Below are 56255 nucleotides of genomic sequence, written 5' to 3'. Positions count from 1 at the left end.
CAGCCGGTCCTCCTCGTCGACGAACACCAGCCCGGCGTCCTCCGCGGGCGGCAGGTCCTCCACGCCGACCCCCAGCGTCCCGGCCGCGCGCACCAGGATGCCGGGATCGCCCGTGTGGTCGGCCGCCGCCACCAGCAGCAAGGTCCGCGTGCCCCGCGGGAGACGGCTGACCTGGCCGTGGAAGGCGAGGTGCAGGCGGCTGGTCAGCGGCAGCTCGCCGGCCCCGCCGCCCGGCACGGCCTGGTGCGCCCGCAGGGCCTGCGGGAGTTCGAGCAGCGCCAGCGGATTTCCCCGCGCCTCGGCCAGGATCTGGCCGCGGGCGCTCTCCGCCAGTTCACCGCCGCGTTCGGCCAGCAGTGCCGCCGACGCCTCCGCGTCCAGCGCGCCCAGCCGCAGTTCGGGCAGACCCGCGGCGGGGAACGCGCCCTCGCCGTCGCGGGCCGCGAACAGCATCACGACGCCCTCCGCGTCCAGCCGGCGGGCCGCGAACGCCAGCGCGTCCACCGATGCCCGGTCCAGCCACTGCGCGTCGTCCACCACGCACAGCAGCCCCCGCTCGCCCGCGTGGTCGGACAGGAGCGACAGCACCGCGAGGCCGACGAACATCGGCTCGGCGGCGCCCTCGGAGGCCAGGCCGAACGCCGTGCGCAGCGCCCGTCGTTGGGGCCCGGGTAACGCGTCCAGCGACCCCATCGCCCTGCGCAGCAGCAACTGGAGCCCCGCGTAGGGGAGTTCCGCTTCGAACTCGATGCCGGAACTGCGGATCACCGCCATGTCCCCGGCAGCGGCGGCCGCACGGCCCAGCAGCGCCGACTTGCCGATCCCCGCCTCGCCCCGCAGCACCAGCGCCCCGCTGCGCCCCTCGCGCGCACCGTCCAGCAGCGCGTCCAGCGCGGCCGCGTCCCTGTCCCGTCCGTGCAGCATGGCCCGCACGCTAGCCGATACCGGCCGCCGGACCCGGACCGGCGTCCGGCGCGGCGCCGGGCCCGGCGTCCGGCGCGGCGGGTGTGTCCACGGCCGGCCGCGGCTCCAGACCCAGGCCCTGGCGGATGGCGCGCTCGACCGGCGAGTACGCGCCGTCCTCCCGCTCGGTGCGGGGCTCCACCGCGGGATGGAGCGGCGGTTGCGCCATGAAGCGCGGCCGGGTGCCGTGGTGCGGCTGCGCCGCGTGCACCAGGAACGGGTGGCACAGGAAGACGTCGCCCGCCCGGCCCGTGGCGTGCGCCAACGGGCGGTGGGCGCTGGCCTCGTCGACCTCACGCGCGAACGTGAAGATCGACGCGCCGCGTTCGCCGTAGGGGACCAGCACCGGCGGCACGTCCAGGTGCGAACCCACCCTGATCCGGGTCGGCGCGTCCTCCTCGCCGACGTCGGTGAAGAGGAACAGCATCAGCAGCAGCCGGCCCTGGGACCACGCGTTGGTGAAGTGCTGGCTCTCGCCGGGCAGTTGGTAGCTGGCCTCGATGTGCCAGCCGGCGTCGTCCGGCTCCTCCTCGTGCGGGAAGCGCAGCGGGAACGAGCCCAGGGAGCGGCGCGGCACCCATCGCCCGGCCCCCGCCAGCCGGTCGAACGCGGCATGCAGTACAGGGGTGTTGACGGCCTCGGCGAACGGCGCCTGCGCCATGTCACCGACCCAGTGCACGGGCCTGGTCCAGGTGGAGGGATCCCGTGGATCCCATCCGGTCCGCCGCCACAGCAGATCCGCGCACTCCCGGGCGGTGCGCTCCGCCACGGCCCCGGGGATCTTCACGAAGCCGTCCCGCAGGAAGTCCGCCTCCCAGCGGTCGCCGAGGAGCAGGCTGCCCGTGCCCGGGGTGGTGTCCATCCGCCGATCATCACGCGCGCGGCCGTGGACGGCCAGCGAATTTCGGGGCGCCGCCCCGCGTGCGCGGGGGACCCGCCCTACGCGCCGGTCCCCGGTCCGGTGCCGGGGACGGTGCCGTGCACCGCCCTCAGGAACGCCGCGTTGTCCGGGGTCTGCCGGATCCGTTCCAGCAGTACCTCGAGTCCGGACTGCGCGTCGCGGCCCAGCAGCGCGCGGCGCAGTCCGCGCGTCACCTGCAACTCCGCCGGCTCCAGCAGCAGTTCCTCGCGGCGGGTGCCGGACGCCGCGACGTCGACCGCCGGGTAGACGCGGCGTTGCGCGAGCGTGCGGTCCAGCCGCAGCTCCATGTTGCCGGTGCCCTTCAGTTCCTCGTAGAAGAAGTCGTCGGCGCGCGACCCGGTGTCGACGAGGGCGGTCGCCAGGATCGTCAGGGAGCCGCCCTCCTCGGCCAGGCGCGCCGCGCCGAACAGCCGCTTCGGGCCGGTCAGCGCTGCCGCGTCGACGCCGCCGGACAGGGTGCGGCCGCTCGCCGCGCCCGCGGTGTTGTACGCCCGGCACATCCGGGTCAGGGAGTCGAGCAGGATCACCACGTCCTGGCCCTGCTCCACCAGCCGCTTGGCGCGGGCGACGGCGAGTTCGGCGACCGTGATGTGCTGCCGGGCCGGCTGGTCGAAGGTCGAGGCGATGACCTCGCCCCGCACCCGGCGGCGCATGTCGGTGACCTCCTCGGGCCGCTCGTCCAGCAGCAGCACCATCAGATGGCACTCGGGGTGGTTGGCGGTGATCGCGGCCGCGATGCTCTGCAGCAGCATGGTCTTGCCCGCCTTGGGCGGCGCGACGATCAGGCCGCGCTGGCCCTTGCCGACCGGTGCCATCAGGTCGATGACGCGCCCGGCGACGGCGCCGGAGCCGGTCAGCAGGCCGCTCTCCAGCCGCAGCCGCTCGCGCGGGTGCAGCGGTGTCAGTTCGGCGAAGTCCGGCCGGCGCTCGCCCTTGGGCCGGCCGTTGACGAACAGCACCTCGCCGAGGGAGCCGGGCCGCCCGGCCAGTCCCTCCACCAGGTCGCCGGTGCGCAGGCCCGACCGGCGGATCTCCGCCTGGTGGACCTGCACGTCCTGGGGGGACGCCAGCAGGTCCGCGCCCCTGAGGCGGCCGTTGCCGCCTCGTTCGATGTCGAGGACGCCCCGCACCTGCTGCGGCAACTCCTGCCGTACGGCGGGGCGTTCGAGAATGTCGGTCATGGTTGTCGTCCTTTCGCGGACGGATGTACGGAAGAAGGCATGGGGAAGGGAGGTGCGGCGCGAGCGGATACGTCACGCTCCGCGGACCGCGGATGCCGGGTGCCGCACGGTCCGAGGGCCGTGCGCAGGACCGGACCGCACGGGGGGACCGGGCACCGGCGAAACCGGTGCCGTGGAACCCGGCCGGGAGAACCTGACAGGAGAACCGGCGACGAACGCATGCGGCGACTGCGGGAGACGCGTCGGCGGGGGCCGACGAGATGCGCACCGGCAGAACCTGCCGAAGGAAGTGCGCCGCGGGAAAGATGCAGGGAACGGTGCCTCAGAAGGGCACGGACTCTATGTCCCTGCATCTAGCGTAGCACGCCCCTCCCGGACGCCGTGGCGGACCCGCGCGATCCGCCACGTGGGCAATGCCACGCCGCCGGCGGGCGTCCGGCCGTTGACCCCGTCCCGTCCGGCTCTGGGACAATTCCTGCCGTGCTCGCACTCACACGCCCGGACGTGCGGTGACCGCCGACGGCGGGGGCCGCCTCCTCGCCATCAGCGACCTGCACGTCGGATACGACGCCAACCGCGCGATCGTGGAGCGGATGCGGCCCGGCGACGACCGCGACTGGCTCATCGTGGCCGGCGACGTCGCCGAGCACCTCGACGACGTGCTGTGGGCGCTCACCACCCTGAAGCAGCACTTCGCCCAGGTCCTGTGGCTGCCCGGCAACCACGAGTTGTGGACGCACCCCTCCGACCCGGTGACACTGCGCGGCGAGGCACGGTACCGGCACCTGGTCGAGAGCGTCGGCGCACTCGGCGTGACCACGCCCGAGGACCCGTACCCCGTGTGGGAGGGTCCCGAAGGGCCGGTCGCCGTCTGCCCGCTGTTCCTGCTCTACGACTACTCGTGGCGCGACGGCGTCCCCGGCGCCACGACGAAGGACCAGGCACTCGCCCGTTCCGCGGAGTTGGGCGTGGTGTGCACGGACGAGAAGCTGCTCCGGCCCGAACCGCACCCCTGCATCGACGACTGGTGCCGGGCCCGGGTCGAGGCGACGCGCGCCCGGCTGGAGGCACTCGATCCGGAACTGCCCACCGTGCTCGCCAACCACTGGCCGCTGCACCGCGATCCGACCGCGATCCTGCGCCACCCCTCGTTCGCCCTGTGGTGCGGCACCGCGCTCACCGAGGACTGGCACATCCGCTTCCGCGCCACCGAAGTGGTCTACGGCCACCTGCACATCCCGCGCGTGACCTGGCGCGACGGCGTCCGCTTCACCGAGGTCTCGCTGGGCTACCCGCGGGAGTGGGGCCCCCGGCCGGCGGGACCGCAGGGCCCGCGGGTGATCCTCCCCGGCCCTCAGGGAGCCCGCCCGTGATCGAGCACGTCGTCCCCGGGACCGTCGTCTGCCGGGCCGTGTACGGCGAAGCGCTCGACGACACGCCCCTGCACCCCGAGGAGGCTCCCGCCGTCGCGCGCGCCGTCGCCAAACGCCGCGGCGAGTACGCGGCCGGACGGGCCTGCGCCCGCGAGGCCCTGGCCGCGCTCGGCGTGCCTCCGGGGCCGGTGCTGCGCGACGCCGAACGCGGCGCCCCCGTCTGGCCGGAGGGCGTCGCCGGCAGCATCACGCACTGCGACGGCTACCGCGCCGCGGCCGTCGCCCGCACCACCGACATCCTCGCCCTCGGCATCGACGCCGAACCGCACGGCCCGCTCCCCGACGGTGTCCTGAAGCTCGTGGGCTCCACGGCCGCCGAGGCGGCCGCCCTCGGCGAGTTGGGCGCCGAGCGTCCCCACGTGCACTGGGACCGGCTGCTGTTCAGCGCCAAGGAGACCGTCTACAAGGCGTGGTACCCGTTCCACCGCCGCATGCTCAACTTCGACGAGGCCGAAGTGCTGTTCCGGCCCGACCCCGGTCACGACGACCGCGGCTCCTACACGGCGCGGCTGCGCGTCCCCGGCCCGCTCCTCGCCCCGGGCGTCGGCCCCGACCTGTTCAGCGGGCGCTGGCTGGTCCGCGGCAGCCTGCTCGTGACGGCCATCGCCGTGCCGAACGAGACCCCGGGAACGACGCCGCGGGCGTAGCGGCCGGCAGGGCGGGGGACGGCGGTGGCGGCCTCAGGCCGACGCGCGCCGCACCAGCGTGGTCTTGAAGATCACCGAGCGGCTCTGCTGTGCCGGGTCGTCGATGAGCGCCATCAGCAGCTTCGCCATCTCCGCCGCCATGTCCTCCACCGGCTGCCGGACCGTCGTCAGCGGCGGACGCGAGGCCAGCGCCGCGCTGCTGTCGTCGAAACCGACCACCGCCACGTCGTCGGGCACCCGGCGGCCGTGGTCGCGCAGCACGTGCAGCGCGCCCTGGCCCATCAGGTCGTTGGCCGCGAACACCCCGTCGGTGTCCGGGTGTTCGGCAAGCAGGCGGCGCATCGACCGCTCGCCGCCCTCCTGCGTGAAGTCGCCCTCGACGCTCACCGCGGCGGGATGGCCGTGCGCGGCCATCGCCTCCCGGAAGCCCGCGAGGCGGTCACGCCCGGCGGGGGAGTCCGACGGCCCCGCGATGGTGGCGATCCTGCGGCAGCCGCGGGCGAGCAGGTGCTCGGCGGCCAGCCGGGCGCCGGCCTGCTGGCCGACGTCCACGAAGCTGATCGGCGACCGCGTGGGCGGGCGCCCGAAGAGCACCGCGGGCAGGCCGGCCTCGGTGAGCAGCACCGGCAGCGGGTCGTCCGGCGCTATGGACACCAGCACCACGCCGTCCGTGTGCTCCCTGCGCAGGCCCGCCACCAGCCCCCGCCGCGCCTCCTCGGAGTCGGCGAGCATCAGCACCGGGTGCACACCGCGCGGCCGCAGCACCGTCAGCAGGCCGCCGACGATCCGGCCGAAGAACGGGTCGGTGAAGACCTGCCCGAGGAACGGGTCGTCGGCCGCGTGGTGGTCGGGCACCGAGAAGACCAGGGCCACCGAGTCGGTCCTGCGGGTCACCAGCGAACGGGCCGCGCGGTTGGGCACGTAGCCGGTCGCCGCGACGGCTTCCTGGACGATCTTCTGGATCTCCGGGTCCACGTTGCGGGTGCCGTTGACGACCCGGGACACCGTGGCCCGCGACACGCCGGCGGAGCGCGCGACGTCTTCCAGGGTGGGCTGGCGGGGCCCGGCCGGACGGCTGCTCGTCATGGGCCAGTTATACCATGCGGGAGAGCGCTCTCCCTCCGGGGTCCCGCCCAACGGCCCGTGCGACGCCCCTGATGGGGTGGGGTGCGCCCCCGTTCCGGCCCGGTTCCGGACCCGCGCACCCCGCCCCCAAGGGCGTCAGGCGTAGACCCCGAACTCGTACAGCGAGTACCCGTACGTGGTTCCCCGCTGCGTCATGGAGACACGCACATAGCGCCCGGAGCCGCTGACGTCGAGGGTGTCCACCCCGCCGGCGCCCGACGACGTGGAGTACACCGTCGTCCACGTGCTCCCGTCGGCGGAGACCTGCACCTGGTACGCCTTGCCGTACGCGGACTCCCAGCCCAGCTGCACGTGCTTGACCGCCGTCACCTGGCCGAGGTCGACCTGGATCCACTGCGGGTCGCTCCAGTCGCTCGCCCAACGGGTGCTCCACGAGCCGTCGGTGGCGTTGGAGGGCGGGAACGGCGCGCCCGTGCCCGTCTGCTGGTACGACGAGGCGGTGGCCGGCCTGCCCTGCGCCACGTTCGTGCCCGCGACCGGCGGGGCCACCACCCGGAACGACCGGGTCTCGATGCCCACGTTGCCGTGACCGTCGAAGGCGTACACGTACACCTTCCACACGCCCAGCGTGCGCGGCGCGGTGGCGGTGAACTGCCCGTCCCCGGTCTGCGTGAACGTCGCCTGCCGCAGACCCGTCCCGCCGTCCACGTACTTCGACGAGTAGACCAGGTTGTAGCGCACCAGGTCGCCGTCCGGATCCGTGGCCGGCGCGCTCACCGTGAACGTGCCGCCGGCCGGCACCGAGGAAGGGGTGCCGAGCGTCATCGCACCGATCACCGGCGGGGTGTCCGCCTGGGGGCTGCCGCCGTAGTCCTTGGCGACCGAGTAGTACGTGAGCCGGTTCCAGCCCATCGGGCGGACGTTGAACCACACGCCGCCGAAGTCGTTCTCCTGCCCGTAGTTGAAGAGCGTGGCGCCCAACGCGACCCCGGTGTGGCCCGAGATGCAGTTCCACGCGGACAGGTAGCCGTCCCGCTTCTGCACGTCGGTCGGCTCGGTGGGCACGCCGTTGGCGTCGTTCGGCACCTCCCACTCGCCGGCCTCACCGGACTCCGTGACGATGTACGGCTTGGTGTAGCCGCCGCTGACCCAGTCCTGCCTGACGTTGCACACCGCGCCGTAGGAGTTGACGGCGTACAGGTCGAGCGAGGGCGTGTACTGCTTGTAGTACGGCCACGCACCGGTCCACGCGTCCGTCGACGTCACCGGGTGGTTGGGGTCGATCGCGTGGATCGCCTGCACCACCTGCTCGACGAACTTCGCGTAGGCGACGCGTTCCTGCTCGATCTGGTCGCCCGACCAGTGGTCCTGGGTGGTGAGGATGACCTCGTTGCCGACGTCCCACATCAGCACGCCGGGATGGTCCTTGTACGTGGTCACCCAGTTCTTGATGTCGTTGAGCGTGTTGGTCTTGTACGTCGTGTCGTTGACGTAGTCCGCGCCCTGGTTGAGCCAGAACCCGTTGATCACCTTCAGCCCGTACGCGGCGGCCGAGTCCAGCAGCGGCTTGGAACTCGCGTCGGTGCCCCACGTCCGCAGGGTGTTGACGCCCATCGCCCTGAGGTCGCGCATGTGCGCGTCGGCGGTCGACGTCGCCGGCCCCCAGGTCATCCCCTTCACCTGGTACGGCTTGCCGTCCACCGTCAGTTGCCAGGCACCCTGGCTCCCGGTGACGTGCACGCTGCTGGCGCCGGTCGGCACCGGCGGGTCGGTCAGCGGCGGCGGTGCGCTGCCGGTGCTCTGCGCGACGGTGACGTCGTCCAGGCTCAGCACGCCGCCGGAGGAGGTGTCGTCGGCCGGCGAGGTGCAGCCGCACACCGCGTTCGGGTACGAACCGCCGATCCGCAGGCTGAAGTCGACGTAGAAGCCGTGGTGCACGGCCGCGTTCCAGGTGGCGACGCCCACCTGAGACTCGTCGACCTGCCACACCTGGCGGCCGTCGAGGTACCAGCGGATCTGCTCGTCGGAGGTGCTGCGGTCCACCACCTCCGCGTAGGTGTGGTACCCGCTCTGGCAGCCGGTGCACGTGGCCAGCCCGCTGGTCACGCCGTCGTACTCGGCGCAGTTGCCGCCGGGCGCGGTGCCGCAGTGCAGCGTCGCGGACAGCTGCTCGCGGCCGTTGACGTCCTCCATGATGTCGCTCTCGCCGACCGCCGGCCACGTCGAGGTGTTGCCGCGGTAGGCGGCGCCCATCGCCCGGAACGACGGCCAGTAGCCCAGCGCCTTGGCCGGGTCGGGCTGCTTGAGCGTCGCGGAGATCATCAACTGGCCGCCGGCCGGGGCGGTGAAGTCGCTGCGCTGGGTCTCGATCCGCCCGGAGGTCCAGCTCCCGCCGGACTTCAGCGCGGTGAGGTCGAGATGGCCGCTGCCGTCCAGACCCACGTTGGCGGTCGAGTCGGTGGCCGTCTCGACCTCGCCGGTGCCCCAGTCGGCGGCGCCGCCCGGGTAGGCCGTGCCGGTGTCGGTGATCCAGTTCGCGCTGGACGGCGGGGTGTTGGCGGCGCCGTCGAAGGTGTCGCTCCACACCGGTGTCCAGGTGCCGGGCGGGGTGCCGCCGGAACCGCCGGTGCCGCCGGTGGTGCCGCCCGAACTCCCGCCGCCCGTGGTGCCGTAGACCTGGAACTCCCACAGCGAGTATCCGTAGCCGTTGACCCGGGTGGTGCCGTACATCCGCACGTAGCGGCCGGACGCGCTCAGCGGCAGCGTCTGGGTACCGCCCGTGCCGGTCGTCGTGGAGTACGCGGTGGTCCAGTGCGTGGCGTCGTCGGAGACCTGGATCTGGTACGCCGTGGCGTAGTTCTCCCAGGTGAGGACGACCTTGCTGAGGTTCGCGGAGGCGCCCAGGTCGATCTGGACCCATTGCGGGTCGCTCCAGGCGCTGGCCCAGCGGGTGCCGGGATCGCCGTCGACGGCGGCGGACGCCGCGTACCCGGCGCCCTCCGTGCTGGACGCGGTGGCCGGCTTGCCCTGCGACAGCAGGGTGTCGGCCGCGTGGGCGGGGGTGGCGGGCACGGCCAGCGCATACAGCGCGAGGAACAGGGCCAGTAGGGCCGGGATCAGCACCCGGACGGGCGGGTGCGCCGACGCTCTCATGCCGAAGTCTCCTGTGGGGGAAGGGTGAGGGACGAAGTGGCAGGAGGTGGGAGTGCGACTCCCGGGGAGACGGTGAGGGGGGAGATTGGGAGAGCGCTCTCCTGACGGACCCGATGGTCGCGGCTCGATTTCGGGGGTGTCAAGGGATCGGACCGTACCGGGATTGATCGCCGCCGGTCATGGGCCTAAGGTCGACCTCGCCCAGCCATACCTCCGATGTATTTGCCCTGCCTGCTGAACCCGCCCCCGGCGGCCCTGTTCGACCCGCCGCCGCTCGACCCTCTTCCGCGCTGAGGACGTACCCCATGCCCATGCAGCCCTGGTTCCCTGACGCCAAGCTCGGCATCTTCCTGCACTACGGGATCTACGCCGTGGACGGCGTCCCCGAGTCCTGGGCGTTCTACACGGGCGAGATGACGCGCGAGGCGTACATGAAGCAGCTCGCAGGCTTCACCGCGTCCGCCTACGACCCGCGCGCCTGGGCCCGGCTGTTCGCACGCGCCGGCGCCCGGTACGCCGTGCTCACCGCCCGCCACCACGACGGCGTCGCACTGTGGGACACCGCCGCCCCCGGCGGCCTGTCGGTGGCCCGCGACACCCCGGCCGGCCGGGACCTGCTGGCCGGATACACCGACGCGCTGCGCGAGGAGGGGCTGAAGGTCGGCCTCTACTACTCGCACTCGGACTGGTCGCACCCCGACTACCCGACCGTCCGCCACCCGCACCCCGACCCCCACCTGGCCGCGGTCAACGACAACCGTCTCAGCAGCCCCGAGCCGGGCGCCGAGGATCCGGCCGCGTGGCGCCGCTACCTGGCCTACCGCAACGCCCAGGTGCGCGAGCTGACCACCCGCTACCGGCCCGACCTGCTGTGGTTCGACGGCGAGTGGGAACGCTCCGAGGAGCAGTGGGGCATCGGTGAACTGGCCGACCAGATCGTGGCGGTGACGCCTGAGACGGTGCTCAACGCGCGGATGCTCAGCCGCGGCGACTACGCCACCCCCGAGCAGGGCGTGCCGCTGGAACCGCCCGCCGGCCCGTGGGAGCTGTGCCTGACGGTCAACGACTCGTGGGGCTACCAGGGACAGGACCACCGCCACAAGTCGGTGGGCCAGCTCGTCCGCTACCTCACCGAGACGATCGGCGCCGGCGGCAACCTCCTGCTCGACGTCGGCCCCCGCGAGGACGGCACCGTCACCGCGGAGCAGACGGAACGGCTGGAAGGGCTCGGCGCGTGGATCGCGCGGCACTCCGCAGCGGTGTACGGCACCGTCGCCGGTCTCCCGGCCGGCCACCACTACGGCCCCAGCACCCTCTCGGCCGACCGCCGCACGCTGTTCCTGACGTGCTTCGACGCTCCGCGGGAGACGGTGTCGGTGCGCGGGTTGCGGAACGCGGTGCGGAAGGTCACGGTGCTCGGCACCGGAGCGGAGCTGCGCCACCACGTCACGGGCGGGCTCCACGACGTCCCCGGCGTCCTCTGGATCGACGCGCCGCGCGGGATCGACGTGGATCCCCACGCGACGGTGCTTGCCGTCGAGTTGGACGGCGAGATCTCTCTTTACCGCGGCGCGGGCCGAGGCTGACCCCTGCGGGGACCCCTGCGGGGAGCTCCCCCGTCTCAACGGTTCCCCCCGCCAACGGGGTGCCGCGCGCTGCGCGCTGCCGTCTGCCGGTCTCGTCGTGGCTTGTCGCGCAGTTCCCCGCGCCCCTTTCGGCTTCCGGGGTGCCCCCGGGGCTTGCTCCGGCGTGTGCCGCGCCGTCGTGGTTGCTCGCGCAGTTCCTCGCGCCCCTGGCGGTGCAGGTTCGTGGGTGGGGTCAGGGGCCACTCCGGGTGTGTCTCCTCGAACTGTGCGTGCGCCGTTCTTCCGTGTCCTTGCCCGGGTGGATGCACAGTTCTGCGGGGACACACCCGGATCGTCCCCTTCCGGCCGGTCCCCGTCTGCGGGAGGACATTGGCCGTGTCCGATGTCCCCCGCCGCACGGTGGATCAGCGGGAGGGGGTGGGGAGGAAGTGCTCCCCGCAGAGAAATGTGCGCGGCCCCCGGGCAAGACTGCGGACGAACCCGTATGCACATTTCCGAGGAGACGCTTCCGGAGCGCCCCCGACCCCACGGACAAAGGGCACGCATATCAGGGGCGCGAGGAACTGCGCGAGCAACCACCCACCGGCCGGCAGACGGTAACGGCGCCCCGGGGGCACCCCGGATGCCGAAGGGGTGGTGAGGGGCCGCGCCCCTGGGAACGCCAGACCCGCGCAGGGCCCAGCCCTGGAGCGGGAGAGCGCTCCCCGCAAAGAATCTGGCACTATGTGCCAGAGACCGCATGTGAACATGTGCCGCTATCCGCAGGGGGTGCTGTGCCCGGAACCGGCGCCGCCGCACCCCGGCCGCGGCACCTCGGCCGCAGCCGGGTGGCGCCCGACATCGTCAGGGGGAGCCCGGTGAAGCGCGCCGTGGGGCAGACCACGAGGGATCTGCGCCGGCACAACCGCACGTCCGTGCTGACCCGGTTGTACCTGCACGGCCCCGCGAGCCGGTTCGACCTGATGCGCGCCACCGGCCTGAGCTCCGCCACCGTCAGCAACGTCGTCACCGACCTGGTGGCCGACGGCCTCGTCGCGGAGGCCGGGCTGCTGGACTCCGACGGTGGGCGCCCCCGCACGCTGCTGGAGGTGCGGCCGGGCTACGCGCGGGTGGTGGGCGTGGACATCGGTGAGACCCACGTGCAGGTCGGCCTCTTCGACTGGACGCTGGAGACCGTCGCGACCGCGACGTTCCCGATGGACGAGGGGAGTCCCGAGCCCGCCGTGCTGGCCGCGCTCGTGACCGCCGGGATCGAGGAGGTCACGGCCGAGGCCGGGGCCGACCCGGGTGAACTGCTGGGCGTCGGTGTCGGTGTGCCGGGGGCCGTGCTGCCCGGCGGGCTCGTGCACGCGCCGACGCTGGGCTGGTCGGGCGTGCCGTTCGGCGGGCTGCTCGCGCCGCACGTGGCCGCGCCGCTGCACCTCGACAACTGCGCCCGCACGCTCGGGCAGGCCGAGATGTGGCGCGGGGCGGGCCGCGGGGCGGAGCGCGCGATCGTGGCGCTGCTCGCGGTCGGCGTGGGCGCGGCGGTGGCCACGGGCTCGCCCGGCGGCGTCACCAGCACGACGAGCGAGTGGGGGCACACCGTCGTCGAGGCGGGCGGCGCCGCGTGCCGCTGCGGCTCGCGCGGCTGCCTGGAGGCGTACGTGGGGGCCGACGCGATCCTGGAGCACTACGCCGGGGCGTCGGGTGGAGCGCGGCCCGGTCCGTCCGGGACGGAGCAGCGGGTGGCCGCGCTGATGGCCGAGGCGGGCCGGCCGGGCCCGGCGGCGGAGACCGTCCGGCGGACCGCGGAGTACCTCGGCATCGGCATCGCGAACCTGGTCAACCTGCTCAGCCCGGACCGGGTGATCCTCTCCGGCTGGGTGAGCGCCGCGATGGGTCCGGCGATGCTGCCCGCGGTGCGTGACGCGATGCGCCGGCACACGCTGAACTACCTGGCGGATGCCACGGCCGTGGAGATCGGCCGGCTCGGTCAGGAGGCGGTGGCGCTGGGCGCCGCGACCCTGCCCGTCCACGAACTCCTCACCGCCGGCGGCCGGTAGACCGGCCGCCGCGCCGCGGCCGGGAGTTCAGCCGTTCGCGGCGAACCGGTCCAGCGCGCGCAGCACGATGCCGCGGGTCTCCTCGGTGCCGAGGTGCCCGGCGTCCTCGACGACGGTCAGTTCCGCGTCGGGCCAGCCGCGCCGCAGTTCCCACGCGGTGTCCAGCGGGCCGCCCATGTCGAGCCGGCCGTGCACGAGCACGCCGGGGATGCCGGCCAACCGGTGTGCCTCGCGCAGCAGTTCGCCCTCCTCCAGCCATGCGCCGTGCGAGAAGTAGCGGGCGCAGATCCGGACGAAGGCCAGGCGGGCGGTGGTCGGGCGGTCGCCGTAGGGGTTGGCGGCGCCCCTGGTCTCGCCGGAGAGCACCGCGTCCTCCCAGGCGCACCAGTCGGCGGTGGCCCGTTCCCGTACGGCGGCGTCGGGGTGTTCGGTGAGCCGCGCGTAGGCGGCGACGACGTCGCCGTCGCGGGGGGTGCCGGGTGCGCCGGCCAGGAACCGCTCCCACTGCTCGGGGAAGAAGCGGCCGACGCCTCGGTAGAGCCAGTCGGTCTCGGAGCGCCGGGTCGTGGTCACGCTGGAGATGACGATCTCGCTGACGCGTCCGGGGTGGCGTTCGGCGTAGGCGAGGGCGAGCGTGGAGCCCCACGAGAAGCCGTGCAGCAGCCAGCGTTCGATGCCGAGGTGGGCGCGCAGGGCCTCCATGTCGGCGACGAGGTGGTGCGTGGTGTTGGCGGTGAGGTCGGTGGCGGGGTCGGCCGCGTGCGGGGTGCTGCGGCCGCAGTTGCGCTGGTCGAACAGCACCACGCGGTAGCGCTCGGGGTCGAAGAACCGCCGGGTGCCGGGGGTGCAGCCCGAGCCCGGGCCGCCGTGCACGACCACCGCGGGTTTGCCCCGCGGGTTGCCGCAGACCTCCCAGTACACGCGGTTGCCGTCGCCGGCGTCGAGCATGCCCTGCTCGTACGGCTCGATCGGCGGATACAACTCGGACATCGGCGAATCCTCCCGGCGGCAGATGTAACAGCGCTGTCATATTAGCGCCCGCCGGGGAGACGGCCCAGAAAAGCCGTGCACGACGATTGACTCCCCGATCCCTAACTACTTAGTTTAAGTCGCAGAAAAAGCAGCGACAGCCTCGCGCGCCGCACGTGCGCACCCCTGCCCGCGCACCTCCCGACACCCCGAACTCCCGTCCCCTGGAGCCCGTATGCCCTCCCAACCCGGCGACGGCCGGCTGTACATCGACGGGGCCTTCGTCCCCGCCGCCTCCGGACGAACGGAGGCCGTGGAGGAGAAGGCCACCGGCAAGCGCATCGGCGGCTACGCGCTGGGCGGCGCCGCCGACATCGACCGCGCGGTGGCCGCCGCCCGGGCCGCGCAGCCCGGGTGGGCGGCGCTGTCCGCGCCCGAACGCGCCGCCCACCTGCGGCGGTTCGGCGGCTACCTGGAGGACCACTACGACGAACTGGTCGAGCAGAGCATGCGCGAGACCGGCGGGGTGCGGGCCAAGGCCGAGGACGAGGTGGGCACCAGCATCCGCCAGCTCGCCCTGTCGGCCGTGCAGGTGAGCGAGCACGCCGGCGACATCCTGCCGCCGTACAAGGCCGGGAAGCTGTCGCTGTCCCGTGCGGTGCCGCTCGGCGTGCTGGGTTTGATCACGCCGTGGAACTACCCGATGAACCTGGCGATGCGCGCCGTCGCGCCCGGGCTCGCGTTCGGCAACACGGTCGTCCTCAAGCCCGCCGAGCTGACCCCGGTGATCGGCGGGCAGGCGCTCGCCGCGGCCGCCGACCACGCGGGCCTGCCGCCGGGCGTGTTCAACGTCGTCACCGGCGGCGGCCGGGAGGCCGGCTGGCCGCTCGCCCGCCACCCGGGCCTGGACATGCTGGACTTCACCGGCTCCCGCGAGGTCGGCCTCGCCATCTCCCGTGCGGCCGCTGGGGAGTTGCGGGACATCAGGCTCGAACTCGGCGGCAGCAACGCCTTCGTGGTGCTCGACGACGCCGACGTGCAGCTCGCCGCGAGCTGCGCGATGATCGCCTCCCTGGAGTTCCAGGGCCAGACCTGCATCAGTGCCAGCCGCCACATCGTCGTGCGGTCGGTGGCGGACGCCTACCTGGACGCCGTCACCCGCCGGGCCGCGGCCCTCACGGTCGGGGACCCGTTCGACCCCACGACCGTGCTCGGCCCGCTGATCAGCACCGCCCAGGTCGACCGGGTGCACCGCGCCATCGTCGAGCCGTCCCTGGCCATGGGCGCCCGGCTGCTCACCGGCGGCACCCACGACGGGCTGTTCTACCGGCCGACCGTGCTCGCCGACGTCACGCCCGCGATGCCGGCCTTCCGCGAGGAGATCTTCGGGCCGGTCATCCCGGTGACCGTCGTCGACACCGAGGCCGAGGCGATCGCGCTCACCAACGGCCTGCCCATGCTGATGAACTCCGTCTTCACCCGCGACCTGATCCGCGGCTACGGCGTCGCGGAGCAGCTCCAGGCCGGCGAGGTCCACGTCAACGACGCCCACGCCCGGCACGGCGCGGAGAACCAGATGCCCGGCTTCACCCGCCGCCAGTGGATCGGCCTCCAGCGCACCCCGTTGAACCTCCCCGCCTGGGCCGCCGCGCCCGCGACCGAAGAGAGCTGAGGGACCAGCCATGAGCGCAACCGACAGAACCCGCAGGGCGGGAGGACGGCGCGCCGCCGTCGCCCTGCTCGCCGCCGGTCTGCTGCTGGGCACGGCGGCCTGCGGGGGCGGCTCCTCCGGCGACGGCGCCAGGAACGGGGCCACCGGCGGCGCCAAGGGCAAGGTCACCCTCACCTTCTGGGACTGGGACCCCCACATGGACAAGGTGGTGGCCAAGTGGAACGCCGGCCACCCCGGCATCCAGGTCAGGCTCTCCAACCCGGCCGGCGGCGACCAGCTCGTGGCCAAGATGATCACCGCGCACGAGGCGAAGAACGGCCCGGACATCGCCAAGGTCGAGTACCAGTCGCTGCCCGCGCTGGTCTCCAAGGGCGTGGTCCGCGACATCACCCGCTACACCAAGGACACCGTCGCCGATTTCGACCGGGCCACCCTCGGCAGCACCACGTTCGAGGGCAAGGTGTACGGCGTCCCGCAGGACGTCGCGCCGCTGATGTTCTTCTACCGTGCCGACCTGTTCCAGCGGTACGGCCTCACCGTCCCCACCACCTGGGACCAGTTCGCCGCCACCGCCGCCGCGGTGCGCGCCAAGGCCCCCGCGTCCTACCTCACCAACTTCGACGCGGCCGACCCCGGCTGGTTCACCGGCCTCGCGCAGCAGGCAGGCGCCAACTGGTGGTCCGCCGACGGGGACTCGTGGAAGGTGGACATCGACGGCGCCCCGACCAGGAAGGTCGCGGCCTACTGGCAGGACCAGGTCGGCCGCGGTGCCGTCGCCAAGAACCCGTCGTTCTCCCCGCAGTGGAACAAGCAGATGAACGACGGCACCCTGCTCGCCTGGATCTCCGGCGCCTGGGCCCCCGCCCAGCTCGGCGGCATCGCGCCCGCGACCAAGGGCAAGTGGGCGGTCGCGCCGCTGCCCGCCTGGACCGCCGGCGACACCACCACAGGCATCTGGGGCGGTTCGGCCACCACCGTGACCAGCGACTCGCACCACCCCGCCGAGGCCGCCCAGTTCGCCTCCTGGCTGAACACCGACGACGCCGCCGTCACCGAACAGGTCAAGCAGATCAACGTCTACCCGGCCGCCACCGGCGGGCGTTCGCTGCCGATCCTCCAGGCGGCGCCCGCGTTCTTCCCGAACGAGCCGGACTTCTACGCGAAGGTGAAGCAGGTCGCGCCGTCCGCCCGCAGCTTCCCGATGTGGGGGCCCGACGTCACCGTGACCTTCACCGGCTACAGCGACTCCTTCGGCAAGGCCCTGCAGTCCGGCGGGTCGTTCACCGACGCCCTGACCGGGATGCAGAGCGCCGCCGTGGCCGACCTGAAGAAGCTCGGATTCACGGTCGGCTGATGGCAGCCACGACCGTCCGTGCGCGCGGGACCAGCCGCTTCCCGTACCTCCTGGTCCTGCCCGCCGTCCTGCTCTTCGCCGGGTTCGTCGCGGCACCCGGCGGGTACGCGCTGGTGCTCAGCTTCCAGCGCCGCAAGGTCAACGGCGGCCTGCTCGGCGGCGGCACCCACACCGTCTTCGCGGGCCTGGCCAACTACCGTGACGTGCTGGGGGACTCGGCGCTGTGGTCCGGCGTGGTGCGGATGCTCGCACTCGGCGCGATCACCGTGCCCGGCACCGTGCTGCTCGCGCTGCTCTTCGCGGTCCTGCTGGACCTGGAGGGCGCCCGGCTGCGGCGGCCGGCCCGGCTGGCCCGGCTGACGATATTCCTGCCCTACGCCGTCCCCGGCGTCATCGCGTCGCTGATGTGGGGGTTCCTCTACCTGCCCGCGACCAGCCCGATCGGCGGCGACCACGTCGACTTCTTCGGCCGCGTCGCGGTGTACTTCTCCGTCGGCAACGTGGTGGTGTGGGGTGCGGTCGGCTTCAACATGATCGTCATCCACACCGCGTTGCGCGCCCTGCCGCCCGAACTCCACGAGTCCGCACGGCTCGACGGCGCGAGCGAGTGGCAGATCGTGCTGCGGATCAAGGTCCCGCTGGTGATGCCGGCCGTGGTGATGTGCACCCTGTTCTCGGTGCTCGCCGCCCTGCAGGTCTTCAACGAACCGAACACCCTCAAACCCCTGTCCAACGCGTTGTCCTCCACCTGGGTGCCGCTCATGGACATCTACGACGAGGCGTTCGGCAACTCCGACATCCACTCCGCCGCGGCGACCTCCGTCGTACTGGCCGCGGCGGCGCTCGCGGTGTCGTTCGCCACCGCACGGCTCGTCCAGTCCCGGATCCCGCAGGAGGCCGAGTGACCACCGTCACCGGGACGTCCGCACCCGCCCTCCGCCGCGAAGCCGCCACGCCCGTCACCCGCGGGCGGGCCGCGGTCCTGCCCACCACCGCGCTGGTCCTGGGCGCGCTGTACTGCCTGGTGCCGACGCTGTGGATCCTCGTCGCGGCCACCAAGTCCCGCACCAGGCTGTTCTCGACCGACACCTACGTGCCGTCCCTCGACCTGGGCCTCGTGCACAACGTCCGGGACCTGTCCGGCTACCAGGGAGGCATCTTCTGGCGCTGGATGCTGAACAGCTTCTTCTACGCCACCGTCGGCGGGGTGCTCGCGTCCCTCGTCTCGGCCGCGACCGGCTACGCGCTCGCCAAGTACGCCTTCCGGGGCCGGACCCTGCTGTTCAACACGATCCTCGCCGGGGTCCTGCTGCCGCAGATCGTGCTGGCCGTCCCGCAGTACCTGCTGCTGTCCAAGGCAGGACTGACGGACAGTCGGTTCGGCGTGCTCCTGCCGCAGTTGTTCAACCCCTACGGAATCTACCTGTGCCGGATCTACGCCCGCGCGGCCGTCCCCGACTCCCTGCTGGAGGCCGGGCGGATCGACGGGGCGGGCGAGGCGCGGCTGTTCGTCTCGGTGGGACTGCGGCTCATGGGCCCCGGTCTGGTGACGGTGTTCCTGCTGCAGTTCATCGCCATCTGGAACAACTTCCTGCTGCCGTACGTGATGCTGACCAGCGACGACAAGTTCCCGCTGACGGTGGGCCTGTACAGCCTGCTGCGGCACGGGGCGGCCGAGGCGTCGCTGTACTCCCTGGTGATCACCGGCACCCTCCTGTCGGTGCTCCCGGTGATCGCCCTGTTCCTGTCACTCCAGCGCTTCTGGCGGATCGACCTGGTGACGGGGGCCCTCAAGTAGGGGACCGCGGCTCGCGCCTGTGCCCGGCCCCGAACCCTGTGCGGGCTTCACTTCTTGAAGCCCGCACAGGGGATTGACGCGACTCCGCGGTGAGGAGTTAATTCCATGCGAGGCGATGGGAGCGCTCCCACTTGCGAACGGGCGTACGCTCCCACGCCGTTCGCCGTGCCCGCCGTTCCGAGGAGCCGCCCGCATGACCGCACGCGCCCGTACCCGCACGCTCTCGGTGGCCGCCGCCACCGCCGCCCTGGCGGCCGTCACGGCCGCCGCGCCCGCCCATGCGGCCGCCCCCGCGCACTCCGCCCCGCCCGCCGCGCTCTACACCCCGCCGTCCGACCCCGGCGCGCAGGCGCAGATCCTCGACCTGCTGCGGCACCGCCAACTCAAGGACGCGGCAGGCGTGCTGGCCATGACGCTGACCCCGCAGGCCGTGTGGTTCAACGGCGGCGGAACCCCCGCCGACGTCCAGAAGTCGGTGCAGGCGACGGTCGCGTCGGCCGCCCGGCGCCACGCCCTGCCAGTGCTCGCGCTCTACAACATCCCCGGCCGCGACTGCGCCCAGTACTCGGCGGGCGGCGCGGCCGACACCGCGGACTACGAGGCGTGGATCGACGCGGTGCGCGCCGGCATCGGCGACCGGCCCGCCGACGTGATCCTCGAACCCGACTCGCTCGCCCTGCTGCCCTCGGACTGCGGCATGGACGACGCGCAGGGCACCAGGACCGCCGAGCGCTACGACCAGATCCACTACGCCGTGGACGCCCTCGAACCACTGGCCGGGACCAAGGTGTACCTGGACGCGGGACACAGCGGCTGGCACAACGTCAACGACATCGTGCCCCGGCTGATCGCCGGCGGGGTCGGCGACGCCACCGGCTTCTTCCTCAACATCTCCAACTACCGCTCGGACGCCGAACTCGCCTGGTACGGCAAGCTGGTCTCGTCCTGCCTGAGCTACGTGTCGGCCGGCGGTGACGCGGCCGCGTGCCCGAACCAGTACTGGCCGACCGCCGACGCGCAGAACTGGCTCGACGCGAACGTCACCACGGCGCCGTCGGCGATGAAGCACTTCGTGACCGACACCAGCCGCAACGGGCAGGGCCCCTGGACGCCGCCGGCGGGCGTCTACTCCGCCCCGCAGGACTGGTGCAACCCGCCCGGCCGCGGCACCGGCGCCCGGCCCACCCTGGCCACCGGCGACCCGTTGCAGGACGCCAAGCTGTGGGTGAAGATCCCCGGCCAGTCCGACGGCCAGTGCACCCGCGGCACCGCGGGGCCCGACGACCCGGAGCGCGGCTACCAGGACCCGGCGGCCGGTGCGTGGTTCCCGCAGCAGGCCCTCGAACTGGAGCGCAACGCCGACCCGAACCCGCTGCCGTAGCCGCGGGCCGTCCGGTCCCGCGCCTCCCGCGGGACCCGGGGGTTCCGGCCCCCCCGCGCCCCGCGACCCCGCGACCCGCCCGGCGGTGGACCTGACCTACCGCCCGGCGGGTCGCGGCACGCGCGGCCGCGCCGTCTCCGGCGCCGCTCAGCCCTTGTGCACGAAGCGCGCGGTGACGATCACCTTCGCGTTGTCGGCGAGGCTGCCCATCTGGTTCCACGTCATTCCGAAGTCGCTCCGCTTCACCGTCACTTCGGCGGTGACGGTGGCCGCGTCCGCGGTCGCGTCGCTGACCGTGGCGGTGAAGGTCAGCGGCCGGCTGATCTCGCGGATGGTGAGGTCGCCGGCCACCTCGACGGCGTCGGCACCGGCCGGCGTCAGGGAGCGGGCGGTGAAGACCACCTCGGGATGGTTCTCGGCATCGAAGAAGTCGCCGGAGCGCAGGTGCTTGTCGCGCTTGGCGTTCTTGGTGTCCAGCGACGCCGACTTCAGGGTCAGGGTGCCCTGGGCGGCGCCGCCCTGCACGTCGCCCTGGCCGTCGACATCGCCGAAGGTGCCCTTCACGTTCGCCATCCCCCAGAAGCCCTTGCAGGCGAAGCGGACCGAGGAGCCGGCCGGGTCCAGGACCCAGTGACCCTCGGCGGCACGGGTGACGGGGTGGGCGCTGTTCGCGGTCCCGGTGGTGTCGGACATGCGTGGTCCTTCCTCAAGGGCGCCGGCGCGACGGCCTGCTGTCGTATCGCTTCGAAGGAAAAAAACGCTACCAGATATTAGGTAGCCAGCGATTAGCTCACCAGCGAGATATCAACAGGGGCGGTTATCCTGGAGCCGTACCACAGCGTCCGTTGAGGACGGCAGTACCGATGGCAAGAGGAACACAGGAGTGCGCGGCATGGCGGGACCGATGGAGCCGGACGGAACGGCGGGATGCGGCGCCTCGGCGGTCATCGACCTCGGCGGCGACGCGGCCCCCAGCGCCGGGGAACTCGCGCTGCTCCAGCAGTGGCACGGCCTGCACTCCGGGGTGCGCCGCATGACCGACGGCCTGCTGGCCGACGTCGAGGCGGAGAACGGCCTGGTGCCCTCGTCGTTCCAGGCGCTGATGTTCCTGGTGGCCGCGCCGGGCCAGGCCGCGCCCATGAACCAGCTGGCCCAGGCGCTGGGCTTCTCCACCGCGGGGACGACCAAGGTGGTGGACCGGCTCGCCGAGGCCGGACTCGTCGAGCGGCGCCCCTCCGGCTCCGACCGCCGGGTCACCTACACCGCGCTCACCACCGCGGGCGCCGAGCGCGTGCTCGCCGCCTCGCGGACCCTCGCGCGGGTGCTGCGCACCCGGGTCGTCGATCCCCTGGGCGAGGAGGTGTTCGGCCGCCTCGCCGACGCCGTCGCCTCCCTGGATCCCGCGCCCGGCACCTGCTGACGCCTCGGCCGACCGCCCGCGCGCCCCGCCCCGGCCACGCCCCTGACCGGGGTGCTTGGTGCGGGTGTGACAGTTTCGCGACTCTGCGCGCTGTGTGGTGTAGGACCGCGCGCCTGAGGGCGGTGCGCGGTCCCCCTCTGCGACACGAGCGCGAGCGCGAAGGCAGGTGGCATGCGGGACCGGTCCGCGAGGCAGTGGCGGGGGCCGTACGCGGCCCTGCCGCCGGCGCCGGACCCCGGCCCGCGCCGGGGGAGCCGTGCATGACGTCCGCCTCCGCGCCCCCCGCCGCACCCGCGCCCGCCCCTGTCCCTCCCGCCGCGGACCCGGGCACGGCGCCGGTCCCGGACGGATGCGGCGACGGCGGCAACGGTGGCGCCGCGCAGGCCCGGGCGCGGCCGCACGACCGCCTGCTCGGGCACGCCGTGACGCGGGCGCGGGCCGGGGACGAGGCCGCGTTCGGCGACGTCTACCGCGCGGTCCAGCCGATGCTGCTGCGCTACGTCCGCGGGCTGGTGGGCGACGACGCGGACGACGTCGCCTCCGAGGCGTGGCACGACATCGTGCGCGACCTGGGGACCTTCCGCGGCGACGGCGACGCGTTCCGCGGCTGGGCCGCGACCATCGCCCGGCACCGGGCCCTGGACCATCTGCGGCGGGCGGTGAAGCGGCCGCGCACCACCGCGTTCGACGCGGTCCCCGCCGAGCCGGCCCCCGCGCCCGACTCCGCGGGCGTCGCGCTGGAGAACCTGTCCACGGCCGACGCGCTGGCGATGGTCGCGGCCCTCCCGCCGGACCAGGCCGGCGCGGTCCTGCTGCGGGTCGTCGTCGGGCTGAGCGGGCCGGCCGCCGCGGCCGTGCTCGGCAAGCGGCCCGGCGCGGTGCGCACCGCCGCCCACCGCGGGCTGCGCCGGCTCGCGGAACAGCTCGCCGAGACGCCCGCCGGCCCCGCGCGCTGACCGCCCTGCCGCCCTGCCCGGCGGTCCCGGACCGACGGCGCGGGAGGCCGGGACGGGCGCGGACGCACCCCCGGCGCGCGGGGCGGGGACCGGGTGGACGACCATGGGATGTACCGGGAAGACATGCAGGTCGTTCCCATGATCCGGCAGAGTGGGAGCCATGGTCCCCGAGATCCCGTCGCCGAACGATCCGCACCTGCGCCATATGCGCCGGTTGTTCCTCGCGGTCATCACGGGGAGCTTCCTCTTCCTGATCCCGTGGATCGCGTACCTCTCGGCGAGCCTGCCGTCGCACCACGAGGTCGACCAGTGGCGGCTGGCCTGGGTCGGCTTCGACGGGGCGCTGATCGTCGCCATCGGCGTCACCGCGCTCTGCGCCTGGCGGCGGCGGCAGATCTTCATCCCCTGGGCCATCGTGACCGCGACGCTGCTGTGCTGCGACGCCTGGTTCGACATCGTCCTCGACTGGAACAGCGACGAGCTGCTCGGCTCGGTCGTCACCGCCGTCGTCGCCGAGCTCCCGCTCGCCGCGCTGCTGCTCTACGTGGCGCGCAAGATGCTGCGGCTGACCGTGACCGTCGCCTGGCAGCAGGCGGGCCGCGAGGGCCCGGTGCCGCCGCTGTCCCGGCTGCCGCTGATGGTCCTTCAGGGCGAAGGGCAGGAGGTCGGGCGCGGGCGCGGCGGGCCGCGGCACGACCGCCCCGGCGACCCCCTCGGGGGCCGCCCGCACCCCGACGGCGGCACCGGGGACGCCCACGACCCGCGGCAGCAGCCGCGGGACGGGGCGCCCACCGACGGCCGCGACGCGCGCGATCCGCACGCCCCGCACACCCCGTACGACCTGCCCGCCCCGCACGACACGGACGAGCCGTCGGGCAGGAACGGGCACGGCCCGCACGTCCCGCACGGCGCGCACCGCACGGACCCGGACGGGGAGGACCGGCGCGCGCGGGACGCCCGCCGGGAGGACGCCGGCCACGAAGCCACCGACAGGGAGCAGCCCGATGACGACCGCCGCCACCCGCCCCGCCGATCGGCCTGAGGCCGCCGAGCCGTCCTACGACGTGCTGGTGGTGGGCGGCACCGGTGTCGACACCATCGTCCGCGTCGACGAGCTGGCGGTGCCCGACGGAGACTCCCTCGGCGTGCCGCCGATCCGCGACTACGTGGCCCACACCGGCAACGGGGTGGCGCTGGGCTGCCACGCGCTCGGGATGTCCACGAAGTTCCTGGACTTCCTCGGGGACGACGCGCAGGGCCGGATGATCCTCGACCGGTACGCCGCGACGGGCCTGGACTTCAGCCATGTGCCGGCGCCCGGCGGCACTCCGCGCAGCGTCAACCTGGTCGACCGGGCGGGCCGCCGCTTCTCCTTCTTCGACGGCCGGCATCCCGACGGGCTGCTGCTGCCGCGGGAGTTCTACCTGCCCTTCCTCGAACGGGCGCGGCACGTGCACGTCTCGCGCTCGCCGTGGGCCCGCGAGGTGTTCGACGAGGCCGCCCGCCTCGGGCTCCCCGTCTCCACCGACCTGCACGCCTGGGACGGCGAGGACACCTCGGCGCACCCCTGGGCGTACGGCGCCGATCTGGTGTTCCTCAGCGCCGCGCACACCCGGGCACGCACACCCGGGGTGATGCGGGAGATCGCCGACCGGGGGCGGGCCTCGCTGGTCGTCGCGACGGACGGCGCGGCGGGCTGCCTGGTGCTGCGGCGCGAGGACCGCGAGCCGCGGCGCTTCCCCGCGGTGGTGCCGGAGCGTCCGGTGGTCGACAGCAACGGCGCGGGCGACGCGTTCCTCACCGCCTTCCTGCACGCCCGGTCGCGCGGTGCCGACCTGGCGGAGTGCGTGCTCGCCGGATCGGTGTCGGGGGCGTACGCCTGCGGCAGCCACGGCACCCACGAGGAGGTCATCAGCGCCGCGGCCCTCGCCTCCGCGATGTCGCGGGCACGGTGGGCCGAGGACTGAGCCCGCGGGCCGCGCGCCCGGCCCCCGGCATCCGGGCCGTCGCGCCCCGCCGCCGGGTCGGTACGGCTAGCCGGCCTCGATGCGCCGCACGGCGGTGTCCAGCGCGGCGTCCCGCGTGCGGTACACCTCGCAGACCGGCGCACCGGTGGGCGTGCGGGTGTGGTCGATCTCCCACAGGCTCACCTCGCTGCCGTCCACCAGCAGGAACGCGTGCTCGTACAGCGTCCACGACACCAGGCGGCCCGCGACCAGCGTGCTGCGCCGGGTCACGATGCTGATGTCGTGCGCGATGGCGCCGCGCAGCCGGGCCAGCACGTCCCGGCCGGGCGCACCCGGGTTGGCGGCCCGGCGCAGCAGCCGCCAGGCGTGCTCGGGCGAGTCGGCCTCCGGGTAGGCGCGGCGCAGGGCCTCCTCGTCCGGACGCCGGGGCGGCTCGGGCACGGCGGGCAGCGCCGCCGGTTCGCCCGGCCCCTGGGGGAGGCCGAAGGCCGCGTCGACGTCCCACTCGGCGAGCACGAGGTCCTCGCGTTCGGTGAAGACGGCGTGCTCCACCTCCCCGCCGGGGCCGGTGTTGTGCTCCAGCTCCCAGACCACGCGCACGCCGCCGTCCGCCAGCAGGAAGCTGTGCCGGAACGTGCGCCGGTCCAGGCGGCGCGGCGGGCCCTTGGTGTGCCGGCAGGACTGCAGGCCGCAGTGGTGCATCAGCGCGGACCGCACCACGGCCAGCTGCCGCCGCGCCCGCGCCCCGTTGGCCGCGCGATCCAGCAGCCCGGACAGCTGGTCGGACGGACTCCCGCCCGAGCGCACGACGTGCGACCCCAGTGTCTCCGCGGGCTCTGCGTCCATTCGGCCCTCCCGGCTCCTCCGCCGTCCTACCCTTGCGGCGACTCAGGGTAGTAGCACGGTTGCCGATTGCACACGCGTTCCCAGAGATTCCCCGGCGCGCACGGACCGGTCACGCGCCCCCGACCGCCGGCGGCCTCAGGTTTCGCGGGGGTCCGGGGCCGAGCGCCCCGGCACGGTGAAGGGCGTGCCGCAGCGGCGGCAGGCCGCGGTCGCGGGGTCCTCGCGCATCGCGCCGCACTCCTCGCAGAGCCGGTCGAGCCAGCACACCGGGTCGCCGCCCTCCGTCACGCCGTGCGGCGCGCCGTCCGTCAGGCGCTGCGGCGCGCCCGCGCCCCCGTCGTGCGATGTGCCGTCCCGCGCGCCCTCTGCCGGGGACTCCGGCGGCACGTCGGGGATCTGCCGCCCGGGCACGTGCCGTTCACCGCTCATGACGCCTCCGCCGTCTCCTCGCGGCGCTCGTGGGCGCGCCGCCCGTCCCCGTGCCGCGCGTCCCCGTGCCGCCCCGCGTCGTCCGGGCCGGTGTCCGTCTCTCCGGTCGCGGCGTCCCAGCGGCTCATCGCGCGGCGCAGCGAACGGGACTCGGCGAAGCCGAGCCGGGCCGCGCGGGCCTCCGAGCCGCGCCCGGAGAGGGTCAGGCCCGCCGCCTGGATCCGCCGCACCGCGTCGAGTTCGGCGCGCCACGTGGTGCCCGCCTCGCCCAGGCGCCGCTGCAGGGTGCGCGGGCTCAGCGCCAGACTGCGCGCCGCGTCGGCCAGCGAGGGCCTGCCGTCGGGGAGTTGGGTGGCGATGACCTCACGCAGGCCGGGCACGGCCGGCGGCCGGTCCCCGCACGGCGCGGACAGCGCGCCCGCGGTGCGCCGGATGATGGCGGCCAGCGCCGGGTCCGCGGTCGCCAACGGCCGTTCCAGGTCGCTGCGGTGCAGGGTCAGCGAGTCCCGCCCGGCGTCGAACGCGATCTCCGCCGACCCGAACGCGTCCCGGTAGCCGGCCGTCCGGGTCGGCGCGCGGTGCGCGAACAGCACCCGCCGCGGGCAGAACAGCGCCCCTGTGGTGTGCCGCAGTTGCGCCGTCACCACCGCCATCGCGAACTCCGCGACCACGCCGCGCAGTTCGTCGTCACCGTGCCGCACCCCGTAGGTGACGGTGATCTCGTCGCCCTCCTCCTGCGTGGTCAGCAGGGAGTTGCTGCTCACCAGGTGCACGTTGGCCGACAGCTGCTCCAGGCCCTCGCCGACGGTGGACGCGGTGCTCAGCAGGTAGTCGAACAGGTCCAGCGTGCCCAGCCGGTAGCCGGCCGCGGCCAGCAACCCGGCGTCGGTCCGCCCGGTGTGCTGCACCACCGTGCCCCACAGCCGGTACGTGTTCGCCGAGGGCGTCCGCACGGTCTCCGGCGCGGACAGCACCCGCGGCAACCCCGCCATCCGGACGAGCCGTTCCGCTTCCTGCCGGCCGCGGGAGGAGGCGGTGGCGATGAAGCGGGGGATCACCACGCTCTCGGTGTACACCGGAACGGCGACGGCGCCGGTGATCCCGGTGGCGAACGGGTTGTCCCGGTCGTCGCGGGGGTCGGCGAACGGCTGGGCGGGCGGCATGCCGCGACACCTCCGGCGGTCGGCGGGCACGGCCGCCGCGGACGCCGGCCCGGGTGCCGTGAGGGGAGGTCTCGCAGCCTATACGCGGGAGGTGGCGCGTTGCGTCCCACGGGTGGCACATTCCGTCCTGGATTCCGCTTGCGGGCCGGTGGAGGATCGGTCACGGCGCCGCCGCGCGCCACCGCCTCCCGCACGGGGGAAGTACGGGGGTCTAGCGGGAGGAGCGGGGGAGAGCCGGTGCGGGCCCAGGCCGTCCGCACCGGCGCCCGTCGCGGGCCCGCCTCACGGCTGCGGGTCGAGCCAGTGGGCGCGGCCGATGCTGATGATGCGCATCCGCAACCGGGCCGCGTGCGCGAGGTGTTCGAGGCCGGCGGTGTCGTCCGGCGCCACGTCGAGGAACGCCGCCGCCGTCATCACCATGTGGTCGACGTAGAGTTCGGCGAGCACCCGCAGTTCCCCCGGCGACCAGCCCTTCGATGCCGGCTGCGTGGCCAGTCCCGCGGCCACCTCGTCGGCGAAGCCCTGGAGTTCGGCGGCGATCGCCTCCCGCACCGCCTGTACCCCGCCGTAGCGCTCGCGGGCGATGAAGCGGATGTGCGGCCGGTGGCGGGCGACGTACTCGGCGGTGATGGCGACCGTGCGGTCGATGATGCCGGCCGAGTCGGTGGTCTCGGCCATCACCGCACGGATCACCGCGTGCAGGCTGCCCAGCGACTCGCCGACCAGGGCCACGCCGAGGCCCGCCATGTCGGGGAAGTGCCGGTAGAAGGCGGCGGGGGAGACACCCACCGCCCGGGTCACCTCGCGCAGCCCCAGGCTGCTGAGGTTCTGGTGTTCCAGCAGCCGCAACCCGGCGTCCAGCAGTGCTTGCCGGGTCTGTTGCTTCTGGGCCTGGCGGACCCCGGGAGTGTGACTCATGTCATTCAGTAAACAACCGTTCGCCGACTTTCGCCACCGTACACTGAGGAAGTCAGTGAACAACTGTCATCCGAAACGTCAACTCGTTGGAGGGGTAGTCGACATGAGCCTCGTCGTCCTCCTGCTGGGCATGGGCATCCTGATGGGCGCCGCCGCCCACACCCCGCTCGGCGTCTTCACCGTGGCGGCCGCCGCGATCGGCCTCTGGCTGGTCGGGTTCGCCGTCCGCGAGCGCCTCAACCGCAACCGCGGCTGACGCGGCGGCGTTCCGCCGTCCCGCGCCCGCGCCACCGTCCCCGCTCCATGACCGTTCCGGAAGGGAACACCGTGAACACCGCAGCCCACCCGGTCGCGACCCGCACTCCGGCCGCGCGGACGACCACCCGCGACGCCGACGGAATGGCCGTCGCCTCGTTCCTGCTCGGCCTGCCGGGCCTGCTCGTCCTCAATCTGGTGCTCGGCCCGGCCGCCATCGTGCTCGCCGCCGTCGCGCTCTCCCGGGGCACCGCCCGCCGCGGCCGCGCCCTGCTCGGCCTGACGCTCGGCGTCGCCGACCTCGTCGTGATGACGGTGCTGACCATCGCCAACCACGGCGTGATCTGGTCGTTCGCCTGACGGCGCCCGGGCCGGTCCGGATCGTGTCCGGGACCGGCGCCGGGCCCGTGCGGGTCAGCTCAGGTCGATCCCGGGGTACAGCGGGAAGCCGGCCAGCAGGTCCGCGGCACGCTGCGCGACCTGGTCGGCGACCGCCGCGTCCAGGACGTGGTGCGCCTTGGAGAGGCCGCCCTTGGGTGCCGGCGCCGCGGTCGTCCCCGACAGCACCGTGTCGATGAGCCCGGCGATCTCGTCCATCTCCGCCGGGCCCAGCCCGCGCGTGGTGAGCGCCGGGGTGCCGATCCGGATGCCCGAGGTGTACCAGGCGCCGTTCGGGTCCTGCGGGATCGCGTTGCGGTTGGTGACGATGCCCGACTCCAGCAGCGCGGCCTCCGCCTGACGGCCCGTCAGCCCGTAACCGGAGACGTCGATCAGCACCAGGTGGTTGTCGGTGCCGCCGGTGACCAGCCGCGTCCCGCGCTTGAGCAACCCCTCGGCCAGCGCACGGGAGTTGTCCACGATCGCCTGCGCGTAGCCGCCGAACTCGGGCCGGGCGGCCTCCGCGAGCGCCACCGCCTTCGCGGCCATCACGTGCGGCAGCGGGCCGCCGAGCACCATCGGGCAGCCGCGGTCCACGTGCTCGGCCAGTTCCTCGTCGCACAGCACCAGGCCGCCGCGCGGGCCGCGCAGCGACTTGTGCGTGGTGGTCGTGACGATGTTGGCGTGCGGCACCGGGTCGAAGTCGCCGGTCAGCACCTTGCCCGCGACCAGGCCGGCGAAGTGCGCCATGTCGACCATCAGCGTGGCGCCGACCTCGTCGGCGATCTCCCGCATGATCCGGAAGTTCACCAGGCGCGGGTACGCGGAGTACCCCGCCACCAGGATCATCGGCCGGAACTCGCGGGCCGTGGCGCGCAGCGCGTCGTAGTCGAGCAGCCCGGTCGCCGGGTCGGTGCCGTAGCTGCGCTGCTCGAACATCTTGCCGGAGATGTTCGGCCGGAAGCCGTGGGTGAGGTGGCCGCCCGCGTCCAGCGACATGCCGAGCATCCGCTGGTTGCCGAAGTCGGCCCGCAGCCGCGCCCAGTCCTCCTCCGACAGGTCGTTGACCTGCCGCACGCCGGCCTTGGCCAGCGCCGGGCTCTCCACGCGCTGCGAGAGCACCGCCCAGAACGCGACCAGGTTGGCGTCGATGCCCGAGTGCGGCTGCGCGTAGGCGTGCGCCGCGCCGAAGACGCCGCGGGCGTGCTCGGCGGCGAGGGCCTCGACGGTGTCCACGTTGCGGCAGCCGGCGTAGAAGCGGCGGCCGACCGTGCCCTCGGCGTACTTGTCGCTGAACCAGTTCCCCATCGCCAGCAGCACGGCGGGGGAGGCGTAGTTCTCGCTGGCGATCAGCTTGAGCATCTCGCGCTGGTCGGCGAGTTCCTGGGTGATGGCGTCGGCCACGCGCGGCTCGACGCCGCGGATGACGTCCAGTGCGCTGCGGAAGGCGACCGACTCGGTGCTGTACGGGCTCGCTGCGGGCTCTGCCATGGCAGTCCTCCGGGGATCGGCATCGGGACGGCCCAGGCGCACGGCACATGTGTGGTGGCGACGAGCCGCTCCCCGATGGTTGACCCCATCCCTGCGCGCCAGTCACGGCTCGCCGTGAGCATAGCAACGCGCGGACCTGGGCGGCGAGCGCTTCCGGGGAGCGGGACGGCCCCGCCGGGCGCGCCGGTACGGGTGTTTGGATGGAGCGGTGAGCCGGCCCCGCGCGACCGCGGGGCCCGACCCCGACGAACGGTCTGGAGACGCATGGACACCACCGCCCCGCCCGTCACCACCCGCGTGCACGCGGGCACCGGGGTGATCGCCCTGGACCGGCCGGGCGCGCTCAACGCGCTGGACCTGGCCATGGTGCGGCTGATGACCGAGGCCCTGGAGCGCTGGCGGGACGACGACGCCGTCCGGTCCGTGCTGGTGGTCAGCACCTCGCCCAAGGCGTTCTGCGCCGGCGGCGACATCCGGGCGGTGCGCGACGCGGGCCTGCGCGGCGACGACGTCGCGGTCACCGCCTACTTCACCGCCGAGTACGCGCTGAACGCGCTGATCGCCGGATACCCCAAGCCCTACACGGCACTGGTGGACGGCTACGCCATGGGCGGCGGCCTCGGCATCTCCGTGCACGGCTCGGCCAGGGTGGTGACGGAGCGGGCCTCGCTGGCCATGCCGGAGACCGCGATCGGCTTCTTCCCCGACATCGGCGCCAGCCACTTCCTGCCGCGCCTGCCCGGTGCGGCCGGGTGGTACCTGGGCCTGACCGGCGCGCGGATCTCGGCGGCGGCCGCCGCCGAGTGCGGGCTCGCCACGCACTACGTCCACGCCGCGGAACTCCCCGCGCTCCAGGCGGCCCTCGCCGGCGCGGGTGACGACCCCGGGGAGGCGCTCGACCGGTTCGCCACCGCCGCGCCGCCGTCGGAGCTGACGGCGCACCGCGAGACGATCGCCCGCTGCTTCGACGCCCCGGACCTCGCGTCGGTCGGCGCCCGGCTGGAAGCCGAGCGGTCGGACCGCGAGTGGGCCCGGGAGACGCTGGCCACGCTGCGGGCGGCGTCGCCGATGAGCCTGCGGATCACCTTCGACCTGCTGCGGGCCGGTGCGGGGGACAGCCTCGACGGCTGCCTGGCGCGGGAGCTGGAGCTGGCCCGCAGGACCGCGCGCGAACCCGACTTCCACGAGGGTGTGCGCGCCCTGCTGGTCGACAAGGACCGCCGACCCCGCTGGGCATCCCTGGAGGCGTCCGTCATTTGAGACGACGGTTTCATGATGCGGACAGGCGGCGTAGCGTGACCGTCAGCCCGCCTACCGTGGGCGGGACCTGACGGCGCGGACCCGAGCGGACCCGGCGGCCGCACCCCGGAACCGGTACCTGACGCCTGCCGCCGGGATGCCGGGGCCGGACGGCTGGGGCCGGACCGTGCCGCAAGGCCGTGCCGCACGACGCCGTGCCGGACGATTGGAGCACCATGCCCCGCGAGTGGGACGCCAAGGCCTACGACTCCCTGCCGCTGCCGCACCTCGGCTGGGGACGCCGCACCCTCGCGCGCCTCCCGCTGCGCGGCGACGAGCGCGTGCTCGACGCCGGCTGTGGCACCGGCCGCGACACCGCGGGCCTGCTGGACCGCCTGCCGTCCGGCGGTGTGGTCGCCCTCGACGGCTCCGCGCGCATGCTGGAGCGGCTGCGGGAGCGGCTGGCCGGCCGGCTGGACCGGGTCGAGGTGGTGCGGGCCGACCTGACACGACCGCCGCTGCCCTTCGACGGCGACGTCGACGCCGTCTTCAGCGTGGCCGCGTTCCACTGGGTCGAGGACCACGACGCCCTGTTCCGCACCCTCGCCGCGCGCATGCGGCCCGGTGCGCGACTGGTCAGCGACTGCGGCGGCCGCGGCAACATCGCGTCGGTCGACGCGGCGATCGCCGAAGTGCGCGGCACCGACCCCGGCGACTGGGAGTTCGCCGGTGTCGAGGACACCCGGCGGCGGCTGGCCGACGCCGGGTTCACCGACGTCGAGGTGGCGCTCCGGCCCGATCCCGCGCGCTTCGAGCCCGGCGCGCAGCTGGAGGCGTTCCTGGCCACCGTCATCCTCGGTGCCTCGCTGGACGGCATGCCCGAGGAGGAGCACGAGCCGTTCGTGAAGGCCGTCGCGGGACGGCTGGCCGAACCGGTCGTCGATTACGTGCGGTTGGAGATCTCCGCGGTCAAGGCGGGCTGAGCGGAGGCCGGTTGGGCGTCCGGGCACATCTCCGGCGCGCTGCCGCGCCGGGGTCCGGTGCCCGTTCCGCAGCGGCCGGTCCGGGGCGGCGGCGGGTTCCGGCCGTGCCGCCCCGGCGCCCGCCCGCCGGCGTTACGGTGTGCCGCATGAGCCCGCTCAAGCGCCCCACCATCGCCGACATCGCCGCGGCGGCCGGCGTGTCCAAAGGCGCGGTGTCCTATGCCCTCAACGGCAAGGCGGGCGTCTCGGCGCAGACCCGGGCGCGCGTCCTGGAGATCGCCGTCCGCCTGGGCTGGCACCCCAGCAGCGCGGCCCGCGCGCTGTCGGACGGGCGGTCGCACGCGCTGGGCCTGGTGGTGGACCGGCCCGCGTGGACGCTGGGCATCGAGCCGTTCTTCATGCAGCTGATCGCCGGGGTGGAGGAAGGGCTCGCCGCCACCGGCACCGCACTGCTGCTCCAGGCCACCGAGGACGCCGGCGCCGAGGAGGCGGCGTACCGCCGCTGGTGGGGGGAGCGGCGGGTGGACGGCGTGCTGCTGGTGGACCTGCGGGACGGCGACCCCCGGCCCGCCCTGCTCGCCGAACTCGGCCTGCCCGCCGTGGTGGTGGGCCACGCCGTGGACGCGCCCGGGGTGCCGTCGGTGTGGATCGACGACGCCGCCGCGATCCGCGAGACGCTGGCGTACCTGGTGGCGATGGGGCACCGCAGGATCGCCCGGGTCGCCGGTCCCGCGCATTTCGTGCACACCCGCGAGCGCGGTGCGGCCTTCGACGCCTGCGCATCGGAACTCGGACTGGCGGGTGTGGAGCGGGTGTTCGCCGACTACTCCGGCGACGAGGGCGCCCGGGCGACCCGCCGCCTGCTGTCCGGAGCGGCCCGCCCCACCGCGATCGTGTACGACAACGACGTGATGGCGGTCGCCGCGCTGGGCGTGGCACAGGAGATGGGCGTACGCGTTCCCGCCGACCTGTCGCTGATCGCCTGGGACGACAGCGAGCTGTGCCGCCTGGTGCACCCGGCGCTCACCGCGGTCGACCGGCGGATAGCGGAGCACGGCCGCAGCGCGGCGGCGGCGCTGCTGTCGCTGGTGGACGGCGCCCCTGCCGCCGACGTCGAGCTGGCCCCACCCGTGCTGGTGCCGCGCGGCAGCACCGCACCCTCCCGCCGCTGACCGCGGCTCCCGCCGCCCCGCCGCGGCCGCGGCCCCCGCAGGTCACCCCCGTGACGCGCCCCAAGTCCCCCTCGACGCAAGGGTGTTTCACGATGTTTCAGCGTCCCGAAGCGTGCGCGATGCCTTGACGCTGCTGATGCGCGCGAGTTAAATCACGACACGATATAAGGCGTGAAACAAGTGGTGAAACAAGCGTGCAGACCCCCTCGCTGCACGGTCGTTCCGCGCGTCACCGTCCTGGTCCCCCGACGGGCTCCGGGACATGCCATGTCAGGCCCATGCCAGATTCAGGAACCCTGAGCACCTGCCCGAGAAAGGCAGCGACCATGAGCGCAGCACGACGCCCCCGCGGGGGCGGATCCCGCCTGCGACGCACCGCCGTCGGGGCGCTGGCCGCCGCGGCTGCGGCCGTCACCCCCGTCCTGGCCCTCCCGGCCCCGGCCCACGCCGCGGGCGAGAGCGTCCAGGTGTACCTGACCACCACCAACGACTCCGGCGGCCGCAACGTCGTCCAGGGGCTGGCCCAGCAGGCCCCGGTGTCCTTCGCCGCCGGCACGGGCGGCTCCGGCACCAACCTCACCGTCGACGAGGGCACCACCTACCAGCAGTTCACCGGCGCCGGTGCGTCGTTCACCGACACCGCCGCGTGGCTGATGAACTCCAGCGGCGCCCTGTCGGCCGCCACTCGCAACACCGTCATGCAGAAGCTGTTCGACCCGGTCAACGGCATCGGGATCGACTTCCTGCGCAACCCCATGGGCGCGTCCGACCTCGCCCGCTACAGCTACACCTACGACGACATGCCGGCCGGCCAGACCGACCCGAGCCTGTCCCACTTCTCCATCGCCCACGACCAGGCCGACGTGCTGCCGCTCACCAAGCAGGCGAAGCAGCTCAACCCGAGCCTGAAGGTGATGGGGACCCCGTGGACCCCGCCGCCGTGGATGAAGGACAACGGCAGCTACATCCAGGGCTGGCTGCAGTCGCAGTACTACGCCGCCTACGCCCAGTACTTCGTGAAGTACATCCAGGCCTACCAGGCCGCGGGCGTGCCGATCGACTACGTCACCGCGCAGAACGAGCCCACCGTCGGCGGTGACTACCCCGGCGCGAACTGGAACGGCTCGGGCCTGGCCTACTTCACCAAGAACGACCTGCTGCCCGCGCTCCACGCGGCCGGCCTGTCCACCAAGGCGCTGGCGCTGGACTGGAACTGGGACAGCTACGACAGCTACGCCGCGCCGACCGTCACCGACGACTCGGTGCGCAACGACCCGAACTTCGGCGGTGTCGCCTGGCACGGCTACGAGGGCAACGTGTCGGAGCAGACCACGATCCACAACCAGTACCCGAACCTGCCGGCCTTCGACACCGAGCACTCCGGCGGCACCTGGATCGGCAACCAGCAGAAGGAGGACATGGAGAACCTGATCGACTACACCCGCAACTGGGGCCAGAGCTGGGTCAAGTGGAGCCTGGCCGTCGATCAGAACATGGGCCCGCACAACGGCGGTTGCGGCACCTGCACCGGCCTGATCACCGTGCACAACGGCGACAGCCGCAGCGGGCAGGTCGACTACACCGTCGAGTACTACACGATGGGTCACCTGACGAAGTTCGTGAAGCCGGGCGCCACCCGGATCTCGTCCACCGACAACGCGACGATCCGCAACGTGGCCTGGCGCAACCCGGACGGCTCCAAGGCGCTCATCGCCTACAACGAGTCGTCCTCCGCGCAGCAGGTGCGCGTCAACTGGGGCAACGAGAACTTCGCCTACACCCTGCCCGGCGGCGCGTCGGCCACCTTCACCTGGGGCGGCACGCAGGGCAGCGGCGGCACCGGCGGTCACACCGGGACCATCACCGGCTACGGCGGCAAGTGCGTGGACGTGGCCGGCGGCAGCAACGCCAACGGCGCCGCGGTGCAGCTCTACGACTGCAACGGCACCTCCGCCCAGCAGTGGACCGCCTCCGGCACCACCCTGCAGGCGCTCGGCAAGTGCATGGACGTGACGTCCGCGGGCACCGCCAACGGCACCCAGGTGCAGCTGTACGACTGCAACGGCACCGGGTCGCAGCAGTGGACGCGGGGAGCGAACAACAGCCTGGTCAACCCGCAGTCCGGCAGATGCCTGGACGCGACAGGACCGAGCTCGGCCAACGGCACCCGGCTGCAGATCTGGGACTGCGCCGGAGCGGCCAACCAGCAGTGGACGGCGCCCGCCGCCTGATCCGCTGACCCCCTGGAACGGCCCCCGGTGGACCTCTCACCGCCGGGTGGTCGCGCTGAAGGAAGCAGCCGCCGGTCCGCGCATCCGCACGGACCGGCGGCTCGCCGTGCGAGGGCCTCCCCGTCCGGGTGATCCCCCGCGACCCGGTATGACGCCGTGTGGGGCCGCGGAACCGTTTCGTCGTCGGATGTTCGGCTGACCGTTGACCCAAGTGGGCGTGCGCGGGTGGGAGCCCCGCCTGACGTGCACCTACCCTGGTCGGGCCGTCCCGTCCCCCCTCGCGACGAGGAGTCCGCCGTGTCGATCGCGCGCAGCGAGAGCGTCGTCTGGCAGCGCGCGTGGCTGCGGTCGGCCGCCCTCCTCCTGCCCCTCCTGGTCGTGGCCCTCCTGGTGGCGGCGAACTGGGGGCTCATCAACTCCAGCGCCGGACGGCTCGGCGAGGCCGACCGCCTGTGGCTGACCGCCTCGGGCGGGGCCGCCTTCATGACCTGGGTGTGCTCGGCGACGGCCCAGCAGGGCGCGGTCGTCGAGACGCTGCCGCCGGGCCGGCTGCTGGCGACGCAGTTCGCCGCGTCCGCCGCCAACCACGTGCTGCCGGCCGGGGTCGGCGGCAACGCCGTCAACCTGCGGTTCCTGCTGCGCCACGGCCTGTCGCCGACCCGCTCGGTGGCCGCGCTCGCGGTGCGGGCCTGCGCCACGGTCATCGGCCGGCTCGTGCTGCTGGCCGTGGTGCTCACCTCGTTCCCCGGCGCCTTGCACATCCGCCGGGTCACCACCGGCGGATCCGACGTGCCCGCGCATCCGTTGCTGATCGCCGCCGTCGCGGCCGTGGTCCTGGCCGGCGGTTACGCCCTGACCCGGTGCGCCCGCCGGATGCGGGCGCGGGTCCGCGCGTTCCTGGCCTCGGTGGCCACCGACGTGCGCACGCTGCACGGCAACCGGGCCCGGATCGCGGCCCTGTGGGGCGGCGGACTGGCGTTCCCGGCCATGCACGCGGCCGTCGTGGTCGCGGTGATGCAGGCGGTGCACTCGCCGGTCCCGGTGAGCGGCGTCGTCGCGGCGTACCTGTGCGCGAGCACCGCCGCCGGCTGGCTGCCGACCCCGGCCGGCCTCGGCTCGCTGGACGCGGCCCTGGTGCTGGCCCTGGTGACCGCGGGCGCGTCCGGGGTGGCCGCGACCTCCGCGGTGCTCGGCTACCGCCTGGTCACCACCTGGCTGCCGCTGATCCCGGGAGTCATGGTGCTGGCGTTGCTCGTGCGGTACCGGCAACTTTAGGTACGGACCTTTGCCGGAAGTATTGACGGCCCCCCGTGGCGGGATTTAAATCACGTCCTGAACTAAGACGTGACGTAAGTCCCGTACGGATCCCCGGAGTCGCCGCGGGATCCCCTCGGGATCGGATCTGTCAGGGGCATGACCGAAGCCGGGGTACGGACCCACCGTGCGCCCGCGTGCGGCCGCCCCCGCCCACCAGCCGTTCCCCCACCGAGGAGTCCCGTCGTGTCGGAACCAGCCTCCCGCCGGCCCCGCCGGCCCCGCCCGCTCACCCTGCTCGCCGCCGCCCTGGCCGGCGGCGTGGTCGTGGGCACCCTCGGCGTCACCCAGGCCGCGGGCGCCGACCCCGCCGGCGCGATCACCGGCTACGGCGGCAAGTGCGTCGACGTCGCCGCGGCGAGCAGCGCCAACGGCACGGCCATCCAGCTGTACGACTGCAACGGCACCAACGCGCAGAACTGGACGGTCAGTTCGGACGGCACCCTGCGGGCGCTCGGCAAGTGCATGGACATCACCGCGGCCGGCACCGCCAACGGCACCCAGATCCAGCTCTACGACTGCAACGGCACCGCCGCGCAGAAGTGGACCGCGAGCAACGGCCAGCTGGTCAACCCGCAGTCCGGCCGCTGCCTCGACGCCACCGGCCCCAGCTCCGCCAACGGCACCCGGCTGCAGATCTGGGACTGCACCGGCGGCGCCAACCAGAAGTGGACGCTGCCCACCGGCGGCGGCACCACCCCGCCGCCCAGCGGCGTGCAGGCCGTCGCGCCCTACCTCTACAACGGCTGGGGCAACCCGCCCGACCCCACCACGGTCATGAACGCCACCGGCGTCAAGTGGTTCACCCTCGCCTTCGTCCTGAGCAACGGCTACTGCAACCCCCAGTGGGACGGCGGCCGGGCGCTGACCGGCGGCGTCGACCAGAGCACCATCACCAAGGTCAGGGCCGCCGGCGGCGACGTGGTGCCCTCCTTCGGCGGCTACAGCGGCAACAAGCTGGAGTCCTCCTGCTCCAGCGCGGGCGAACTCGCCGCCGCCTACCAGAAGGTGATCAGCGCCTACGGCCTCAAGGCCATCGACATCGACATCGAGGCCGACGCCTACAGCAACGGCACCGTCCAGCAGCGCACCGTCGACGCGCTCAAGACCGTCAAGGCGAACAACCCGGGCCTCGCCGTCTACGTCACCATCGGCACCGGCCAGACCGGCCCCGACACCAGCCTGATCAACCGGGCCGCCTCCTCGGGCCTCACCGTCGACGCCTGGACGATCATGCCGTTCGACTTCGGCGGCGCCGGCCAGAACATGGGCAACCTCACCACACAGGCCGCCGAGGGCCTGAAGAACGCGCTCAAGAGCGCCTACGGCTACAGCGACGACACCGCCTACCGGCACAGCGGCATCTCGTCGATGAACGGCATCACCGACAACAACGAGACGGTCACGGTGAACGACTTCCGGACCATCCTCGCGTACGCCCAGGCCCACCACCTGGCCCGGCTGACCTTCTGGTCGGCCAACCGGGACCGGCCGTGCCCCGGTGCCTACCCGAACGACGACACCTGCTCCGGCGTGTCCCAGAACGCCTGGGACTTCACCCGGACCTTCGCCCAGTACACCGGCTGAGACCCGGCCGGCACCCCCTGGGGAGGACTCTCCGCTCCCCGGCCGTGCAGCATGGTTCCCGCGATGCAACCATGTGCGGCCGGGGAGCGGAGGTGTGTTCGGTGACAGGGATACCGAGTCAGGCGGCGTCAGCCGCGGCGGACCGGGCCGGTGGCGGCCGGGTCCTGGTGGTGGATGACGATGCCGCGATCCGCCGGTCGCTCGGCCGCGCGCTGCGGCTGCGCGGCTTCGCGGTGACCGAGGCGGCCGGCGGAGCGGCGGCGCTCGACCTGCTGGAACGCACCCCGCCGGACGTGCTGGTGCTGGACATCTCCATGCCGGACGTCGACGGCATCGAGGTCTGCCGCACCCTCCGCGGGAGCGGCAGCGACCTGCCCGTGCTGGTGCTGTCCGCGCTGGACGAGGTCGCCGACCGCGTCGCGGGCCTGCAGGCCGGCGCCGACGACTACCTCGTCAAGCCCTTCGCCCTGGAGGAACTGGTCCTGCGGCTGGACGCCCTGCTGCGCCGGCGCCCGCCCCGCCCCGACGACCAGGTGCGTGCCTGCGGGCTGGTGCTCGACCCGGCGGCCCGCACCGCGTCCCGCGACGGCGAGGCGCTCGACCTCACCCGGCGCGAGTTCGAACTGCTGGAGGTGCTGGCCCGCAACTCCGGGCTCGTCCTCACCCGCGACCAGCTCCTCGACCGCGTCTGGGGCTACGACTTCGACGTGCGCACCGACGCCGTCGACACCTTCGTGAGCTACCTGCGACGCAAGCTGGAGGCCGGCGGACGGCCGCGCATCCTGCACACCGTGCGGGGCGTCGGGTTCGTGCTGCGGCCCGCGGCCGAGGACGCGGGCGCGGCGGGACCGGGGAGCGCGCCGGCAACCGGCGGCGGCCCCGGCCCCGCCCCGGCGGGAGGCGCGTCATGAGGCTGTCCACCCGCATCGCCCTGGCCGTCGGCGTCCTCGTGCCGCTGCTCGTGCTCGCATCCGGCTGGATCATGGTCCGGCTGGTCACCCGCGACGTGCACGCGCAGAGCGACGCGCACCTGCGGCAGCGGGCCGCGGCCGTCCTGCCCGAGGCCCGCAACCTGCTGCGCGCGATGGCCAACGACCGGCCGGCGAGCGTCGAACAGGCCAGGCAGCGGCGGCTGTTCACCTCCGCGCTCGACCTCGGCATCCGCGTCACCGGACCCGACGGCACCGTGTCCGGCGGACCGCAGCCCAAGGCGACGGTGACCCTGCCGGCCACGGCCGCGGCGCTCCGCCCGGTCACCGTGCCCGACGGCGGCCGCAGTTGGCGGGTGCTCGCCGAGCCCCTGTCCGTGACCCGCCCGTCGGTGTCCGGCACCCTGTGGCTGTTCTCCAGCGACACCGCCGGCCAGGCGCAGATCGGCCAGGTGCGCCGCCGGATCCTGACCGTGGCCGTGCTCACCGCGCCCGTCGCCGGCCTCGCTGCCTGGGCGACGGCCACGCGGTTCGCCCGCCCGCTGCTCGCACTGCAGCGCCGCGCCGGCGGGATCGACCCGCGGAGCAGCGCGAACCGGCTGGAGCACACCCCCACCCGCATCCCCGAGATCGACGCCCTCGCCCGCACCCTGCAGACCGTGCTGGCCCGCTACGACGAGCAGGCCGCCCGCACCGCCGAGGCGCTGGCCACCGCCCGCTCCTTCTCCGCCGCCGCGTCCCACGAGCTGCGCACCCCGCTGATGAGTATGCGGATCAACCTCGACGTGCTCGACGGCACGCCCGAGCCGGGCCGGGAGGAGCGCGGCGAGATCATCGCCGACCTGCGGGCCGAGCACGAACGGCTGCTCGGGCTGCTGGTCATGCTGCGCACCCTCGCCCAGGGCGACCTGGTGGAGGCCGACGCGTTCGCCCCGGTCGACCTCGCGGACCTGCTGGAGGCCGCGGTCACCGACCTGCGCCGGGAGCGGCCCGCCGCCCGGGTCGCCGTGGACAGCGCGCCCGGTTGCGTCGTGCACGCCTGGCCGCCGGGGCTCCGCTCGGCCGTCGACAACCTGCTGACCAACGCGGCCCTGCACGGCGCGAACCCCGACGGGTCCGCCAGGATCGAGGTCGTCCTGCGCCCGGCCGCCGACCCCGCGGCGCTGTGCCTGACCGTCTCCGACCACGGCCCCGGCATCCCCGCCGACGCCCGGGGCGAGATCTTCCAGCGCTTCCGGCGCGGCCCGGACAGCCCCGGCTCCGGCCTCGGACTCACCCTCGTCGCCCAGCAGATCGCCCTGCACGGCGGCACCGTCACCGTCACCGACCGCCCCGACGGCACCCCCGGCGCCCACATCGCGGTCCTGCTGCCCCGCCCCTCCGCCCCCCACTCCCTGCCCACCCACCGCGCCTGGCTCCCGGCACCGACGCCGGCACCGTGAGACGGGCCCCATGAGACAGGCCCCACGGGACGACGCGGGGGGCGAGCCTCACCCCCGCACGGCGCCGGCGATCCGCTCGGCGGCCTGGGCGGGCGTGATCCGCGTGGTGTCGACGACCTCGGCCTCGTCGTGCAGCCACGTGCGGGCCGCCTCGGCGTAGGGCTCGAGGTAGGCGAGACGGAACGCGGACGGTCCGAGGACGGTGTCCCCCTCGATGCGTCCGCGCAGGGTGTCCTGATCGGCGTGGAGCACGAAGTGCCGTACCGGAACCTCGTACCGGGCGAGGCCGGCGCTGATCTCGCGCCAGTACTCCTCGACCAGGACCGTCATCGGGATCACCAGAGTGCCGCCGGTGTAGTCGAGCACGCGGCGCGCGGTCTCGACCACGAGCGGCCGCCACGGCGGCCAGTGCTGGAAGTTGTCCGTCGAGGGCAGCCCCGGCCTGATGTCCATCAACGTCTCGCCGACCTTCTCGGCGTCGAACACCCGCGAATCCGGTAGCAGTTGCTGTACGAGAGCACTGGTCGTCGTCTTGCCCGCGCCGTGCGTGCCGTTGAGCCATACGATCATGCGTCCACGCTACGGGGTGGCCCGTGCCGGTGGGGCGGACCGCGCGACGGGGCCGGCCGAAGGCGCGTGGGGCCGGGGGCGCCCGTCTCCCGACCGTCGCGGGGACCACAAGGTTTCCACAAAGAGCGTTCCTACCCTCCGGGACGAAGCGGCGCCGCGTGGGTGCGGTGCCGGATGACGAGGGAGGACCTGATGCGCACCACCCGTACGCGCAGCGCCGTCGCGGTGACCGCGGCGATCGCCGCCGCCCTGCTCACCGCCGCGGGCAGCGCCGCGGCCGACACCGGCGCGACCGCGTCCACGCCGAAGGCCGCGGCGAAGGCCCCGACCGGGGACGGCGCGCGGGCCCTGTGCAAGCGCGTGCCCAAGATCGACGCGCGCATCGACCGCGCGCTGCAGCGCCTGAACGGCCCGGACACCGAGATCGGTTCCGTCGCCCGGCTGCAGAAGCGCGTGGACAACGCGAACGCCAAGGGCGACACCGCCGTGGCGAAGTTCCTGTCGGACCGGCTGACGTTCCGCAAGTCGCTGGTGCCGACGCTCAACCAGCGCAGCTCCGACCTGGACGCCGTCCGTACCTGGTGCGGCACCCAGCACTTCACCAACGGGGGGAAGTCGAAGTGACCCGCCGGCTCCGGGCGGCCGCGCTGCTGCCGGCGGCCGCACTGGCCGTCGCCGTGCTCGGCGGCTGCGCCCACCATGGCACCACCACCGACGGCTCGGGCAACGCCTCGCCGTCGGCGCCGTCGGCCTCGGACCTCGCCCACATGAAGAAGCTCGTGGACGACGCCGACTCGGCGGCCTCGGCCGCGGACAAGGACGCGTCGGCCGACAAGTGACCGGTCGGGCCCGGCGGCGCCACCGCCGGGCCCCCGCGCGCTACTTGGCGTCCGCGTAGCACTCCACGGCGTGCGTCTGCAGCGGGATCGGGACGGGCGTCGGGCCGAACACCAGGCGGCGGGCCTCCTCGCCCGCCGCCGTCACCGCCGCCTCCACGCGGGGCGCGAGGTCCAGCGGGGTGTGCACGATGACCTCGTCGTGCTGGAAGAACACCAGCCGCGGCGCCGGGCCGATCTCCGCCAGCCGCCGCCGCAGCGCCGCCAGCATGGCCAGCGCCCAGTCCGACGCACTGGCCTGGATCACGAAGTTGCGGGTGAAGCGCCCCCACGAGCGGGCCGCCCGGCGGTCCGGCGACGCGGCGTCGCCGGGGTCCGCACCGCCGTCGCCGCCCTCGCCCCCTTCGGCGAAGAAGCGTTCCGCCGACGGGGCGGGCGAGGTACGGCCCAGCTGCGACCTGACGATGCCGCCGGCCTCCCCGGTCCTGGCCGCCGACTCCACCAGCGCCAGCGCCGCGGGGAACCGGCGCCGCATCACCGCGAGCAACTGCCCCGCCTCGCCACTGGTCTGCCCGTACATCGCGGCCAGCAGGCCGATCTTGGCGCGCGGCCGGTCGCCGCCGAACGCGTCCTGCGCCAGGGCCGCGTAGAGATCGCCCGCGGCCGCGGCCCGCGCCAGACCCTTGTCGCCGGACATCGCGGCCAGCACCCGCGGCTCCAGCTGCCCGGCGTCCGCGACCACCAGGCGGTACCCGGGATCGGCGACGACGGCCGACCGCAGCAGCCGCGGGATCTGCAGCGCACCGCCGCCGCGGGTCGCCCACCGGCCGGACACCACTCCGCCGACCACGTACTCGGGACGGAAGCGGCCGCCGCGCACCCAGCTCTCCCGCCACGCCCAGCCGTGCGCCGCGTGGATCCGGGACAGCTCCTTGTAGCGCAGGAACAGCGCGGCGGCCGGATGGTCCACCGACCGCAGCTCGTACGACCGGGTCGAGTGCAGGGGGACGCCGACCCGGGCGAACGCCGGCAGCATCTGCGCGGGGGAGTCGGGGTTGACCGGGCGGCCCAGCAGTTCCTGCAGGCGCAACGTCATCTCGCCGAGCACCGCGGGCCGCGCGCCCGCGGCGGGCCGGGGCCCCAGCAGGCCGGTCAGCAGCTCGTCGTGCACGGCCGCGCTCCACGGCAGGCCCTCGCGCCCCATCTCGAGCGCGGCCAGCGCGCCCGCGGACTCCGCCGCGCACAGCAGCCGCATCCGCTCGGGGTGCGGGCCGTCGGCGATCCGGCGCAGTTGCGCGGCGTGCACCGCGACCAGTGCGTCCAGGAGGTCGGTGCCAGGCGGCAGATGGTGGCGGTCGGCGGCGAAGAGCACCGGCTGGTCGTCCGCCCCGGGCTCCGGCGCGTCGGGGGGTTCCGGCCGGTCGTGCAGGCGCGCCCAGGCGGCGCCCAGCGAGCGGGGCCGCCGGTGCCGGGCCTCCTGGCCGAGCAGCAGCGACTCCACGAGTTTCACGTCATGGCAGCGCGCGGGCCGCACCGCGGCGCGGTCCAGCAGCCACGGGTAGACCTCGTCGGTGGCCGCCCACACCCAGCGCGGGCGCTCCAGGGCCTCCCGCCGGGCCACCTCGGCCGCCAGATCGGGCACGCCCTGCACCGGGGAGGCCGGGCCGCCGTCCTCGGCGAGCACGCGCAGCCGGCCCCCGGACCCGACCGGGTCCGGGGCCACCGCGATCCGCACGCCACCGGCGACAGCTGTAGCCACCACGCGACAGTAACCGGCGGCACTGACAGCGGCCCCGGTGCCGACCGGGGCCGCGAGCAGCGGGGGAGGGCTGACCCTCGGTGCGAGGGGAGGACCTCAGGGCGCGGGGAGGAGGGTCACTCCCCGGTCTGCCCCTGGGCCTGGGCCTCGGCCACCGACTTGCGCACCTCGTCCATGTCGAGGGCGCGGGCCTGGGAGATCACGTCCTCCAGGGCCGGCTCGGGAAGGGCGCCCGGCTGCGCGAACACCGCGACATTGTCGCGGACGATCATCAGCGTCGGGATCGACTGGATCTGGAAGGCGGCCGCCAGCTCCGGCTGCGCCTCCGTGTCGACCTTGGCGAACACCAGGTCGCCGTGCTTCTCCGACGCCTTGTCGTACACCGGGGCGAACATCCGGCACGGGCCGCACCAGGCGGCCCAGAAGTCGATGAGGACGAAGTCGTTGGAGGAAACGACCTCGTCGAAGTTCTCCTTGGTCAGCTCCACAGTGCTCATGCCCCCCACAACGGGTGGGGGCGGCGGGAAATTCCTCCGGCACCGCCGGGGGAGTTCACTCGTCCGAGTGGTGCGGCGGGGGTCGGCATGGCGGGCCGCGGTTCCCCCTCGTTGATCAGCGCATGGCAGGTTCGAAGTGGGTCCGGCAAGAGGACATCGACGCACAGCAGCGGCGTGTGGCGCGGGGCGGAACGGTTCTGCAGAGCACCGACGCGCCCGTGTTCACCGCGCTGGCCGCCCAGTGGCGCTCCGCGGGCCGCATGGTGCCCGGGCAGGCGGACCGCGAGTGGGCCGAGCTCGTCGGCCGCATCCCGCGCGTCACCGGCCTGTGAGTCGCGGCTCCGCGCGCTGAGAGGGCGTCCGCGCCGCCGTGGGCTCCGCGCCGGCGTCGCGGCCGGCCCGCGGCCTCAGGGCAGTGGCTGCTCCGGCTTCGGCCCGTCGTAGGCGCCGACCGGGCGCATCCGCAGAGGCCGCTCCGCGTACTCCTCCAGGGCGTGCGCGATCCAGCCGGCGGTGCGGGCCACCGAGAACACGATCTCCCCGGCCTCGGACGGCATCCCGCAGGACAGCGACAGGGTCCCCAGGGCGAGGTCGACGTTGGGGTGCTGGGGGCTGTGCCGGGCCACGGTGGCCGCCACGTCCCGCGCGGCGGCCAGCGGCGCGGCCGCCTCCGGAACCTCCTCCAGCAGGCGGAACAGCAGCCGCGCCCGCGGATCGTCGCCCTGGTAGAGCCGGTGGCCGAGCCCGGGCACCCGCAGCCCCGCGCGCAGGTACTCGGCGACCACCGGACCCGCGGAACCGCGCTCCACGACCTCGGCCAGCATCCGGTGGACGAGGCCGCTGACCTGCCCGTGCAGCGGGCCGTCCAGCGCGCCCAGTCCCGCGGACACCACGGCGTAGGGGTGCGCGCGGGCCGAGGCGGCGACCCTCGCGGCGAGCGTGGAGGCGGCCAGGTCATGGTCGATGAGCAGGGCCAGGGCGGCGTCCGTGACGCGCAGCGACGCGTCGTCGGCGGGGCGCGCGGTCAGCCGTGACCACAGCCGCAGCGCGATCGGGCCCGAGCCGCGCTGGGCCGGCCCGGCCGGCGGCAGCGCGTCCACGAGCGTGGGGATGAGGCTGCGGGCCGAGCCCAGCACGGCGCCCTCGGCGAGGTCGAAACGCAGCGGGTCCGCCGCGGCGGCGGCGATGGCCGCGACCCGCAGCCGGTCCATCAGCCCGCAGTCGGCCGGCAGCGCGGCGGCCGCCCGCCTGGCGGCGGCCAGCGGCTGCGGCGGCGCCTCGAAGCGGACGCCGCGCCGCAGCAGGCCCGTCCACAGCCACTCGGCGACCTCCTCGAAGGAGTACGCCGCGGCCAGTTCCGTCGCGTCCACCCCGCGGAAGTAGTACCGGTCGCCGGCGATCAGCGTGATCCCGGTGCGGACGCGGCCTATGCCGGCGTCGGCCGCGGGCGACGCCTCGGTCCCGGAGGCGGGCCGGCCGCGGCGGGCGAGCGCGGCGACCTCCGCGGGGTCGAAGGTGCTGCCGCGGCCGCCCTGGACGCGGCGGCTGCCGAGCAGGCCGCGGCTCACATAGGCGTAGAGGGTCTCGGGCTTGACGCCGAGCCGCCGTGCGGCCTCCCGCGTGCTGATCCGGCCGTCGTCGCCGGTACCGGGCGCTGCGTCCTCTGCCATGGGCCTCACCGTATCCGGATCCGGGGCCGCCTCCGGCGGTGGCCCGGCGGGCCCCGCGGCGCGTGCCGAAACGTGACTGTACAGGCGTTCAATCAACCCATCAATCAATGTTGACATCAACTCAATCAATGATGGACAGTCAAGTCAACACCAAGGAGGAAACGATGCCGACCACCGAGCGCACCGCCCCCGTCGACGTACCCCGCGGCCTGAAGGGCGTGATCGTCACCGAGACGACCCTCGGCGACGTCAGGGGCGCCGAGGGCTTCTACCACTACCGCCAGTTCTCCGCCGTCGAGCTGGCCGACAGCCGCACCTTCGAGGACGTCTGGCACCTGATGGTCCGCGGCTCGCTGCCGGGCGCCGCCGAGCGCGCGGCGTTCACCGCGGAGACCGCGGCGCTGCGGCACCTCCCCGACGGCGTGCGGGCGGCCCTCCCGGCCATCGCCCGCGCCGGCGCGGCGTCCGGGCCGCTCGCCGGACTGCGCACGGCGCTCTCGCTGCTGGGCGCCGCGGCCGGATTCCGGCCGGTCTACGACATCGACGCCGACCGGCGGCGCGCCGACGCGCTGGCCGCCTGCGCCGCGGTCCCCACCCTCATCACCGCGCTCTACCGGCTCGAGCAGGGCCTGGAGCCCGTCGAGCCCCGCGACGACCTGGCCCACGCGGCCAACTACCTCTACATGCTCACCGGGCACGAGCCCGACGCCCGCGCGGCCCGGGCCGTCGAGCGGTACCTCATCTCCACCGTCGACCACGGCTTCAACGCGTCCACCTTCACCGCGCGGGTGATCGCCTCCACCGGCGCGGACCTCGCGGCCTGCCTGGTGGGCGCCCTCGGCGCGCTCTCCGGCCCGCTCCACGGCGGCGCGCCCAGCCGCGCCCTGGACACCCTCGACGCGATCGGCACCCCCGACCGGATCGACGGGTGGCTGCGCGAGCACATCCTCGCCGGGGACCGGATCATGGGCTTCGGCCACCCCGTCTACACCACGGAGGACCCCCGCTCGCGGATGCTCAAGGCGATCGCCCGGGAGTTCGGCGGCGACCTCGTGGACTTCGCGGTCCAGGTCGAGGAGCGCGCGGAGACGGTGCTGGCCGAGCTCAAGCCCGGGCGGAACCTCCACATCAACGTGGAGTTCTTCGCCGGCGTCGTCATGGAACTGTGCGGGTTGCCGCGGGCGATGTTCACGCCGACGTTCGCGGCGGCGAGGGTCGTGGGGTGGAGCGCGAACGTCCTGGAGCAGGCGGAGGACAGCAAGATCATCCGGCCGGCCGCGCGGTACGTGGGACCGTCCCCGGCGGTGCCGGTGCCGGCGCTCTGAGTTTTTTCCGGGCGCTGGGTGCGGGTTTCGCTCCGTTCGGCCAATGGGGTGCCGCGCGCTGCGCGCTGCCGTCTGCCGGTCTCGTTGTGGCTGGTCGCGCTGGGGGCACCTCCCGGCCGAAGGCTGGGGGACCCCGCGCCCCTGCGGCCTCCGGGGTGCCCCGCGCTGCGCGCTGCCGTCTGCCGGTCTCGTTTCGGCTGGTCGCGCTGGGGGCACCTCCCGGCCGAAGGCTGGGGGACCTCGCGCCCCTGGCGGTGCAGGTTCGTGGGTGGGGTCAGGGGCCACTCCGGGAGTGTCTCCTCGACCTTTGCATGGCGGCTTTTTCCGAAGAGGTGGGCCGGGGCCTTGCAAAGCTCTGCGGGGACACACCCGGATCGTCCCCCTCCGGCCCGTCCCCGTCTACGGGAGGACATTGGCCGTGCCCCAAGTCCCCCGCCGCACGGTGGGTGAGCGGGAGGGGGTGGGGAGGAAGTGCTCCCCCGCAGAGAAATGTGCGCGGCCCCCGGGTGCCGATACGTACGAACCCGTATGCACATTTCCGAGGAGACGCTTCCGGAGCGCCCCCGACCCCACGGACAAAGGGCACGCATATCAGGGGCGCGAGGAACTGCGCGAACAACCACGGTGAACCGTGCGACGGCAACGGCGGCCCGGGGGCACCCCGGAAGCCGAGCACCCACCGGCCGGTGGACAACGAGCAAGCCCCGGGCGCACCCCGGAAGCCGACCCAGCAAGCCCCGGGGGCACCCCGTTGGCCGGTGGACGGCCGACAAGCCCCGGGGGCACCCCGTAGGCCGAACCCAGCAAGCCCCGGGGGCACCCCGTTGGCCAGGGGGTGGTGACGGCATACCGACCAGTCGGTAGTGTGGGACGGGAGAAGCTACCCGCGGGTAGCAGGGACGGCCCGTCACTGAAGGAGCGAGCGTGCGCGCAATCCAGATCACCGAGTTCGGCGGCCCCGAGGTGCTGCGCGTCGCGGAGCTGCCCGAGCCGGTGGCGGGTCCCGGCCAGGTGCTGGTGGACGTCCGCCGCGCGGGAGTGAACTACGCGGACACGCACACCGTCGAGGACAGCTACCTGTCGCGGTCGAGCCTGCCGATGGTGCCGGGCGCGGAGGTCGCCGGCCGGACCGGCGACGGCCGGCGGATCGTCGCGCTGACGGACAACGGCGGGTACGCCGAACGCGCCGTCGTGCACGAGGCGATGGCGCACGACGTGCCCGAGGGCGTCAGCGACGAGCAGGCGCTGGCCCTCGTCGTGCAGGGCGTCACCGCGTGGCACCTGCTGCGCACGTCCGCGCGGCTCGCCGAGGGCGAGAGCGTCGTGGTGCACGCGGCGGCCGGCGGGACGGGGTCGCTGGCCGTGCAGCTGGCCCGGCGTTTCGGGGCCGGACGGGTGATCGCCACGGCCTCGTCGAAGGAGAAGCGCGACCTGGCGCTGGAGCTGGGCGCGGACGTGGCCGTCGACGCCGCGCCCGAGGGGCTCAAGGAGCGGCTGGTCGAGGCGAACGGCGGACGCAAGGTCGACGTGGTGCTGGAGATGACCGGCGGTCCGGTCTTCGACGCCTCGCTGGCGGCCCTCGCGCCGTTCGGCCGGCTCGTGACGTACGGGATGGCCTCCCGGGTGCCGGCCACCGCGGTGCGGGCCGAGGCGCTGATGGGCCGGTCCAGGGCCGTGGTCGGCTTCTGGCTGGCGCACTGCCTGGGCCGTCCGGGGATGTACCGGGAGCCGCTGGCCGAGCTGCTCGCGCTGACCGCGGACGGCTCCCTGAAGCCGCAGGTCGGCGCCGTGTACCCGTTGGAGGAGGCGGCGCGCGCCCATGCGGATCTGCGCGCCAGGCGTACGGTGGGAAAGCTCGCCCTGGACACCACCCGTTGAGCGGAACCGCCCGGGCCGTCCCGGTCGTTGCATCGTTGGGTAGTAAGCAGGCATAAGCACCACCACCGCACCGCCAACCAACGGAGCACACCCCGGCCGCCCCCCGCGACCCGTGCCCCGCACGCATCGGGAGGGGCCATGAACCGGAACCGCTTCGCTCCCGACCGGGGACTGACGACACGGATGGTCGTCACGATGTTCCTGATCGGACTCCTGTACGTCGTCTTCGTGGGCGCGCTGCTCGCCCTGCTGCGGGGCGCATGGCCGACGATCCTGGTCATCGCCGGGCTGCTGTTCGTCGCGCAGTTCTGGTTCAGCGACCGCATCGCCGCGTTCAGCATGGGCGCCCGCGAGGTCACTCCCGAGCAGGCGCCCGAGCTGCACGGCGTGGTCGACCGGGTGTGCGCGCTCGCCGACCTGCCCAAGCCGAAGGTCGCCATCGCCGACTCCGACGTGCCGAACGCGTTCGCCACGGGCCGCAACCAGAAGAACACCGTGGTGTGCGCGACCACCGGGCTGCTGCGCCGCCTGGAGCCCGACGAGCTGGAAGGCGTGATCGCGCACGAGCTGTCCCACGTCGCCCACAAGGACGTGGCCGTGATGACGATCGCGTCCTTCCTGGGCATCCTCGCCGGGGTGATCACCCGCATCGGCCTGTGGGGCGGCTTCCGCCGCGGCGGCCGCGACGCCAACACCGCGATGATCGCGATCCTCGTGCCGCTGGTGAGCGCGGTGGTCTACGCGATCAGCTTCCTGCTCACCCGGATGCTCTCGCGCTACCGCGAGCTGTCCGCGGACCGCAGCGCCGCGCTGCTCACCGGCCGCCCCTCCGCGCTGGCCTCGGCGCTCACCAAGGTCAGCGGCCAGATCGCTCGTATCCCGACGGAGGACCTGCGGGCCTCCCAGCCGTTCAACGCGTTCTACTTCGCGCCCGCCCTCAGCTCCGGGGCGTCGCTGTCGAAGCTGCTGTCCACGCACCCCACGCTGGAGGCCCGACTGGAGCAGCTCAGCCAGATCACCCGCGAACTGGACCGCCGCTGATGGGCCTCCTCGACGTGCTGCTCGGCCGCACCAAGCCGGTGCGGCCCGACCTGGACCAGCTGTTCGGGCTCAGCTCGGCGGCCATCACGCTGCAGGCCGCGAGCGAACTGCGGCCCACCGGGCGGGGGTCGGTGTGCTTCGCCGCCGTCGAGGGCGGCGCCTTCGCGGAGATCCAGCAGGAGCTGCACACCCTGCTGGCCACCGAGACCAGCAGCGACTCCTACGGCTACACATGGCTGCTCTCCCGGCACGACCCCGAGGACATGACGGGGCTGGTCACGGACCTGCACGCGATCAACTCCACGCTCGAGCAGCACGGGTTCGGCCCGCAGTTGCTCTGCTCCCTCGTCGGCTTCGCCAACCCCGCGGGCGGCCCCTCCCTGGCCCTGGTCTACCTGTACAAGCGCGGCAGCTTCTACCCGGTCTGCCAGCTGCCCGGCGAGCAGAAGCGGGACAACGCGCGGGAGTTGGAGATCGCCGCGCTCCTGGGGAACGACCTGCGGATCGAATCCGACCACGCCCGCTGGTTCCCGGTCTGGGGTGCGCCGGGCATGGCGGAGTGAGCGCGCGGGCGCGCGGGACGGGCACCGGGGGGACCGGACGGGGCCCTCACGTGCGATCCGGTCCGGCCGCGGCGGCGGTACGCGGCCTCCCGTGCTTAGAGTGGGGATGATCGGTGACGATCTCCCGTGATGGAGGAAGCGCATGACCGTGTACGACCCCGCCGACGTCAAGGTCAGTCCGACCAGTTGGGTGTCCGAGCAGGCCCGCCGCTACGAGGAGTCGGACGGCACCGAAGCCACCGACATGAACGGCTCCCCGTGCCTGCTGCTCGACTACCTCGGCCGCAAGAGCGGCCAGTGGCTGCGGACCGTGCTGATCTACGGCCGGGACGGCGACGACTACCTGATCGTCGCGTCCAAGGGCGGTGCTCCTGAGCACCCCCTGTGGTACCTGAGCCTGCGCGACAACCCCGACGTGCACGTGCGCGTCGGGCGCGAGCGGTTCGCCGCACGTGCCGAGGTGCTGTCGGCGGAGGACAAGGCGCGGGTGTGGCCGCACCTGCTGGACGTGTACGCGCCCTATGCGGACTACCAGAAGGGCACCGACCGGGACATCCCGGTGCTCCGGCTCCGCCGGGTCTGACGGCACGCGACAGGTCGGGCGCCCCTCGGTGAGGGGCGCCCGCGACGTCTCCCGCGCCGCCGCGTCCGCGGCCCCGTGCCCGCGGTCGCGCTCCGGCGCGGCGTCACCGCGCGGCGCGTCCTGCCCTCGCCGCGGTCACCGCGGTGAGCACCGCCAGCGACAGTTCCAGGGCCGTCAGGAACGCCAGGCCCAGGCCGAGGGCGTGCGGGTAGCCGCGGCCGGCGCCGTCGCCCGCCGCCCCGTAGAACACGATGCCGATCAGGGCGATGCCGAGGGCGCCGCTGATCTGCTGGATGGTGGCCACCAGCCCGGACGCCGAGCCGACCAGCTCCGCGGGGACGTCGCCGAGCGCGCTGTGCGTGAGCGGGGCGATCACCATGCCCATCCCGACGCCGTCCACGAACAGGCCCGGTGTCAGCTCCCACAGGGTGCCCGTGGTGCCGGACGTCTGCACCGCGGCCCACAGGAGGCCCAGGCCCGCGGCCATCAGCAGGGCGCCGGCCGGCACCGTGCGGCTGCCGAGGCGGGCGGCGATCGTGTGCGCCGCCGTCGACGTCAGCAGGTAGCCCGCGCCGATCGACAGGAACACCGTGCCCGACGCGAGCGCGTCCAGCCCGCGGCCGGCCTGCAGGTACAGCGCCAGGACGAGGAAGAACGAGCCCTGTCCCGCCCAGAACACCAGCTGCGCGAGCGCCCCCAGCGAGAAGCCCCGCAGCCGGAACAGGCGCGTGTCGAGCACGGGGTCCCCGCCCGCCGCGCCCCGCCGGCGCTGGTGCGCCACGAAGGCGGTGCCCAGCGCCGCGGAGCCGGCCAGGCACATCCAGGTCCACACCGGCCAGCCGAGCGCCCGGCCCTGGATCAGCGGCAGGACGAGGGCGACCACGGACGCGGTCGACAGGGCCACGCCGACCGGGTCGAGCCGCGGCCGCCGCGGCGCACGCGACTCGCCGAGCGCCCGCGGCGCCAGGGCCAGCGCGGCCAGGCCGATCGGCAGGTTGATCAGAAAGCAGGCCCGCCAGCCGAGCCCGAGGAGGTCGGCCCTGATCAGAAGGCCGCCGATGAGCTGCCCGAACACCGCGCCGACGCCCATCGTCATGCCGTACATGCCGAACGCGCGGGCCTGGGCCCGGCCGGTGTACCCGGTCTGCAGGATCGCCAGCACCTGCGGGCCCATCAGGGCGGCGCTCAGCCCCTGCAGCACCCGGGCGGCCACCAGGGTGCCCGGAGTCGGGGCGAACCCGCAGGCTGCGGAGGTGGCGGTGAACAGGGCGAGCCCGAGGGAGAACATCCGCCGGCGCCCGAAGATGTCGCCGAGCCGGCCGGCGGTGACCAGCCCGGTGGCGACGGCGAGGCCGAAGCCCGCCACCACCCACTGGACGGCCGCGGTCCCGGCGCGCAGGTCGCCCTGGAGCGCGGGGATGGCCACGTTGACGATGAAGACGTCGAGGGCGGTCATGAACGTCGCGGCGAGCAGGACCAGCAGGCCCAGGCCGGACCGGCCGGCGGCCGGGGCCGGCCGGTCCTGCGCCGCGGGCGGGGATGCGGTGGTGGAGGCCGAAGCCATGGCGAACTCCTGTCACGGAACGGGAAGCCGGGAAGCCGGGGCGCCGGACCGCACGGGCAGGCCGGGGGAGGGCAGCCGGAGCGGCAGGGGCGGCGGGGGAGCGGGGGGAATGGGGCGGGCGCCCCGCGCACCAGGCGGGCGCGGGGCCGCCGACCGGGCCGGTCAGCCGTTCGCCGGGACCTTGTCCAGGAAGCCGAGGACGCTGTGGATCCGCCCGTCCTCGCCCGTGACCGCGACGTCGAAGCCGACGACCAGCGGCTCGCCGCCGGCCGGCCCCAGTTCCCAGGTGAACCGGGTGATGTGGTGGTGGGTGTCGACCGGGCCGAGGGTGAAGACCAGGCCCGCGAACTGGGCCTGCACCGCCGCGACGACCGCGTCCAGCGCGTCGGGCCCGGTCACGTCGGCCAGCGGGTCGGTGTAGCGGGCGCCGTCGGCGAAGACCTCGCCGATCAGCGCGCGGCGGGCGGCCGGGTCGGTCGCGTTCCACGCGGCGATGTAGCGCTCGGCCAGGTACTGGAGGTCGCTCATGACGGTTTCTCCCTGCGGTCACCGGCGCCGGGTTGCGCCGTGTTCTTGCAGGTCAAGACGGTACGGAGCGGCGACGGACACGGAATCCGTCAGCATTAGGCAGTGCTGTGGTCATCAGCGGCGGCCGCATCGGTCACCGCGGCGCGGCAACCGGCCGCCCCATCCGTCGACGGGCCCGGGCGATCCCGGGGGACCGGTCAGCGGTGCAGGTCGAGGCGTGCCTTCAGCGCGTCCAGCGCCGCCGCCAGGCGCGGCGAGCCGCAGTGCCGCGACAGGCCGGCGGCCTCCCGGCCGAGCGACCGGGCGCCCTCCAGGTCGCCCGTCATCGCGCGGGCGAGCGCGGCCCGCGCCGCGTACAGGCTGCGGTCGCGGACGAACTCGACGTCCTGCATGGCCAGCGCCTGCTCCAGCAGCGGCCGCGCCTCGTACGCCTGGCCCAGGTCGAGCAGCGACTGCCCGGCCTGCGCGGCGAGTTCGGCGTCGTCCAGCCAGTACAGCCACGCCGGTCCCGGGTCCGCCTCCGCGGCATCCAGCTGCCGCTCGGCCTCGGCCACCGCCCGGCGGAAGGCGCCCGGCGCCCCCATCGCCGCGTGGGCGCGGCCCAGCCGGCTGGCGGCCAGGGCCCGCACCGCGGGCGGCGTACCGCCCGCCGACCGCACGCCGGCCTCGGCGGCGGCGACCGCGTCCTGCGGCCGGCCCGCGATCACCGACTGGAGCGAGAGACCTCCCCACAGGGCGACGGCCAGCGCACGGTCCCCGGCGCTGTGCGCCAGCCGCAGGCCGGTCAGGTAGTGACGTTGGGCCGCGCCGTGCCGGCCCGTGTCGGTGGCCGCCCAGCCGCCGAGCTGGGCCAGGTCCGCGGCGACCCGCAGCAACCGCCGCTGGGCCGCCGCGCCGTGCACGTCCCGCCCCAACAGCCCCGACACCAGCCGCAGATCGGCCTCCACGCGGTGGCGCACCGCGGCCCCGCCGAGCCGGTCGTCGAGCCGGCGCAGGCCGAGCACGCCTGCCTCCAGCCAGTCGAGGACCGGGCCGTCGACGAACGGCGGCGCGTCGAACTCCGCGCCGGGGCCGGGCGACTGAGCAGGCACCCGCTCGGAGAGCGGTCCCGCGGGCGCGGGCGGGGAGGCGCACCCCTCGGTCTCCGCACCGTCCCAGTCGGCGATAGCGTCCCGCAGCGCCTGGCCGTCGGCGATGGGATAGCCGCGCGGGTCGCCGCTGCCGTCGTCCACGAGCGCCACGAGCGCGGTGCGGCTCCCCTGGACCGTCCAGGGCAGGCCGTCCGGCATCCCGCCGTGAGCGGGCAGCCAGCGCGGCCACGGCCGCTCCTCGAGGTCCTTGGCCGCCACGCCCAGCGCGCGGGCCAGCGCCCGCTGGCTGTCCGCCTCCGGGACGACGCCCCAGTGCTCCCAGCGCCACACCTTCTCGCGGCGGGCCGCCATCGGCACGCCGAGGGCCCGCGCGTGCTCGGCGACGACCCGCGCCAGGTCCTGGTAACTCCAGCCGTGGCGGCGCCGGACGTAGGCCAGAGGGTGCGTGGAGCCGGCGGAGTCGTCGCGCGCCACGTTTCTGCCGTCCATGTCCCCGGATCCCCCACTGCCGTGCACCAGCCCTGCCGCGATCAGGGTCTCGATATCAGGATTGCCGCTCCCGGCGCCAGCCGGGCGCCCGCTTTGCGTGCCGATCCCCGACCCAAACCCCTGTAACCCTAAGGGACTACAGCGAGACAACAGGACTGACCTTGTTGCGGACAGCCGCCTACCGGTTGGCTGTTCGCGATCACTGGACGTAACGCCGCGCCGTGGAGGGCTGCCCGCGGATGACCCCACCGCCGCCACCCTTCCGCTTCACGCGGGGCAAAGACGACGTGGCCTTCGACCCTGCCTTCGGGGACGACGAACTCATCACCGCCCGTGCCGCCTTGGCGCAGGGGCGGTGGACCGACGTTCGCGCGCTCCTCGCGCGGACCGGTACCGACTGGGACCTGCGAGGGCACCGGATGGTTGTGCTCGGCGAGGGCAAGTCCGCCTCCGTCTGGGCCCAGGAATGGCAGTTGGCCGAGCCGGAGAGCCCCGACGCGGCCGCGCTGACCGCCTGCGCCGCGGTGTTCCGCGCCGCGGCCGGCAAGCAGAGCGCGGACGTGGCACGAGAAGCGTGCATGCGGGCGGCCCGGATGGCGCCCAGCGACCCGACGCCGTGGCTGTGCCTGCTGATCCTGGCCCGCCGCACCGGCACCGACGACGAGCAGGTGCGGGCCTTCGACCAGGTGCGCGGCCGGCACCGCGGTCACCACCACGGCCACCACCTGATGACGCAGTGCCTGGCGGAGCGTCAGAAGACCGACGGGGACGATCCGTTCCACGAGGTCTACGAGTTCGCCGAGTGGGCGGCGGGCGAGGCCGGCGCGGGATCGCCGCTGGCCGTGCTGCCGCTGGTCGCCCTGATCGAGCGGTACCGCGTCCTGGCGGTCGAGGGCGCGCTGCCCTCCGACCCCTCGGGGCTTCCCTACTGGACCAGTTCGCGCGCCAGGA

At 74.2% G+C, this 56255-nt stretch carries 51 protein-coding genes, 1 pseudogene and 1 riboswitch (2 of these 53 cut by a window edge); of the genes and pseudogenes, 32 read left to right on the top strand and 20 right to left on the bottom strand.

All coding sequences use genetic code 11. The features are described from left to right. The 3 genes from BMW99_RS42650 to rho all read right to left on the bottom strand — a co-directional run. A protein-coding gene (locus BMW99_RS42650; protein WP_075016877.1) for a helix-turn-helix transcriptional regulator crosses the window boundary here: on the bottom strand, nt 1-924 show its beginning. Its footprint begins 2001 nt before the window's first position; the window shows 924 of its 2925 coding nt (coding positions 1-924); its start codon is at nt 922-924; its stop codon lies beyond the left edge, outside the window. 10 nt (nt 925-934) lie between these two features. Then, on the bottom strand, nt 935-1825 hold the full coding sequence (locus BMW99_RS13310) for a phytanoyl-CoA dioxygenase family protein (protein WP_069467140.1): 891 nt from the start codon (nt 1823-1825) through the stop codon (nt 935-937). 77 nt (nt 1826-1902) lie between these two features. Beyond that, nucleotides 1903-3066: a transcription termination factor Rho gene (gene rho, locus BMW99_RS13305; RefSeq protein WP_069467139.1), complete on the bottom strand. Its 1164-nt coding sequence runs from the start codon at nt 3064-3066 to the stop codon at nt 1903-1905. Between the two features lie 509 nt (nt 3067-3575). Here rho and BMW99_RS13300 point away from each other — a divergent pair. Together BMW99_RS13300 and BMW99_RS13295 are read left to right on the top strand one after the other, a co-directional pair. After that, nucleotides 3576-4439 (top strand): metallophosphoesterase family protein, encoded by an 864-nt coding sequence (locus BMW99_RS13300; RefSeq protein WP_069467138.1) that lies wholly within the window; start codon nt 3576-3578, stop codon nt 4437-4439. After that, nucleotides 4436-5146 carry a 4'-phosphopantetheinyl transferase family protein gene (locus tag BMW99_RS13295; RefSeq protein WP_069467137.1) on the top strand — a complete coding sequence of 237 codons (711 nt, stop codon included), beginning with the start codon at nt 4436-4438 and terminating at the stop codon, nt 5144-5146. Before BMW99_RS13300 ends, BMW99_RS13295 begins: the two co-directional genes overlap by 4 nt. 33 nt (nt 5147-5179) lie before the next feature. On the opposite strand, the gene BMW99_RS13290 is transcribed toward BMW99_RS13295, so the two are convergent. The 3 genes and pseudogenes from BMW99_RS13290 to BMW99_RS43060 form a co-directional block, all read right to left on the bottom strand. Next, entirely contained in the window at nt 5180-6232 is a 1053-nt protein-coding gene (locus tag BMW99_RS13290; RefSeq protein ID WP_075016849.1) for a LacI family DNA-binding transcriptional regulator, read from the bottom strand. Nucleotides 6233-6367: 135 nt separating this feature from the next. Continuing rightward, complete coding sequence (locus BMW99_RS43065; protein WP_407640289.1) at nt 6368-8065, bottom strand: discoidin domain-containing protein; 1698 nt, start codon at nt 8063-8065, stop codon at nt 6368-6370. A gap of 861 nt (nt 8066-8926) precedes the next feature. Next, nucleotides 8927-9385: pseudogene (locus BMW99_RS43060) on the bottom strand (discoidin domain-containing protein); the annotation flags it as partial. A 305-nt stretch (nt 9386-9690) separates the two neighbouring features. Here BMW99_RS43060 and BMW99_RS13280 point away from each other — a divergent pair. Beyond that, a complete protein-coding gene (locus BMW99_RS13280) occupies nt 9691-10971 on the top strand; it encodes an alpha-L-fucosidase (protein WP_069467196.1) in 1281 nt (426 codons plus the stop codon). An 869-nt stretch (nt 10972-11840) separates the two neighbouring features. After that, nucleotides 11841-13016, top strand: a complete 1176-nt coding sequence (locus BMW99_RS13275) for an ROK family transcriptional regulator (RefSeq protein WP_245791422.1) — start codon at nt 11841-11843, stop codon at nt 13014-13016. 27 nt (nt 13017-13043) lie between these two features. Here BMW99_RS13275 and pip read toward each other — a convergent pair whose 3' ends face one another. Beyond that, nucleotides 13044-14006: a prolyl aminopeptidase gene (pip, locus tag BMW99_RS13270; protein ID WP_069466203.1), complete on the bottom strand. Its 963-nt coding sequence runs from the start codon at nt 14004-14006 to the stop codon at nt 13044-13046. Between the two features lie 214 nt (nt 14007-14220). Between pip and BMW99_RS13265 the strand changes: the two genes are divergently transcribed. The 5 genes from BMW99_RS13265 to BMW99_RS13245 all read left to right on the top strand — a co-directional run bounded on the left by BMW99_RS13265 (nt 14221) and on the right by BMW99_RS13245 (nt 20190). Continuing rightward, nucleotides 14221-15657 carry an aldehyde dehydrogenase family protein gene (locus BMW99_RS13265; protein WP_069466202.1) on the top strand — a complete coding sequence of 479 codons (1437 nt, stop codon included), beginning with the start codon at nt 14221-14223 and terminating at the stop codon, nt 15655-15657. Nucleotides 15658-15667: 10 nt separating this feature from the next. Next, the gene (locus BMW99_RS13260) at nt 15668-17011 is read left to right on the top strand and encodes an ABC transporter substrate-binding protein (protein ID WP_069466201.1); all 1344 of its coding nucleotides are present in this window, start codon (nt 15668-15670) and stop codon (nt 17009-17011) included. After that, nucleotides 17011-17916 carry a carbohydrate ABC transporter permease gene (locus BMW99_RS13255; RefSeq protein ID WP_069466200.1) on the top strand — a complete coding sequence of 302 codons (906 nt, stop codon included), beginning with the start codon at nt 17011-17013 and terminating at the stop codon, nt 17914-17916. Before BMW99_RS13260 ends, BMW99_RS13255 begins: the two co-directional genes overlap by 1 nt. Next, nucleotides 17913-18809 (top strand): carbohydrate ABC transporter permease, encoded by an 897-nt coding sequence (locus BMW99_RS13250; RefSeq protein ID WP_069466199.1) that lies wholly within the window; start codon nt 17913-17915, stop codon nt 18807-18809. Before BMW99_RS13255 ends, BMW99_RS13250 begins: the two co-directional genes overlap by 4 nt. 193 nt (nt 18810-19002) lie before the next feature. Beyond that, entirely contained in the window at nt 19003-20190 is a 1188-nt protein-coding gene (locus BMW99_RS13245) for a glycoside hydrolase family 6 protein (RefSeq protein WP_075016847.1), read from the top strand. A 147-nt stretch (nt 20191-20337) separates the two neighbouring features. On the opposite strand, the gene BMW99_RS13240 is transcribed toward BMW99_RS13245, so the two are convergent. Then, nucleotides 20338-20883, bottom strand: coding sequence for a YceI family protein (locus BMW99_RS13240; protein ID WP_075016846.1), 546 nt, complete (start codon nt 20881-20883; stop codon nt 20338-20340). 199 nt (nt 20884-21082) lie between these two features. Between BMW99_RS13240 and BMW99_RS13235 the strand changes: the two genes are divergently transcribed. The 4 genes from BMW99_RS13235 (at nt 21083) to BMW99_RS13220 (ending at nt 24533) form a co-directional block, all read left to right on the top strand. Then, nucleotides 21083-21610 (top strand): MarR family winged helix-turn-helix transcriptional regulator, encoded by a 528-nt coding sequence (locus BMW99_RS13235; protein ID WP_245791421.1) that lies wholly within the window; start codon nt 21083-21085, stop codon nt 21608-21610. 260 nt (nt 21611-21870) lie between these two features. Then, nucleotides 21871-22566, top strand: a complete 696-nt coding sequence (locus tag BMW99_RS13230; protein ID WP_079138334.1) for an RNA polymerase sigma factor — start codon at nt 21871-21873, stop codon at nt 22564-22566. Nucleotides 22567-22726: 160 nt separating this feature from the next. Next, complete coding sequence (locus tag BMW99_RS13225) at nt 22727-23608, top strand: hypothetical protein (protein ID WP_069463064.1); 882 nt, start codon at nt 22727-22729, stop codon at nt 23606-23608. Beyond that, nucleotides 23571-24533, top strand: a complete 963-nt coding sequence (locus BMW99_RS13220; RefSeq protein ID WP_069463065.1) for a carbohydrate kinase family protein — start codon at nt 23571-23573, stop codon at nt 24531-24533. Before BMW99_RS13225 ends, BMW99_RS13220 begins: the two co-directional genes overlap by 38 nt. Nucleotides 24534-24599: 66 nt before the next feature. Here BMW99_RS13220 and BMW99_RS13215 read toward each other — a convergent pair whose 3' ends face one another. From BMW99_RS13215 to BMW99_RS13200, 4 genes are all read right to left on the bottom strand, one after another. Beyond that, the gene (locus tag BMW99_RS13215; protein ID WP_075016845.1) at nt 24600-25379 is read right to left on the bottom strand and encodes a DUF6227 family protein; all 780 of its coding nucleotides are present in this window, start codon (nt 25377-25379) and stop codon (nt 24600-24602) included. Nucleotides 25380-25514: 135 nt separating this feature from the next. After that, nucleotides 25515-25808 (bottom strand): hypothetical protein, encoded by a 294-nt coding sequence (locus tag BMW99_RS13210; protein ID WP_069463066.1) that lies wholly within the window; start codon nt 25806-25808, stop codon nt 25515-25517. Continuing rightward, nucleotides 25805-26971 carry an AraC family transcriptional regulator ligand-binding domain-containing protein gene (locus tag BMW99_RS13205; RefSeq protein WP_069463067.1) on the bottom strand — a complete coding sequence of 389 codons (1167 nt, stop codon included), beginning with the start codon at nt 26969-26971 and terminating at the stop codon, nt 25805-25807. Before BMW99_RS13205 ends, BMW99_RS13210 begins: the two co-directional genes overlap by 4 nt. Nucleotides 26972-27253: 282 nt before the next feature. Next, nucleotides 27254-27889 (bottom strand): TetR family transcriptional regulator, encoded by a 636-nt coding sequence (locus tag BMW99_RS13200; RefSeq protein ID WP_069463068.1) that lies wholly within the window; start codon nt 27887-27889, stop codon nt 27254-27256. A 103-nt stretch (nt 27890-27992) separates the two neighbouring features. On the opposite strand from BMW99_RS13200, the gene BMW99_RS41300 reads away from it, so the two are divergent. Both BMW99_RS41300 and BMW99_RS13195 read left to right on the top strand, forming a co-directional pair. Beyond that, complete coding sequence (locus BMW99_RS41300) at nt 27993-28145, top strand: hypothetical protein (RefSeq protein WP_176735451.1); 153 nt, start codon at nt 27993-27995, stop codon at nt 28143-28145. Nucleotides 28146-28192: 47 nt separating this feature from the next. Beyond that, the gene (locus BMW99_RS13195) at nt 28193-28504 is read left to right on the top strand and encodes a DUF4190 domain-containing protein (RefSeq protein WP_069463069.1); all 312 of its coding nucleotides are present in this window, start codon (nt 28193-28195) and stop codon (nt 28502-28504) included. Nucleotides 28505-28558: 54 nt separating this feature from the next. Here BMW99_RS13195 and BMW99_RS13190 read toward each other — a convergent pair whose 3' ends face one another. After that, entirely contained in the window at nt 28559-30013 is a 1455-nt protein-coding gene (locus BMW99_RS13190) for a glycine hydroxymethyltransferase (protein WP_069463070.1), read from the bottom strand. A gap of 23 nt (nt 30014-30036) precedes the next feature. After that, nucleotides 30037-30129, bottom strand: a riboswitch (ZMP/ZTP riboswitch). Nucleotides 30130-30277: 148 nt separating this feature from the next. Between BMW99_RS13190 and BMW99_RS13185 the strand changes: the two genes are divergently transcribed. The 8 genes from BMW99_RS13185 to BMW99_RS13150 all read left to right on the top strand — a co-directional run bounded on the left by BMW99_RS13185 (nt 30278) and on the right by BMW99_RS13150 (nt 40910). Beyond that, complete coding sequence (locus tag BMW99_RS13185; protein WP_069463071.1) at nt 30278-31273, top strand: enoyl-CoA hydratase/isomerase family protein; 996 nt, start codon at nt 30278-30280, stop codon at nt 31271-31273. A gap of 215 nt (nt 31274-31488) precedes the next feature. Continuing rightward, nucleotides 31489-32235 (top strand): class I SAM-dependent methyltransferase, encoded by a 747-nt coding sequence (locus tag BMW99_RS13180; protein ID WP_069463076.1) that lies wholly within the window; start codon nt 31489-31491, stop codon nt 32233-32235. Nucleotides 32236-32381: 146 nt separating this feature from the next. Beyond that, entirely contained in the window at nt 32382-33407 is a 1026-nt protein-coding gene (locus tag BMW99_RS13175) for a LacI family DNA-binding transcriptional regulator (protein ID WP_075016844.1), read from the top strand. A 326-nt stretch (nt 33408-33733) separates the two neighbouring features. Then, nucleotides 33734-35638, top strand: coding sequence for a ricin-type beta-trefoil lectin domain protein (locus BMW99_RS13170; RefSeq protein WP_079176037.1), 1905 nt, complete (start codon nt 33734-33736; stop codon nt 35636-35638). Between the two features lie 297 nt (nt 35639-35935). Continuing rightward, nucleotides 35936-36913, top strand: coding sequence for a lysylphosphatidylglycerol synthase transmembrane domain-containing protein (locus BMW99_RS13165; protein ID WP_176735416.1), 978 nt, complete (start codon nt 35936-35938; stop codon nt 36911-36913). 300 nt (nt 36914-37213) lie between these two features. Beyond that, entirely contained in the window at nt 37214-38539 is a 1326-nt protein-coding gene (locus BMW99_RS13160) for a chitinase (RefSeq protein ID WP_245791437.1), read from the top strand. A 101-nt stretch (nt 38540-38640) separates the two neighbouring features. Next, nucleotides 38641-39450, top strand: coding sequence for a response regulator transcription factor (locus tag BMW99_RS13155; RefSeq protein ID WP_322899526.1), 810 nt, complete (start codon nt 38641-38643; stop codon nt 39448-39450). Beyond that, the gene (locus tag BMW99_RS13150; protein ID WP_075016843.1) at nt 39447-40910 is read left to right on the top strand and encodes a sensor histidine kinase; all 1464 of its coding nucleotides are present in this window, start codon (nt 39447-39449) and stop codon (nt 40908-40910) included. The genes BMW99_RS13155 and BMW99_RS13150 overlap by 4 nt, the downstream gene beginning before the upstream one ends. Nucleotides 40911-40958: 48 nt before the next feature. Here the strand turns inward: BMW99_RS13150 and BMW99_RS13145 are convergent, their stop codons facing one another. After that, complete coding sequence (locus tag BMW99_RS13145; RefSeq protein ID WP_075016842.1) at nt 40959-41480, bottom strand: AAA family ATPase; 522 nt, start codon at nt 41478-41480, stop codon at nt 40959-40961. 192 nt (nt 41481-41672) lie between these two features. Here BMW99_RS13145 and BMW99_RS13140 point away from each other — a divergent pair, with 192 nt between their 5' ends. Together BMW99_RS13140 and BMW99_RS13135 are read left to right on the top strand one after the other, a co-directional pair. Continuing rightward, nucleotides 41673-42104, top strand: coding sequence for a hypothetical protein (locus BMW99_RS13140; RefSeq protein ID WP_069466287.1), 432 nt, complete (start codon nt 41673-41675; stop codon nt 42102-42104). Further along, on the top strand, nt 42101-42319 hold the full coding sequence (locus BMW99_RS13135) for a hypothetical protein (protein WP_069466285.1): 219 nt from the start codon (nt 42101-42103) through the stop codon (nt 42317-42319). Before BMW99_RS13140 ends, BMW99_RS13135 begins: the two co-directional genes overlap by 4 nt. Nucleotides 42320-42359: 40 nt before the next feature. Here the strand turns inward: BMW99_RS13135 and BMW99_RS13130 are convergent, their stop codons facing one another. After that, complete coding sequence (locus BMW99_RS13130) at nt 42360-44075, bottom strand: bifunctional 3'-5' exonuclease/DNA polymerase (RefSeq protein WP_245791419.1); 1716 nt, start codon at nt 44073-44075, stop codon at nt 42360-42362. Between the two features lie 116 nt (nt 44076-44191). Further along, nucleotides 44192-44572, bottom strand: a complete 381-nt coding sequence (gene trxA / locus BMW99_RS13125) for a thioredoxin (protein WP_069467255.1) — start codon at nt 44570-44572, stop codon at nt 44192-44194. 122 nt (nt 44573-44694) lie between these two features. On the opposite strand from trxA, the gene BMW99_RS40735 reads away from it, so the two are divergent. Next, nucleotides 44695-44904, top strand: a complete 210-nt coding sequence (locus BMW99_RS40735; protein WP_069467254.1) for a hypothetical protein — start codon at nt 44695-44697, stop codon at nt 44902-44904. A gap of 75 nt (nt 44905-44979) precedes the next feature. On the opposite strand, the gene BMW99_RS13120 is transcribed toward BMW99_RS40735, so the two are convergent. Then, complete coding sequence (locus tag BMW99_RS13120) at nt 44980-46242, bottom strand: citrate synthase (protein WP_069467253.1); 1263 nt, start codon at nt 46240-46242, stop codon at nt 44980-44982. Between the two features lie 164 nt (nt 46243-46406). Between BMW99_RS13120 and BMW99_RS13115 the strand changes: the two genes are divergently transcribed. The 5 genes from BMW99_RS13115 to BMW99_RS13095 all read left to right on the top strand — a co-directional run bounded on the left by BMW99_RS13115 (nt 46407) and on the right by BMW99_RS13095 (nt 51632). Beyond that, complete coding sequence (locus tag BMW99_RS13115; protein WP_069467252.1) at nt 46407-47567, top strand: citrate synthase; 1161 nt, start codon at nt 46407-46409, stop codon at nt 47565-47567. A 924-nt stretch (nt 47568-48491) separates the two neighbouring features. Beyond that, nucleotides 48492-49445 carry a quinone oxidoreductase family protein gene (locus BMW99_RS13110; protein ID WP_075016840.1) on the top strand — a complete coding sequence of 318 codons (954 nt, stop codon included), beginning with the start codon at nt 48492-48494 and terminating at the stop codon, nt 49443-49445. Between the two features lie 138 nt (nt 49446-49583). Further along, nucleotides 49584-50486, top strand: coding sequence for a zinc metalloprotease HtpX (gene htpX, locus BMW99_RS13105; protein ID WP_069465675.1), 903 nt, complete (start codon nt 49584-49586; stop codon nt 50484-50486). After that, nucleotides 50486-51049 (top strand): PspA-associated protein PspAB, encoded by a 564-nt coding sequence (gene pspAB, locus BMW99_RS13100; RefSeq protein ID WP_069465676.1) that lies wholly within the window; start codon nt 50486-50488, stop codon nt 51047-51049. The genes htpX and pspAB overlap by 1 nt, the downstream gene beginning before the upstream one ends. 142 nt (nt 51050-51191) lie before the next feature. Next, nucleotides 51192-51632: a nitroreductase family deazaflavin-dependent oxidoreductase gene (locus tag BMW99_RS13095; RefSeq protein WP_069465677.1), complete on the top strand. Its 441-nt coding sequence runs from the start codon at nt 51192-51194 to the stop codon at nt 51630-51632. 103 nt (nt 51633-51735) lie between these two features. Here the strand turns inward: BMW99_RS13095 and BMW99_RS13090 are convergent, their stop codons facing one another. From BMW99_RS13090 to BMW99_RS13080, 3 genes are all read right to left on the bottom strand, one after another. Then, complete coding sequence (locus tag BMW99_RS13090) at nt 51736-53196, bottom strand: MFS transporter (protein WP_075016839.1); 1461 nt, start codon at nt 53194-53196, stop codon at nt 51736-51738. Between the two features lie 162 nt (nt 53197-53358). Then, entirely contained in the window at nt 53359-53724 is a 366-nt protein-coding gene (locus BMW99_RS13085) for a nuclear transport factor 2 family protein (protein ID WP_075016838.1), read from the bottom strand. Between the two features lie 197 nt (nt 53725-53921). Then, nucleotides 53922-55304, bottom strand: coding sequence for a hypothetical protein (locus BMW99_RS13080; protein WP_107485363.1), 1383 nt, complete (start codon nt 55302-55304; stop codon nt 53922-53924). Between the two features lie 239 nt (nt 55305-55543). On the opposite strand from BMW99_RS13080, the gene BMW99_RS13075 reads away from it, so the two are divergent. Further along, nucleotides 55544-56255 carry the 5' portion of a hypothetical protein gene (locus tag BMW99_RS13075; protein WP_069466132.1) on the top strand. 248 nt of this gene lie beyond the right edge of the window, so the window shows 712 of its 960 coding nt (coding positions 1-712); its start codon is at nt 55544-55546; its stop codon lies off the right edge, out of view.

This window comes from Actinacidiphila rubida (genome assembly GCF_900110255.1).
Taxonomy (GTDB): Bacteria; Actinomycetota; Actinomycetes; order Streptomycetales; family Streptomycetaceae; genus Actinacidiphila; species Actinacidiphila rubida.
The sequence above is the reverse complement of the archived record's forward strand: the minus strand, read 5'-3'. Positions and strand labels throughout refer to the sequence as shown.

Excerpts from the sequence above, each read along its gene's own strand:
- BMW99_RS13265 (WP_069466202.1), top strand. The coding sequence starts at position 14,221 with ATGCCCTCCCAACCCGGCGACGGCCGGCTGTACATCGACGGGGCCTTC.
- BMW99_RS13200 (WP_069463068.1), bottom strand. The coding sequence starts at position 27,889 with ATGAGTCACACTCCCGGGGTCCGCCAGGCCCAGAAGCAACAGACCCGG.
- BMW99_RS13260 (WP_069466201.1), top strand. The coding sequence starts at position 15,668 with ATGAGCGCAACCGACAGAACCCGCAGGGCGGGAGGACGGCGCGCCGCC.
- BMW99_RS13150 (WP_075016843.1), top strand. The coding sequence starts at position 39,447 with ATGAGGCTGTCCACCCGCATCGCCCTGGCCGTCGGCGTCCTCGTGCCG.
- BMW99_RS40735 (WP_069467254.1), top strand. The coding sequence starts at position 44,695 with ATGGCAGGTTCGAAGTGGGTCCGGCAAGAGGACATCGACGCACAGCAG.
- BMW99_RS13290 (WP_075016849.1), bottom strand. The coding sequence starts at position 6,232 with ATGACGAGCAGCCGTCCGGCCGGGCCCCGCCAGCCCACCCTGGAAGAC.
- BMW99_RS13145 (WP_075016842.1), bottom strand. The coding sequence starts at position 41,480 with ATGATCGTATGGCTCAACGGCACGCACGGCGCGGGCAAGACGACGACC.
- BMW99_RS13255 (WP_069466200.1), top strand. The coding sequence starts at position 17,011 with ATGGCAGCCACGACCGTCCGTGCGCGCGGGACCAGCCGCTTCCCGTAC.
- htpX (WP_069465675.1), top strand. The coding sequence starts at position 49,584 with ATGAACCGGAACCGCTTCGCTCCCGACCGGGGACTGACGACACGGATG.
- BMW99_RS13080 (WP_107485363.1), bottom strand. The coding sequence starts at position 55,304 with ATGGACGGCAGAAACGTGGCGCGCGACGACTCCGCCGGCTCCACGCAC.
- BMW99_RS13240 (WP_075016846.1), bottom strand. The coding sequence starts at position 20,883 with ATGTCCGACACCACCGGGACCGCGAACAGCGCCCACCCCGTCACCCGT.
- BMW99_RS13185 (WP_069463071.1), top strand. The coding sequence starts at position 30,278 with ATGGACACCACCGCCCCGCCCGTCACCACCCGCGTGCACGCGGGCACC.
- BMW99_RS13195 (WP_069463069.1), top strand. The coding sequence starts at position 28,193 with ATGACCGTTCCGGAAGGGAACACCGTGAACACCGCAGCCCACCCGGTC.
- BMW99_RS13230 (WP_079138334.1), top strand. The coding sequence starts at position 21,871 with ATGACGTCCGCCTCCGCGCCCCCCGCCGCACCCGCGCCCGCCCCTGTC.
- BMW99_RS13205 (WP_069463067.1), bottom strand. The coding sequence starts at position 26,971 with ATGCCGCCCGCCCAGCCGTTCGCCGACCCCCGCGACGACCGGGACAAC.
- BMW99_RS13120 (WP_069467253.1), bottom strand. The coding sequence starts at position 46,242 with ATGGCAGAGGACGCAGCGCCCGGTACCGGCGACGACGGCCGGATCAGC.
- BMW99_RS13235 (WP_245791421.1), top strand. The coding sequence starts at position 21,083 with ATGGCGGGACCGATGGAGCCGGACGGAACGGCGGGATGCGGCGCCTCG.
- BMW99_RS13225 (WP_069463064.1), top strand. The coding sequence starts at position 22,727 with ATGGTCCCCGAGATCCCGTCGCCGAACGATCCGCACCTGCGCCATATG.
- BMW99_RS13095 (WP_069465677.1), top strand. The coding sequence starts at position 51,192 with ATGACCGTGTACGACCCCGCCGACGTCAAGGTCAGTCCGACCAGTTGG.
- BMW99_RS13280 (WP_069467196.1), top strand. The coding sequence starts at position 9,691 with ATGCCCATGCAGCCCTGGTTCCCTGACGCCAAGCTCGGCATCTTCCTG.
- pip (WP_069466203.1), bottom strand. The coding sequence starts at position 14,006 with ATGTCCGAGTTGTATCCGCCGATCGAGCCGTACGAGCAGGGCATGCTC.
- BMW99_RS13115 (WP_069467252.1), top strand. The coding sequence starts at position 46,407 with ATGCCGACCACCGAGCGCACCGCCCCCGTCGACGTACCCCGCGGCCTG.
- BMW99_RS41300 (WP_176735451.1), top strand. The coding sequence starts at position 27,993 with ATGAGCCTCGTCGTCCTCCTGCTGGGCATGGGCATCCTGATGGGCGCC.
- BMW99_RS13210 (WP_069463066.1), bottom strand. The coding sequence starts at position 25,808 with ATGAGCGGTGAACGGCACGTGCCCGGGCGGCAGATCCCCGACGTGCCG.
- BMW99_RS13175 (WP_075016844.1), top strand. The coding sequence starts at position 32,382 with ATGAGCCCGCTCAAGCGCCCCACCATCGCCGACATCGCCGCGGCGGCC.
- BMW99_RS13190 (WP_069463070.1), bottom strand. The coding sequence starts at position 30,013 with ATGGCAGAGCCCGCAGCGAGCCCGTACAGCACCGAGTCGGTCGCCTTC.
- BMW99_RS13245 (WP_075016847.1), top strand. The coding sequence starts at position 19,003 with ATGACCGCACGCGCCCGTACCCGCACGCTCTCGGTGGCCGCCGCCACC.
- BMW99_RS13220 (WP_069463065.1), top strand. The coding sequence starts at position 23,571 with ATGACGACCGCCGCCACCCGCCCCGCCGATCGGCCTGAGGCCGCCGAG.
- trxA (WP_069467255.1), bottom strand. The coding sequence starts at position 44,572 with ATGAGCACTGTGGAGCTGACCAAGGAGAACTTCGACGAGGTCGTTTCC.
- BMW99_RS13180 (WP_069463076.1), top strand. The coding sequence starts at position 31,489 with ATGCCCCGCGAGTGGGACGCCAAGGCCTACGACTCCCTGCCGCTGCCG.
- BMW99_RS13090 (WP_075016839.1), bottom strand. The coding sequence starts at position 53,196 with ATGGCTTCGGCCTCCACCACCGCATCCCCGCCCGCGGCGCAGGACCGG.
- pspAB (WP_069465676.1), top strand. The coding sequence starts at position 50,486 with ATGGGCCTCCTCGACGTGCTGCTCGGCCGCACCAAGCCGGTGCGGCCC.
- rho (WP_069467139.1), bottom strand. The coding sequence starts at position 3,066 with ATGACCGACATTCTCGAACGCCCCGCCGTACGGCAGGAGTTGCCGCAG.
- BMW99_RS13140 (WP_069466287.1), top strand. The coding sequence starts at position 41,673 with ATGCGCACCACCCGTACGCGCAGCGCCGTCGCGGTGACCGCGGCGATC.
- BMW99_RS13215 (WP_075016845.1), bottom strand. The coding sequence starts at position 25,379 with ATGGACGCAGAGCCCGCGGAGACACTGGGGTCGCACGTCGTGCGCTCG.
- BMW99_RS13085 (WP_075016838.1), bottom strand. The coding sequence starts at position 53,724 with ATGAGCGACCTCCAGTACCTGGCCGAGCGCTACATCGCCGCGTGGAAC.
- BMW99_RS13170 (WP_079176037.1), top strand. The coding sequence starts at position 33,734 with ATGAGCGCAGCACGACGCCCCCGCGGGGGCGGATCCCGCCTGCGACGC.
- BMW99_RS13310 (WP_069467140.1), bottom strand. The coding sequence starts at position 1,825 with ATGGACACCACCCCGGGCACGGGCAGCCTGCTCCTCGGCGACCGCTGG.